54 protein-coding genes, 1 tRNA gene and 1 pseudogene (2 of these 56 running past the window's edge) are annotated in these 57,671 nt (G+C 49.2%); 45 read left to right on the top strand and 11 right to left on the bottom strand.

What is annotated here, in order from left to right:
* A protein-coding gene (locus tag B7E11_RS09310) for a hypothetical protein (protein WP_080833609.1) crosses the window boundary here: on the bottom strand, window positions 1–875 show its beginning. It extends 1,309 nt beyond the left edge of the window; 875 of the gene's 2,184 nt are visible here — the first part of the coding sequence; the start codon lies at window positions 873–875; its stop codon lies beyond the left edge, outside the window.
* Between the two features lie 241 nt (window positions 876–1,116).
* On the opposite strand from B7E11_RS09310, the gene B7E11_RS09305 reads away from it, so the two are divergent.
* The 6 genes from B7E11_RS09305 to B7E11_RS09280 all read left to right on the top strand — a co-directional run bounded on the left by B7E11_RS09305 (window position 1,117) and on the right by B7E11_RS09280 (window position 9,515).
* A complete protein-coding gene (locus B7E11_RS09305) occupies window positions 1,117–3,870 on the top strand; it encodes a type I restriction endonuclease subunit R (RefSeq protein ID WP_080833607.1) in 2,754 nt (917 codons plus the stop codon).
* Window positions 3,871–3,944: 74 nt separating this feature from the next.
* Window positions 3,945–4,574, top strand: coding sequence for a restriction endonuclease subunit S domain-containing protein (locus tag B7E11_RS09300; RefSeq protein ID WP_139787128.1), 630 nt, complete (start codon window positions 3,945–3,947; stop codon window positions 4,572–4,574).
* Window positions 4,571–6,136, top strand: a complete 1,566-nt coding sequence (locus B7E11_RS09295; protein ID WP_080833603.1) for a type I restriction-modification system subunit M — start codon at window positions 4,571–4,573, stop codon at window positions 6,134–6,136. Before B7E11_RS09300 ends, B7E11_RS09295 begins: the two co-directional genes overlap by 4 nt.
* On the top strand, window positions 6,129–7,304 hold the full coding sequence (locus B7E11_RS09290) for a restriction endonuclease subunit S (protein ID WP_080833601.1): 1,176 nt from the start codon (window positions 6,129–6,131) through the stop codon (window positions 7,302–7,304). The genes B7E11_RS09295 and B7E11_RS09290 overlap by 8 nt, the downstream gene beginning before the upstream one ends.
* A 177-nt stretch (window positions 7,305–7,481) precedes the next feature.
* Entirely contained in the window at window positions 7,482–8,087 is a 606-nt protein-coding gene (locus B7E11_RS09285; protein ID WP_080833600.1) for a hypothetical protein, read from the top strand.
* Between the two features lie 117 nt (window positions 8,088–8,204).
* Window positions 8,205–9,515, top strand: coding sequence for a hypothetical protein (locus B7E11_RS09280; protein WP_080833598.1), 1,311 nt, complete (start codon window positions 8,205–8,207; stop codon window positions 9,513–9,515).
* 108 nt (window positions 9,516–9,623) lie between these two features.
* Here the strand turns inward: B7E11_RS09280 and B7E11_RS09275 are convergent, their stop codons facing one another.
* Complete coding sequence (locus tag B7E11_RS09275) at window positions 9,624–9,875, bottom strand: DUF1413 domain-containing protein (protein ID WP_176220665.1); 252 nt, start codon at window positions 9,873–9,875, stop codon at window positions 9,624–9,626.
* Window positions 9,876–10,101: 226 nt separating this feature from the next.
* On the opposite strand from B7E11_RS09275, the gene B7E11_RS09270 reads away from it, so the two are divergent.
* From B7E11_RS09270 to B7E11_RS09245, 6 genes are all read left to right on the top strand, one after another.
* Window positions 10,102–10,521: a hypothetical protein gene (locus B7E11_RS09270; protein ID WP_080833594.1), complete on the top strand. Its 420-nt coding sequence runs from the start codon at window positions 10,102–10,104 to the stop codon at window positions 10,519–10,521.
* A gap of 14 nt (window positions 10,522–10,535) precedes the next feature.
* Window positions 10,536–11,711, top strand: a complete 1,176-nt coding sequence (locus tag B7E11_RS09265) for a phospholipase D family protein (protein ID WP_080833592.1) — start codon at window positions 10,536–10,538, stop codon at window positions 11,709–11,711.
* Between the two features lie 114 nt (window positions 11,712–11,825).
* Window positions 11,826–12,185, top strand: coding sequence for a hypothetical protein (locus tag B7E11_RS09260; RefSeq protein WP_080833589.1), 360 nt, complete (start codon window positions 11,826–11,828; stop codon window positions 12,183–12,185).
* Window positions 12,186–12,338: 153 nt separating this feature from the next.
* A complete protein-coding gene (locus B7E11_RS09255) occupies window positions 12,339–12,707 on the top strand; it encodes a hypothetical protein (RefSeq protein ID WP_080833587.1) in 369 nt (122 codons plus the stop codon).
* 16 nt (window positions 12,708–12,723) lie between these two features.
* On the top strand, window positions 12,724–13,044 hold the full coding sequence (locus tag B7E11_RS09250) for a hypothetical protein (protein WP_080833585.1): 321 nt from the start codon (window positions 12,724–12,726) through the stop codon (window positions 13,042–13,044).
* Between the two features lie 112 nt (window positions 13,045–13,156).
* Complete coding sequence (locus tag B7E11_RS09245) at window positions 13,157–14,188, top strand: GmrSD restriction endonuclease domain-containing protein (protein ID WP_080833583.1); 1,032 nt, start codon at window positions 13,157–13,159, stop codon at window positions 14,186–14,188.
* A gap of 609 nt (window positions 14,189–14,797) precedes the next feature.
* Here the strand turns inward: B7E11_RS09245 and B7E11_RS09235 are convergent.
* Window positions 14,798–15,493 carry a helix-turn-helix domain-containing protein gene (locus B7E11_RS09235; RefSeq protein ID WP_080833579.1) on the bottom strand — a complete coding sequence of 232 codons (696 nt, stop codon included), beginning with the start codon at window positions 15,491–15,493 and terminating at the stop codon, window positions 14,798–14,800.
* A 256-nt stretch (window positions 15,494–15,749) separates the two neighbouring features.
* Here B7E11_RS09235 and B7E11_RS09230 point away from each other — a divergent pair, with 256 nt between their 5' ends.
* From B7E11_RS09230 to B7E11_RS09185, 10 genes are all read left to right on the top strand, one after another.
* Window positions 15,750–17,081 carry a hypothetical protein gene (locus B7E11_RS09230; RefSeq protein WP_080833577.1) on the top strand — a complete coding sequence of 444 codons (1,332 nt, stop codon included), beginning with the start codon at window positions 15,750–15,752 and terminating at the stop codon, window positions 17,079–17,081.
* On the top strand, window positions 17,081–17,800 hold the full coding sequence (locus B7E11_RS09225) for a hypothetical protein (RefSeq protein ID WP_080833575.1): 720 nt from the start codon (window positions 17,081–17,083) through the stop codon (window positions 17,798–17,800). The genes B7E11_RS09230 and B7E11_RS09225 overlap by 1 nt, the downstream gene beginning before the upstream one ends.
* A 288-nt stretch (window positions 17,801–18,088) precedes the next feature.
* A complete protein-coding gene (locus B7E11_RS09220) occupies window positions 18,089–18,613 on the top strand; it encodes a hypothetical protein (RefSeq protein WP_080833573.1) in 525 nt (174 codons plus the stop codon).
* Window positions 18,614–18,672: 59 nt separating this feature from the next.
* On the top strand, window positions 18,673–20,412 hold the full coding sequence (locus B7E11_RS09215) for a DNA primase family protein (RefSeq protein WP_080833570.1): 1,740 nt from the start codon (window positions 18,673–18,675) through the stop codon (window positions 20,410–20,412).
* Between the two features lie 201 nt (window positions 20,413–20,613).
* Window positions 20,614–21,183, top strand: a complete 570-nt coding sequence (locus B7E11_RS09210; protein WP_080833568.1) for a hypothetical protein — start codon at window positions 20,614–20,616, stop codon at window positions 21,181–21,183.
* 157 nt (window positions 21,184–21,340) lie between these two features.
* Complete coding sequence (locus tag B7E11_RS09205; RefSeq protein WP_245809663.1) at window positions 21,341–22,747, top strand: MBL fold metallo-hydrolase; 1,407 nt, start codon at window positions 21,341–21,343, stop codon at window positions 22,745–22,747.
* A 15-nt stretch (window positions 22,748–22,762) separates the two neighbouring features.
* Window positions 22,763–22,975, top strand: coding sequence for a DUF3006 domain-containing protein (locus B7E11_RS09200; protein WP_080833566.1), 213 nt, complete (start codon window positions 22,763–22,765; stop codon window positions 22,973–22,975).
* A 630-nt stretch (window positions 22,976–23,605) separates the two neighbouring features.
* Window positions 23,606–23,857, top strand: coding sequence for a hypothetical protein (locus tag B7E11_RS09195; protein WP_080833564.1), 252 nt, complete (start codon window positions 23,606–23,608; stop codon window positions 23,855–23,857).
* Between the two features lie 35 nt (window positions 23,858–23,892).
* The gene (locus B7E11_RS09190; protein WP_080833563.1) at window positions 23,893–25,611 is read left to right on the top strand and encodes a recombinase family protein; all 1,719 of its coding nucleotides are present in this window, start codon (window positions 23,893–23,895) and stop codon (window positions 25,609–25,611) included.
* A 96-nt stretch (window positions 25,612–25,707) separates the two neighbouring features.
* Window positions 25,708–25,789, top strand: a tRNA-OTHER gene (locus B7E11_RS09185).
* Between the two features lie 478 nt (window positions 25,790–26,267).
* Here B7E11_RS09185 and B7E11_RS09180 read toward each other — a convergent pair.
* Complete coding sequence (locus B7E11_RS09180; RefSeq protein WP_139787127.1) at window positions 26,268–27,188, bottom strand: tyrosine-type recombinase/integrase; 921 nt, start codon at window positions 27,186–27,188, stop codon at window positions 26,268–26,270.
* Window positions 27,189–27,434: 246 nt separating this feature from the next.
* On the opposite strand from B7E11_RS09180, the gene B7E11_RS30950 reads away from it, so the two are divergent.
* The 7 genes and pseudogenes from B7E11_RS30950 (at window position 27,435) to B7E11_RS29485 (ending at window position 33,712) form a co-directional block, all read left to right on the top strand.
* Window positions 27,435–28,037: a DUF6431 domain-containing protein gene (locus tag B7E11_RS30950; protein ID WP_425430061.1), complete on the top strand. Its 603-nt coding sequence runs from the start codon at window positions 27,435–27,437 to the stop codon at window positions 28,035–28,037.
* A 172-nt stretch (window positions 28,038–28,209) separates the two neighbouring features.
* A complete protein-coding gene (locus B7E11_RS09175) occupies window positions 28,210–29,592 on the top strand; it encodes a DDE-type integrase/transposase/recombinase (protein WP_080832306.1) in 1,383 nt (460 codons plus the stop codon).
* Window positions 29,589–30,392, top strand: a complete 804-nt coding sequence (locus B7E11_RS09170) for an ExeA family protein (protein WP_080832318.1) — start codon at window positions 29,589–29,591, stop codon at window positions 30,390–30,392. Before B7E11_RS09175 ends, B7E11_RS09170 begins: the two co-directional genes overlap by 4 nt.
* A gap of 3 nt (window positions 30,393–30,395) precedes the next feature.
* Window positions 30,396–30,626: a DUF5348 domain-containing protein gene (locus tag B7E11_RS30945; protein WP_080832308.1), complete on the top strand. Its 231-nt coding sequence runs from the start codon at window positions 30,396–30,398 to the stop codon at window positions 30,624–30,626.
* 81 nt (window positions 30,627–30,707) lie between these two features.
* Window positions 30,708–31,817: pseudogene (locus B7E11_RS09160) on the top strand (IS256 family transposase); the annotation flags it as partial.
* 142 nt (window positions 31,818–31,959) lie between these two features.
* Window positions 31,960–33,549 (top strand): IS5 family transposase, encoded by a 1,590-nt coding sequence (locus B7E11_RS09155; protein WP_080833559.1) that lies wholly within the window; start codon window positions 31,960–31,962, stop codon window positions 33,547–33,549.
* Window positions 33,550–33,574: 25 nt separating this feature from the next.
* Window positions 33,575–33,712, top strand: a complete 138-nt coding sequence (locus B7E11_RS29485) for a hypothetical protein (RefSeq protein ID WP_176220664.1) — start codon at window positions 33,575–33,577, stop codon at window positions 33,710–33,712.
* 178 nt (window positions 33,713–33,890) lie between these two features.
* On the opposite strand, the gene B7E11_RS09150 is transcribed toward B7E11_RS29485, so the two are convergent.
* Window positions 33,891–34,475, bottom strand: a complete 585-nt coding sequence (locus B7E11_RS09150; protein WP_139787126.1) for a hypothetical protein — start codon at window positions 34,473–34,475, stop codon at window positions 33,891–33,893.
* A gap of 267 nt (window positions 34,476–34,742) precedes the next feature.
* Window positions 34,743–35,642 carry a LysR family transcriptional regulator gene (locus tag B7E11_RS09145; protein WP_080833555.1) on the bottom strand — a complete coding sequence of 300 codons (900 nt, stop codon included), beginning with the start codon at window positions 35,640–35,642 and terminating at the stop codon, window positions 34,743–34,745.
* Between the two features lie 125 nt (window positions 35,643–35,767).
* Here B7E11_RS09145 and B7E11_RS09140 point away from each other — a divergent pair, with 125 nt between their 5' ends.
* The 13 genes from B7E11_RS09140 (at window position 35,768) to B7E11_RS09080 (ending at window position 50,796) form a co-directional block, all read left to right on the top strand.
* The gene (locus B7E11_RS09140; protein ID WP_176220663.1) at window positions 35,768–36,667 is read left to right on the top strand and encodes an MFS transporter; all 900 of its coding nucleotides are present in this window, start codon (window positions 35,768–35,770) and stop codon (window positions 36,665–36,667) included.
* On the top strand, window positions 36,649–36,876 hold the full coding sequence (locus B7E11_RS09135; RefSeq protein ID WP_080833551.1) for a hypothetical protein: 228 nt from the start codon (window positions 36,649–36,651) through the stop codon (window positions 36,874–36,876). The genes B7E11_RS09140 and B7E11_RS09135 overlap by 19 nt, the downstream gene beginning before the upstream one ends.
* A 176-nt stretch (window positions 36,877–37,052) precedes the next feature.
* Window positions 37,053–38,147 carry a glycosyltransferase gene (locus B7E11_RS09130; RefSeq protein WP_080833549.1) on the top strand — a complete coding sequence of 365 codons (1,095 nt, stop codon included), beginning with the start codon at window positions 37,053–37,055 and terminating at the stop codon, window positions 38,145–38,147.
* 8 nt (window positions 38,148–38,155) lie between these two features.
* Complete coding sequence (locus tag B7E11_RS09125; protein WP_080833546.1) at window positions 38,156–38,764, top strand: glycerol-3-phosphate acyltransferase; 609 nt, start codon at window positions 38,156–38,158, stop codon at window positions 38,762–38,764.
* Between the two features lie 57 nt (window positions 38,765–38,821).
* Window positions 38,822–39,361, top strand: coding sequence for a DUF6036 family nucleotidyltransferase (locus B7E11_RS09120; RefSeq protein ID WP_080833543.1), 540 nt, complete (start codon window positions 38,822–38,824; stop codon window positions 39,359–39,361).
* The gene (locus B7E11_RS09115) at window positions 39,321–39,785 is read left to right on the top strand and encodes a hypothetical protein (protein WP_080833541.1); all 465 of its coding nucleotides are present in this window, start codon (window positions 39,321–39,323) and stop codon (window positions 39,783–39,785) included. The genes B7E11_RS09120 and B7E11_RS09115 overlap by 41 nt, the downstream gene beginning before the upstream one ends.
* Window positions 39,786–40,057: 272 nt before the next feature.
* Window positions 40,058–41,428, top strand: coding sequence for a sugar phosphate nucleotidyltransferase (locus B7E11_RS09110; protein WP_080833539.1), 1,371 nt, complete (start codon window positions 40,058–40,060; stop codon window positions 41,426–41,428).
* Window positions 41,429–42,105: 677 nt separating this feature from the next.
* Window positions 42,106–43,629 (top strand): extracellular solute-binding protein, encoded by a 1,524-nt coding sequence (locus tag B7E11_RS09105; protein ID WP_080833537.1) that lies wholly within the window; start codon window positions 42,106–42,108, stop codon window positions 43,627–43,629.
* Between the two features lie 3 nt (window positions 43,630–43,632).
* Window positions 43,633–45,462 carry a sensor histidine kinase gene (locus B7E11_RS09100; RefSeq protein WP_080833535.1) on the top strand — a complete coding sequence of 610 codons (1,830 nt, stop codon included), beginning with the start codon at window positions 43,633–43,635 and terminating at the stop codon, window positions 45,460–45,462.
* 25 nt (window positions 45,463–45,487) lie between these two features.
* Window positions 45,488–47,164 carry a response regulator gene (locus B7E11_RS09095; protein ID WP_080833533.1) on the top strand — a complete coding sequence of 559 codons (1,677 nt, stop codon included), beginning with the start codon at window positions 45,488–45,490 and terminating at the stop codon, window positions 47,162–47,164.
* A gap of 107 nt (window positions 47,165–47,271) precedes the next feature.
* A complete protein-coding gene (locus B7E11_RS09090; protein WP_080833531.1) occupies window positions 47,272–48,219 on the top strand; it encodes an ABC transporter permease in 948 nt (315 codons plus the stop codon).
* Window positions 48,220–48,250: 31 nt separating this feature from the next.
* Window positions 48,251–49,126, top strand: a complete 876-nt coding sequence (locus B7E11_RS09085) for a carbohydrate ABC transporter permease (RefSeq protein ID WP_080833529.1) — start codon at window positions 48,251–48,253, stop codon at window positions 49,124–49,126.
* A gap of 152 nt (window positions 49,127–49,278) precedes the next feature.
* Window positions 49,279–50,796: an extracellular solute-binding protein gene (locus tag B7E11_RS09080; protein ID WP_080833527.1), complete on the top strand. Its 1,518-nt coding sequence runs from the start codon at window positions 49,279–49,281 to the stop codon at window positions 50,794–50,796.
* Between the two features lie 1,260 nt (window positions 50,797–52,056).
* Here the strand turns inward: B7E11_RS09080 and B7E11_RS09075 are convergent.
* The 3 genes from B7E11_RS09075 to B7E11_RS09065 are packed head-to-tail and all read right to left on the bottom strand — an operon-like array spanning window position 52,057 to window position 55,572.
* Window positions 52,057–53,118 (bottom strand): Gfo/Idh/MocA family protein, encoded by a 1,062-nt coding sequence (locus B7E11_RS09075; RefSeq protein ID WP_080833525.1) that lies wholly within the window; start codon window positions 53,116–53,118, stop codon window positions 52,057–52,059.
* Window positions 53,119–53,153: 35 nt separating this feature from the next.
* Window positions 53,154–54,731 carry an FAD-dependent oxidoreductase gene (locus tag B7E11_RS09070; protein WP_080833523.1) on the bottom strand — a complete coding sequence of 526 codons (1,578 nt, stop codon included), beginning with the start codon at window positions 54,729–54,731 and terminating at the stop codon, window positions 53,154–53,156.
* Between the two features lie 16 nt (window positions 54,732–54,747).
* The gene (locus B7E11_RS09065; RefSeq protein ID WP_080833521.1) at window positions 54,748–55,572 is read right to left on the bottom strand and encodes a sugar phosphate isomerase/epimerase family protein; all 825 of its coding nucleotides are present in this window, start codon (window positions 55,570–55,572) and stop codon (window positions 54,748–54,750) included.
* 138 nt (window positions 55,573–55,710) lie between these two features.
* Here B7E11_RS09065 and B7E11_RS09060 point away from each other — a divergent pair, with 138 nt between their 5' ends.
* Entirely contained in the window at window positions 55,711–56,073 is a 363-nt protein-coding gene (locus B7E11_RS09060; RefSeq protein ID WP_245809662.1) for an SDR family oxidoreductase, read from the top strand.
* Window positions 56,074–56,141: 68 nt separating this feature from the next.
* Here B7E11_RS09060 and B7E11_RS09055 read toward each other — a convergent pair whose 3' ends face one another.
* Together B7E11_RS09055 and B7E11_RS09050 are read right to left on the bottom strand one after the other, a co-directional pair.
* Window positions 56,142–56,501, bottom strand: a complete 360-nt coding sequence (locus tag B7E11_RS09055) for a spore coat protein (protein WP_080833517.1) — start codon at window positions 56,499–56,501, stop codon at window positions 56,142–56,144.
* Window positions 56,502–56,516: 15 nt separating this feature from the next.
* The gene (locus tag B7E11_RS09050; RefSeq protein WP_080833516.1) at window positions 56,517–56,804 is read right to left on the bottom strand and encodes a hypothetical protein; all 288 of its coding nucleotides are present in this window, start codon (window positions 56,802–56,804) and stop codon (window positions 56,517–56,519) included.
* A gap of 135 nt (window positions 56,805–56,939) precedes the next feature.
* Here B7E11_RS09050 and B7E11_RS09045 point away from each other — a divergent pair, with 135 nt between their 5' ends.
* Window positions 56,940–57,530 carry a TetR/AcrR family transcriptional regulator gene (locus tag B7E11_RS09045; protein ID WP_080833515.1) on the top strand — a complete coding sequence of 197 codons (591 nt, stop codon included), beginning with the start codon at window positions 56,940–56,942 and terminating at the stop codon, window positions 57,528–57,530.
* Window positions 57,527–57,671: the start of a DMT family transporter gene (locus B7E11_RS09040; RefSeq protein WP_080833513.1), read on the top strand. The gene runs 185 nt beyond the window's last position; the window shows 145 of its 330 coding nt (coding positions 1–145); the start codon lies at window positions 57,527–57,529; its stop codon lies beyond the right edge, outside the window. Before B7E11_RS09045 ends, B7E11_RS09040 begins: the two co-directional genes overlap by 4 nt.

Raw genomic sequence — 57,671 nt, 5'->3', positions numbered from 1 at the left:
CCAAGGGTTGAGAAGAAGTCTCCGTCCTCATCAATTGCTTCCTGATAAACTGAACTTGGCGAATCGTACCCGTCAAATTCAGTTAGTTGCCCCACTTTATTGCCCAGATCACTATCTGCCAAGGTCACTTTGCTTGGCTTCCCTGAATCGGGGTCTGGATTGCTCAAAGTTGTTCGTTTCATGGATTCTTTGCTAAACACACTGTCGACAATCTTTTTGGTAATGTTCACTGGTGATACGAAGCAGTTAAAGGCTCCTTGAATGGTTCTGGATATTGTTCCAACTAGGGTTTCAGTAGGTATACTGATGCTTACAAAGCGTTGGTCAAAGTTGATCCAGAAGAAACCGAACTTCAATTCGTAAATAAAATCGGACTGTTCGGTTTCGGGGTTGATATAATTATATCTTTCCTGATATTGTAATGCGATTTCTAAGGTTTCATGATTGATAACGGTTTGATCAATTGCGACTAGTCCAAATACGTTATCATTGGGGTATACGATTGGCTTAAGCAATTCATTCATTTTGGAAACGCCAAAATTATTTTTATGATCGGAGATAAACGATGCTGAGTTCACTTGAGGATTATGCGGACGCAGCATAAACAGCCGAAAATTTGGTCGGCGGCTATATCTGTTATCTTCAAAACAGGTTTCAATATCTGATGCAGATATCTCTGGCGAAATAGCAACAATCTCCACGAGTTTTTGTTTATCAAGTCTCTCTAGTGCAGTTTTTACATCTGTTTTTACTTCTCGCTTGACAACCGTGCGGTAACGATTGATTAAATCTTTTTCGTCTACCTTTGAAGATAACAGATGACGAATTACTCCTTTTTGAACATGAAGTAATTTGTCTGCGTGTTTTTCCGACATAATAACCCCCCTCTAAACAACTCGAATATTAAGACTATTGTATCATATTTCCTGAGTTGCAGAGAGTGGTATCGCAAAAGGAAGAATCCTGCCGCTTCTGCTCGGTCAGATCAAAGATGACAGATGCAGTCTTATGGTAAACCGCAGTGTTTGGGGCTTTTGAAGGATAACGATAGGGCGTTGTAGAATAATGTAAGAGTCCGCCCATCAGGGGGTATAGTCAACGAAGGAGGTTCTGCATTTGTCCTATCAATCGGAAGCCCAACTGGAGAAGAATTTAATTGAGCAACTTGTTCGTCAAGGATACGAGCGAGTAACCATAAATGATTACGTTTCACTTCTCGAAAACTTCAGGCAGCAACTGAACAGATTTAACGAGAAGAAATTGAACGGTCAGCCACTGACCGATGCCGAGTTCAGCCGTTTTTTGACCCAGGTTGACGGTAAAAGCATTTTTGATTCCGCAAAGATTCTTAGAGATAAGCAAGTATTCCAACGTGATGATGGAACTGAGGTTTACCTCGAACTGATGAATACTCGTGATTGGTGCAGGAACATCTTTCAGGTCACCAATCAGACCACAGTCGAAGGGAAGTATAAGAACCGTTATGATGTAACAATCTTCATTAACGGTTTACCTGTGGTTCAAATCGAGTTAAAACGCCGCGGCTTAGACTTCAAAGAGGCGTTCAACCAGATCCAACGGTATCGGAAACACTCCTTCAAGGGGTTATATCGCTATCTACAGATGTTTGTCGTTAGTAATGGGGTTGATACGAAATATTTTGCCAACTCCGATGGCGACATTCTGTTTTCGCATACTTTCTTCTGGTCGGATGCAGAGAATAATCGCATCACCAATTTAAGCGATTTTGCCGCCAGCTTTTTAGAGAAATGCCACATGGCGAAGATGATTGCCCGATACATGGTAATTAATGAGACCGAGAAACTGTTGATGGTCATGCGACCGTATCAGGTCTATGCTGTCGAAGCACTTATTAAGCGTGCCTTAGAAACCAAGAATAATGGTTACATCTGGCACACCACTGGCAGCGGGAAGACTTTGACATCATTTAAGGCTAGCCAGATCCTTGCCAATGAACCACATATTAAGAAGGTATTCTTCCTCGTTGACCGCAAGGATTTGGATAGTCAGACTTTGGCGGAGTTTAACAAGTTTGAACCCGACTCGGTGGATATGACGGATGATACCGAGAAACTGGTATCGCAAATTTCGGACTTAACGAAGCCGTTGATCGTTACTACAATTCAAAAGATGGCGAACGCGATAAAAAATCCGCGATATGAGCAGATTATGAAGCCGTATCAACAAGAGCGGGTCGTATTTATTATTGATGAGTGTCACCGCAGCCAGTTTGGTAAGATGAAAAGACTCGTCGACAATCATTTTAAAGAGGCGCAGTATTTTGGCTTCACGGGGACACCTTTGTTCGAGGTAAATAAAAGTCAAGATGGTCGGGTAACTGCCGATATTTTCGAGAAGTGCTTACATACGTATTTGATTAAAGATGCTATTCATGATGGTAATGTCTTGGGGTTTTCGGTGGAGTATATCCAAACGGTTGATGTCTCGATTGATGAAAAGGATCAAACCCGTGTAAAAGGCATTTTAACCGATGAAGTTTGGATGCACGATGATCGTATCCGTATGATTGCCGAACATATCATCACCCACCATGATCGGAAGTCTCGAAGTAAGGGGTATACGGGGTTATTTACTGTTGACAGCATTCCAATGCTGATCAAGTATTACGACACTTTCAAATCGTTGTCTCATAATTTCAAGATTGCTGCTATTTTCACATATGGTCAGAATGAAGATAGTGAGGGTGACGGACAAGACGAGCATTCGCGGGATAGTCTTGAACGCATTATCAAGGACTACAATGCTATGTTCGGTACCAATTTCTCTACGGAGAAGTTTCAGGGGTATTTTGCCGATGTTTCGAAGCGAGTCAAAACTGCTCAAATCGATATTCTGTTGGTGGTCAACATCTTTTTGACAGGTTTCGACAGCAAGACCTTGAATATTCTCTACATTGATCGTTTCTTGAAGTATCATAATTTGATTCAAGCCTTCTCTCGGACTAATCGTACAGAGAAAGCGACCAAGCCCTACGGAAATATCGTCTGTTTCCGCAACTTGAAGGAAGATACCGACGAAGCGATCAAGTTGTTCTCGAAGACGGACAATGTTGACGATGTCCTGATGAAAAGCTATGAAGAATACCTTCAAATGTTTAAGGCAGCACTGGCGAAAGTAAAAGCTCTCGCTTCTACGCCAGTGGCAGTGGATACGTTGGAGCGGGAAGAAGAAAAACAGGAGTTTGTGGTCAGCTTCCGCGATCTTACTAAGTACCTGACTCGTCTCCAAACCTTCACCGAGTTTGAATTCGATCCAGCTCGATTAGGTATTCATGAGCAGGAGTACCAGGACTACAAGAGTAAGTACCTCCGTATCTACGAAGAAGTCAAGCGTGGCGGGGGTAAGGAATCGATCTTGGCGAATGTTGACTTCCTGATCGAACTGATGCATACCGATCGGATTAATGTCAGCTACATCATGAATCTGATCCGGAACATCGACTTCGATAATGAAGAGCAACGTGACAAATCGGTTAAAGATATTGTTGACGAGATCAACCGGGCTGATAATGAGCAGCTCCGTCTCAAGGCGAACTTACTGAAGGAGTTTTTGCGGAAAGTTGTACCGACTTTAACCAATGCTGATTCGGTAGACGATAACTACAATGCCTTCGAGCAAGAAGAACGTATGAAGGAAATCGAGGCGTTTGCAGGTGAAGTGGGGTTATCGCCTGAAGCGATCCAAAGTTTTGTTCAGGAATATGAGTACGGTGGACTTGTTAATCAGCAAGAGATAAGTGATGCGGTCAAGTTGCCATTCCTACAAAAGAGAGCGATGATTCAACGGATTATAGAATTCATCACCGAGCATACCAAACGTTTTTCGTAGTGCTATTTATAAAAATAGCAGGAAAGGGATTGCCTTTTCTGCTGTTTTTTATTATGATGGAGATGTTGAAATGAATGCTATTTAACGAAATAGCAAAGGGGAGGGCTGGTTTGTATTTAGAACAATGTGCATCGGTTGTGCAAGGAGCATTTTTAGCGCGTATCCAGACATCACCTTCAATGGATGCAGTTAAGCTTCCGGTCTACACGATGAAGGAAATGAATGAGTGGTTAAGTCCCGATCCCACATCATCAGAAAATCAGCAAGATGTTCTTGTAGATCAACATCGTTTGGGGTCTTTACCGCTCGCCAAAGAGGGGTTAGTCTTAATTAGCTTGACTGGACAACGAGCAGTGGCATTGCAACAGGAGCATGCAGGTAAGCTGATCCCCTCTAACTTTGCCATCATCGAGCCTACAAGTGAATTACATCCTGACTACCTAGAGTGGTTTATCAATGAGCATCCAGATTGTCGCAAACAGTTGAAGATTGCTACTCAAGGAACGAGCGTCACATCCTTATCTATTCAAATGCTTAGGACTTTGGAAATTATTTTGCCACCTATGGACGATCAAGTGAAGATTGGTAGCGTCCACAGATTATTACATCGAAAAAATCGTCTACTTCAGGAGAGAATCGTATGGGAACAGCAGTATATCAAGCAAATATTAATGGGGTATCTAAAGGAGGAGGTAAGCAGATGACAACGACTGAGTTACAGCGTTATCAACAGGGCGAATTACATAAGAAGCTTTGGGATATGGCGAACGACCTTCGGGGTCAACTTGAAGCTTACGAGTTTAAGGACTATATTCTCGGTTTGATCTTTTATCGCTTCTTATCAGAGAAAACGGAGGATCGGGCTAACAAATTGCTCGAGGAAGATAACATTTCTTATAAAGATGCTTGGAAGGATCAAGCTTATCGTGAAGGATTAAAGGATCAACTTATTCGGGAGATTGGTTACGTTATCGAACCCGACTATCTGTTTTCAAGCATGATTGAGGAAATTGCTAAGGGAGAACAAGGTAAGTTCGATATTGAAATGTTACAGAAAGCAGTCACTGCTGTAACTGAATCAACATTAGGAGCGGAAAGCCAGGAAGAATTCCGTAATCTGTTTGAAGATATGGACTTATCATCTTCAAAATTGGGTCGTGATGTGAAGTCTCGTTCCAAAGTTATTGCAAAAGTAATGGTTAATATCAATAGCATACCTTTCACACATGATGATGCGGATATTGATATTTTAGGGGATGCATATGAGTATTTAATTGGTCAGTTTGCAGCTCACGCGGGTAAAAAAGCTGGCGAATTCTACACCCCACCGCAAGTTTCAAAAATCATTGCCAAAATAGTGACACTAGGTAAGCAGAATTTAAGAAATGTCTATGACCCTACCTGCGGTTCGGGATCGTTGCTTTTGCGGGTTAACAAGGAAGCAAAAGTGCGGAAGTTTTATGGACAGGAGAAAACGTCCACTACGTACAACTTGGCTCGTATGAACATGCTCTTGCATGATGTATCTTATCATAACTTCGATATTCAGAATGCCGATAGTTTAGAGGAGCCGCGGCATCTTGATATGCGCTTCGAAGCCGTAGTAGCCAATCCCCCCTACTCTGCTAAATGGAGTGCAGATGAGAAGTTCCTGCAGGACGAGCGATTCAGTGCCTACGGTAAACTGGCTCCAGCATCCAAAGCGGATTTCGCATTTGTGCAACATATGATTCATCACCTTGATGATAATGGAACAATGGCAGTGGTTCTTCCCCACGGGGTATTGTTCCGCGGCGCGGCAGAAGGGGTTATTCGTAAGTACCTAATCGAAGAAAAGAACTACTTGGATGCTGTTATCGGTTTACCAGCCAACATCTTCTTTGGGACAACGATCCCAACGTGTATCCTTGTGTTCAAAAAGTGCCGAGAAGCGAATGACAACATTCTGTTTATCGATGCTTCCAACGATTTCGAGAAAGGGAAGAACCAAAATCGTCTTCGAGATGCAGATGTGGAGAAGATCGTTGAAACCTATAAGACACGGCAGACCATTGAGAAGTATTCATATGCCGCTAGTCTAGACGAAGTTAGGTCGAATGATTTCAACCTGAACATTCCTCGCTATGTTGATACGTTTGAGGAAGAAGAAGCGATAGATATTCAAGCCATTCAAACTCGATTAAAGGAAATTGACGATGAGATTTCGAGTATAGATCAAGAGTTGGAAAAGTATTTTAAAGAGTTGGGGGTCAGAGTCAATGAGTAGGAGTCCTAATCTGCGTTTCAATAGTTTCACTGACCCTTGGAATCCAGTGGAACTGGGGTCGCTATGTGAGATAAACCCTAAAAGTGATCCTATCCCTAACGAGTTTGTATATATAGACCTTGAAAGTGTTGAATCGGGGCAATTATATGAAATAAATGTTATCAGAAAAGAGGATGCTCCAAGCCGGGCACAAAGACTTTTAAGAGAGAAAGATGTTCTATTTCAAACTGTTAGACCTTATCAAAAGAATCATTATATCTTTAAAGATGTTTTTGACCTTCCAGTCGTTGCATCCACAGGATTTGCTCAATTACGTAATGAAAAATCAAGTGAATTTATATATCACTTACTTTATTCAAGCAGATTTGAAAAACAGGTTTTAATACGATGTACAGGTTCAAATTACCCTGCGATAAACAGTGCAGATCTATCGGAAATTGAGGTTTTTGTTCCTTCTATATTAGAACAACAAAAAATCGCGTCCTTTTTCTCCCTCCTCGATCAAAAGATCGAGAAGCAACAGGAGAAGGTTGAAAAACTGGAACTGTTCAAGAAATGCATTCTGCAGAAGATTATTTCGCAGGAGATCCGGTTCAAAAATGAGAATGGAAAGGATTTTCCTGAATGGGACATTGAATTGTTCGAGCAAGTTGCCACAAACAGTTCCAATAAGATCAATCCACAGAGCAAGTTGAACGTGCCGTGTATTGAATTAGAGAATATTGTTGGTGATAGAGGTCAAATCAACGGATATTTTTTATCACACGAGCAACAAAGTACTAAAAATGAGTTTACTAAAGGCTCCGTTTTGTTTGGAAAACTGCGCCCGTACCTTAAGAAGTATTGGTATGCAACATTTGATGGGGTTTGCTCATCAGAAATTTGGGTTTTGACATCAAAAAGTCCTAGAATTACTAATGAATTTTTGTATTTTATAATTCAAAGTGATACTTTTCAACAGGCAGCGAATATATCGTCAGGTTCCAAGATGCCGAGAACTGAGTGGGATTCCGTCAGAAGTCTTGAGATCCCACTGCCTTCGCTTGAAGAACAGAAGAAGATCGTTTCCTTTCTATTTACCTTAGAAGAAAAAATCTCTAAGGAAGAATCGAAAGTCGAATCCCTTAAACAGTTGAAAAATGGTTTGTTGCAGCAGATGTTCGTTTGATATCAGGAAACGGTATTGGTGGCAAGTCAAACGTTTTTAAAGATCGATCTCAATAGGGGTCGATCTTTTTTAACTATACTACGACTCACAACACTCCAGTCACAAACCCCAATTACTTACAGGAAATTTGCTTCTCTTGTATAATGGTCTTAATTTGATCTTCGGGGGTTGTTATTGATGAACCAACAGTATAATCGAGAAGCCGAACTGAAAGAGCGATTCAACCGATTCATTGCTGACAAGATAACCGGTACCGCTGAGGATTACTATTCCAGGCTGACAGTTGAAGATTTCGAGGATATCAAGACCACCTTAAAGGACATCCACAATATCATTACCTACAAGACCACGATCCGCTTCATCGAATGGGTGAGCGACCGATTCCCCTATGTTAAGGAGAATTATCAGGTTTACTTGGATCAGGTGCTTAACACCAAGCCAAGCAATAATGGCTATGATCTAATGGTCATCGGAGATATAAAGATCGTAGCCGAGATCAAATGTAATAAACCGATCAATAACGGCTACGTATTTGGTTCCAAACAGAAAACGGGTATCATTGATGATATCAAGGGGTTGCTTACAGGCAAAACCAAAGTGAAGTCGCTTGACCCGACCGAAGCTTATAAATTTTTGGTGATCTATGACTTTGGCGACCATACTTTATCCGCCGCGCAGCACCTTATCAAGAATTTATCGGCTGAAATGAAGGATAGGGTAACGATTTACGAAGAAGGTCAGCCTTTGACATTGGACAAGGTTTATATCGTATTCATCAAATAACTCGTACTTGCCCTCACTTGGTTACATTCCTTAAGTAAGGTTTGGAAGGAAATGTCGGGGTAACTGTAGAATTTTTGCATATGGAGAGATTTAAGGTGGAGGGGCGATTAAGGAATCATGTCCAATGAGATTGAGTTGCGGAGAACTGGAAATGTAGTACCTACACAAGTAGAATCAACTGAAGTAATTTCATTAATTCGGAGCCGGTTGAGTTATATACGGGAAGATATGAGAGATAACACTTACATAATTGAAGCATTACGTGTTCTACCTGTTGGGGGATACAGAAGTGCTATCGGGGCATTTTGGAATGCGGTTGTCGATGATTTAAGAAAGAAGGTCATGTTTAGAAGCATTACCTTATTCAATAGGGAGATTAATGTTGGGAGAGAGATAAAAACATACGAGGATTTTCAGAACTATGTTAATGACGACCAACTCATCGAGGGAGCTTACAAGATTGGAGTAATCGGTTGGGAAGCTTCAAAAGTCTTAAAACACGCTAAAGAGACAAGGCATATTTTTAGTGGTCATCCAAGCAGTAGCGAGCCTTCAATAATCAAAGTCTTGGGTATGATGGAAGACTGCATAAATTATGTTTTGAATGTGGATTATCCAATGCAAATTATTGACATCAGCGAGTATATAACTCAGCTTGGATCTGAAGATTATGACCGAAATAGGGTTGCAATAGAAAATGCACTTGGGGACTTGCCGGAGCATTATAAGAATGAACTGGCAAATAGACTTTTTACTGCATATATCCATCCCGATTGCTCGACAATTCTAAGATCGAACATTGAGTTTTGTATGCCTATCCTCTGGAGGGTTCTGCCTAAGGAAGTAAAAGTTCAGATTGTAAGAAGAGTTGATCAAGAGATCCCGAGGGGTAATACTACGAGTATATCTTATGCTTTTGCATTTGTTGAGTTAGTTGGCGGTAATATGTATCTTTCGACCTTGGCTAGGAAATATATAGTTGAACCACTAATTGTTACACTCAACGATAGTTTGGATACATGGGCAACTGAAAATAGGTGTGTTAGTGAATTAGAACCGTTTGCGGGGTATATTCCCTCTGACTTACTCCCGATGTATGTTAATGCGTTAACACAAACTTATATCGGACATATTGGATCATCATATTACCATGCAAGAACGGATTTCTATGCAGATGGTGCTGCATTGAAGATACCAGGTATGTTCGAGAAGTTTGATGATGAGGCAGCCGAAGCGTTTGTAGAAGCAGTAAAACTTAATGAAATAATTAAGCGAAGAATAAAGAATTCCTCAAAAATGAGAAGGCTTCGGTCACTTGGAAATATAGTATTGGAGAGAGTTTCAGATAGATTTAAGGATAGGAAGTTTTTGGAGCTGTTAGTTGATGAAACGAAGGAAAGAGAGTTCTTCTCTTTATTAGACCAATAAACCTTCTCTAACTGAAGGGAAGTCAACCCGCTAGATCGCATTTAGCGGGTTTTAGTTTTTTCATTAACCCTTCGAGGTTATTATCTGCTTTTTGAAGCTTCGATTCGTCTATAATTTCTTATACATCTGTTGATTTTGAAGAGTTTTCCCAAGAGGCAAGATTAATGCACTACCTTCATTTTCTGCGTAGTTGAAGAACATAGATCCGAGCTTTGTGCGGTCACCTTTGGCGATACGGTTCCACTCAAACCCGCGAAATAGGTCTTTCACGAGAAATTGCTCATCTTGGTGCAGTTCAGCAACTGTTTCTCGAGCAATCTTCATTAGCTCTTTAAGCGATGTGTTCGAATCGATCCCCATACGGCATGCTCCTATCTGATAAAGATTGACGAGCCACATAACAACTTATAACTTATAGCTATTAGCTACTAGCTATATAGTATCAGCTCTGCGTGGACTGGTCAAGACTTTCCTGCAGCCATTGCTTAATCATCTATGATTAGAGATGGTGTTTAGCCGGTAATTTGCTAAGTACAGGCTACGCCCCTTTGTGCTAGGATAAAGGAAAGTCTTAGAAACGGGGGTCATGAAGTTGTTAATTCCAGATATGCAGCTTGTAATTGATAAGATTGCGAAGAAGTACAACTGCTCATTGTTTAGTATCATGAGGAAGAAAATTATGTTTCATGGGGTAAGCAACGGGAAGAAGCTGGTCTTATGTACTCCCGAGTCGAAGCTTCATGTAATAGGACACGGGTGGTTCGATCTGACAACCAAGCAAGCGGAATTATTAGATGATGCTGACATAGCGATCCTAGCAGTTCGGCTGGAAGGAAACAAAATTTACTACGTTGATTTTAAAGAACTACGAAAGTTAATATCCGCCGCGAAAACGCTCAACTATTCAAGTGATGAAAAGTGGCGATTATACATATGGAGAAATTATATAACGATTAGAGGTAATGACACGAAGTTCCCTGTTGATCCTGAGATTATTGTAACCTGAGGAGGGTAATCGATATGCCGGTAAGCTTAGTTTCGAATGATTTAATGGATCGCTTTAAAGAGTTGTTGGATGAAACTGAAGATGAGTTGAATATCATCTCCCCTTTTATCGGGACACAGACTGCTACATACTTAGCTGAGTGGTTATTAAAAAATCCGACCGTAAAATGTAATATCATTACAAGGTTCTATCGAGAAGAGTTTATTAATCAAGTCAGTAGTATTTATGGGCTTGAGCGTTTGTTCCATGCGAAAGCGAATATTTATGCTCTCATCGATTTGCACTCCAAGCTCTATCAATTCGACTCGCATTCGACAATTATCGGCTCAGCGAATTTTACTCAAGGTGGTTTCATGTCTAACCATGAGATTTGCGTCTTAATGGATGACGAGCCTGAAATTGCTGAAAAGGCTAATGAGTACTTTTATGACTTGCTAGATCAAATTCAAGCAGCTGGCAATGGCGTCGTTACTCAAGAGTGGATTGATGAAGAGAAGAAGCATGTTCCTCAGTTAGCTGCCAATCAACGGCATAGAAACATTACCTATTCTAATATTTCCAAGAAAGGTGCTACACTCAAGAAGATCGTTCACCCAGACTTATTTGAATTGATCCTTGAAAATACGGAAGATTACTCGGATGAAGTGACGGGTATCTGGTTAAAGTTCGAGGGAACTGGCGAAGATCGAATTCCGAATGATTATGATTATAAGCAAATGAAGGGTGATCGAAGACGGACTTTAAATACGACCTACTTTCCTCGAAAACCAGGCAGTATTCAAAAGGACGATACGTTATTTTTAACAATTGTCAGTTACGATGAGCAGAATAGACCAACTCCCATGATTGTGGGGTATGCAAAGACTGATGGTTTCAATAAGGACAATGTAGTTAGCGAAAGTGAGATTAAGGAAGCTCCTTGGAAGCATCGCTTTCCGTACTATGTTGAATTTACCAGCGGTAGAGTTATTAATGCTCCGATCAAACATGGTGTTCGATTAGTTGATCTATATAATGCCTTAGGGAAGACAACATTTCCGTCATTGAGAAAACGGAAAAGTGTTAGTCAGCGGACTTTGCAGAGCATGCATTTTAGGCGTTCACACATTCGTATTACTCAAGAGGCGTATGACTTCTTGATGGATGAATTGAATAAACGGTTTCGTACTTACGGAGAAATCATATTGTAGTTGATTTATATTTAAGGGGTCTACTTCCAGATCAAGGGGTCGATCTTTTTACTTTTTGGAGCCGGATCGCCATCTGATTTACAAAAGGTGTAATCAAAATCAGGAGGCGATTTTATGATTGCACTTTCAAATGAAGACATTTTATTTTTGGTAAACAAGTGGGTATCGGACTTGGCGAGGGAGAACTACATCAATCCAGTTTTCAACGGATATCACAACGGACAGAATGGCAGCTATACAAAGAGTCCTGGCTTCTACACAAGCATTCGTTTTGAAAAGGGCGACCTAGATATTTGTATCGATCATCACGATGAAAGTGATCAGTTTAAAGTCACCATTCTTAATGATGTTGTTGGTGAGCAATTGGCATGGGTTAACCCGACCTCCCTTTCGAAGTTGAAAGAGTTACTCGAGATGATGAAGCAACCGACCTCCGTTCTTGTAAAGTACATCAATGAGCAAGCATCTCGTTAATCCAATCGAAGCCGTTCTTTACCCAATCAGGGGTATCGAACGGCTTTTCTTTTGCCCTCCCCCTTCTCGCCTTCTCGATCATCCTTGAAGTTCCTTGCAATTTCCAAGCAATTACGGTAACTTACAAGCACAATTGCAAAGGAGGGGTTAAAATTGCACGAAAATGATTTCCCAAAAGCCGGTCACGTATCTGCTCTGAATAGTCCTGATTCTTTGCCTTGGTCACCATCCAAAGAAGCTCAAAATCCGGACGAATTACCTGCTTTAATAAGGCAGTCTATCGAGGATAGTCGGGATATTGAGCTTGATGCCAAGTCCACCGATGATTTTGCCTTATTGGATGACCGGCATTCGGAGATCATGAAGCAACTGAAGGACAGCCTGACTGTTTCCCAATACGAACAGTTGCAAATCTGGTGTAAAGTGAACCAAGACAACATGTCTCGAAGGTATGAAGGGATATATTTGGTCGGAGCCAGGATCGGGATCAAATTTGCCAAACAATGCGAAAGCATTGGTTAAAAGGAGGGCATTTTTCTTGGAATGTCACTATCGGAATGTATCTCAAAAGACCTTGACGGAGGACATTGGTTTACCTGCTTGTATTGGAACGGCACTTTCAAATGAGATGAGGTTGATCGTTTTATCCAATCGGGAAAAAGACGTACCTGAGGAAGATCGAAATCTTGAGCAGCAGCTGATGGCGGACTTGAAAAAATCCTTGTCCGTTGATCAGCTTGAGCTATTAACTGCTCTGCAGGAAGTGATGGACAAGAAGTCAGTATTCGTTAAGGAGTTTATGTTTTTCAGCGGGGTCAAGCAAGGGATCAGCTTCTACAAAGCGTATCATTCTACTTAATTTCTCGATCTCCCGTTTGGGTGGCGAAAGATGCAATATACGATAGCTCGGATTAAGTGGTAAAATAAAAAGTAGTGTTTTGATTAAAGTTCCTCTCAAAGGTGGGATAATTTTGGCAAGATCAACAGTTCAGTGGACAACGTATCAATTAGTCAAGATGAAGGATCAAATCAATTTCGATCTTCCCTTCCAACGTCGATACGTTCGCCGGAAGGATCGTAGTTGGCAAAGTCTTTTGATGCACACCGTGCTGACTGATGGCTACATTCCAAATTTGTTGGTTTGGAAGAACGGTGAAGTTCTCGATAGCAGTGCAAGTAAGCCAAAGTATATCTATTATGCAGTTGATTGTCTCCAACGTTTGAATACTTTGTTTTTGTTCATCGAAGATGGTTTTGCCTTGTCTGATGACATTCCGTTGGTTGGAGAGCAGTCCGTTGCAGGAATGAAATTTAGCGAGCTGACAGATGAATTACAACAAGCGATCAGGAATTATAGCTTTGCCGTTACAATTTTCGATGAATCGTATTCCCTTGAGGATGTTGAGGAGATCTTCTACCGCGTCAATCAGACCAAGCCGCTATCCGACATTGAACAATCCCAGGTTTTGCTCGGGGAAGATAATCGGTCGGTTCTGAAGCATATTACGGATTCTACGTTGTTCAGAAACGTCAACTTTACTAAAGCTGATTTAGAGGGTTATGTTGATCGGAAAACGGCAGTTCAAGTCATTGCCCTTCTTTCTGGACGGGACATGTCCTTTTCTGGCAAAGATATGAAGTTGTATATGCGAGAAATCGGGAAAACGCCAATTGACCCTGAAATCGTTGCTGAGATTGAAAAGCTCTCTGAGTATATGATGGAGGGCTTCCAAGATTGGACATCAAAAATGTTTAAGAGCCTGAAGAAATCCGTTGTCCCTTCGCTTTTTATTACGGCGAGAAAGGCGAATGAACTGGATTTGCCCGCGGCAGCGTTCGGACAATGGGCGCAAAAGTTCCTGATTGATGAATACGACAAGGACTCTGAGTTCGGTGAGACCCTAAGTAGAAAAACGGCTAACAAAGAGGTCATTCAACGCCGAACGGATCTTATGGTTCAAAGTATGGAATCCTTCGCCAATGCCGTTGCTCAGAGCAATTGAATTTTGATCCGAAATACAAGAACGATTGATCTGTTACCACGAAAGAGACATTGCAAATGCTCATCACGCAGTGTCTCTTTTTATTTGAAGTTAAGCATTGACAAACAGACTGGTAAATCGCAATTGAAACACTGATTGGCGATTTTCCTAGTAAATTTGAACCCCTCAAAGGGGTAATCATCTTTAAAATTTACCTACTCATCCCACTCAAAATTCCCGATCAAAGCAGGATTTTCTTGAACATTGTTGAAATCATCAGGAAAACGCTAAAGTAACGAGGAAGTGATAAAGTTGACCCGAGAAGAACTTCGACTCCGGTTGAAGGAAGAACGCGTTCCCGAGGATAGTTACAGTTTGGGTGGCGGACTTTATAATGAGCGGCTGTGTCTGGAACGTAAGAATAACCGATGGTTCGTGTATTACAGTGAGAAAGGGATCAGAACCAACGAGAAAGACTTCTTGATGGAGGAAGTCGCTTGCCAGTATTTTTATGAAGAGCTCGAAAGGATGGTAAAGCGATCAGGATAATAATTGGGGGTGTCGAGGGCATTGGGGGAATCGATTTTAGGAAGCGGTAGACAGGGAAAATAACGGCTTTCCCTGTTTTTTCTACTGCGCTTTGGCTTTTATTAACTCATTGTCATTGATCCCGAGAAGTTCATATGCCCTACCGACCATATCTTTATCTCTCCCAAAGATATGAGTAGCTTTATGGATTATTCCGCTTTGTGTTGCCACATGGTTCAGGTTTTGCACCATATATTCCGAATTGCACAAAGCTACGACCCGCTTACTGTATTTCAGAAGCTCCCGTTGGAATGTTACGGCTTTTTCTGCGACTTCCGGCGAATAAACAACGGGTTCGCCATCGAATGCCTTCATATCTCGATGGTCAACAAGGACGTTTAATTCTTCTTTCCCAAAAGCGTTGCAAATTCCTAGAAGCGTTCTTGACATGTAATCCACGTGTTCACCTGAAAGTAGTCCATGTACTTGAAAAGCCAAGATCCTCTTTTCGCTATCCACTTGATACTTAAATCGCTCTTTTAGTGGAACACTAAGGTTTTTCCGTTGGTAGGCAGGGGTTGCAGAAAATCTCTCATTGGAGAACATATATGCAACCGACACTTGAAGCGCCGCGGCGATCTTTTCGATGTTGACGATGCTGATATTCCGTTCCCCGCGTTCCACACTACTGATATATGTCCGATCAAGCCCCGCTCGATGAGCAAGCACCTCTTGTGACATGCCACTTCTGGCTCGAAGTTCTCTTACTCGTTGCCCAAACTCTGCTCGTATATCCACTCCGACTCTTCCCTTCCCGAAAGAATACTCCACCAATTATATCGGTCGAATAGGTCGAAAGATGTAGAATATTTATTCTTGGCATGTTAAATGTGACGCTTAGTCAACTGACGGAGAGGTCTATATCAGTTATCATTTTATGATAGATTCTATATCTGATCCGGAGTGAAAATGGTATGTGAGAAGGATATTTCTCCTTGCTGTAGAAATTGTCATTGTAGTTAGTTAGTTGTAACACAGCAGGAGGGAATGGGAAATGTCGAAAATCCAGTTAAATGAATTATTACCTGATAGCTTTAAGCGAGTGACCAAATTATGCAATGGTTCTGAATTGTTGTTTACATATGAGTTGGGTAAATATTCTAAGCTGTTGTTGGGTAAAGAATTGGTGCTTTTCGATGTGGAAATTGAAGAGTGTATCAAGAATAGCGAGTATTTTAGCTTTGTTGTGTACAATGGTTTGGATGTGGGGTTTCAGCCTGAAATAACAGAGCTAGCAGCCTATAACGCCTATAAGTTTTTCACTGATACAGTTGAAGGGGTTGTATTCAAAAAGGACGATGACAATGAAGTCGTGTATGATTTTCATTACGATGAAAAGTCGAACAGGGTAATGAACATTGATAGCAGTAAATCAGCAGCCTATGTAAGTTTAGTGGCTTATATTATAGTAAGAAATGTTAGAGACGGGAAAAAGGTGCCCCGGATTATTATAGATCACGAAAAAGATTTCCCCGATAGATTTGAATTTGTTGATCTATGTATTTTGATATGGCATGGTAATAGGTTATTAGATGGTTTAGTTGAAATCAAATATAGCGAACAGAAGTATCCGTATGTCAACTTGGCTGATCGAATGTTTGATTTTGCGGACAACAAGCTAAAATTCCATCCTATGAGCCTTGCTTGGATTGCATTTGTTATGCACTATCGCCAACATGGATTAATGATAAGGGAGTATGGGTTGAGGGAGAAGTCCAACTATTTAAGTTGCAATTTTGAAAAAGGCGATGTAGTACTTCTGTATGAAAGGGTAAATGCAACGGAAAACGATCCAGGTGATCTGATTTCTTGTTATCCAACAGTTATAAGGGGCTTTGATAAGGAACATATAACTTTAGAGTATTATCCGCATGTCCGAACTAAATTAACCCAACTTGCCGCAAAAGAAGGCTTTAATTCTATACCGAAGGAAAATAGAATGGCATTGAATTATTTAACCCTTAAAAGGGTAGAAGGGTCTAGGAAGCTTGAACCAATCAGGGAAGACAGAGAGATGCGTATTGAGGAAACGTTTCGAAGCAGCATGGAAAGGTTCCATCTTTTGGATATAGGGGTTGATACACATACCTTTATAGAAAGTAGATTTTTCCTTAAACCGATGGAAGCTGATGGATCACATCAATATCTCGCTACAGAAGCCGGAGTGGGTTATTACTTTTTTAATACTATTGATACTATATTTGTAGTCTTTGAAGATAACCAAGTTGATTACAATAGGGAGAGGTATAAAAGGATGTATTACGATGATTTTAATAGAGAACCAGGTTACTCGATGAAGACACTTTATTTTAAGGAGTGGGAGTAATGGCATACGGTAAGAGATCATCGGCTTATTTGAAAAGGTTAGCGTTTGGCGAGGAGATTATACAATCCTTATCGAAAGAACAACGGGAATATTTAGCAAGTAAATCGGGAACGTTACATTTTGTGCAGTTACTTGGATTTCAGTCGATACCGGGTAAACGCTCTATTGGTGTTAAGGGTAAAAAAGAAAAATGTCCTACTAAAGTTGGTATTACTTTAAGATCGGACGAAGATATTGAGGTTCCTGTGATGGACATACTTTTAAATAACGTAACAGGAATAAATCCCAAACAAGATATTTCATTCCGCAAGGTTAAGGCAAACGAAGAATTCGACCTTTCATATTATGAGATGATGTTTCTTATTATCAGGGATGAATATGCTGGATATTTTTGTTCCCCAAATGGCGATCCACGTGGTGGATATGTATCATTTAACAATTGGAAAGCTTTTGAGAACGGTGAAGTTAAGCTTCCAACTCCAATGATACAGTTAAAGCGAAATAGACCAGAGAAAACGAAGAGTGCTTATGAAAAGCTAATTCGACCTATCACCGAATATATTCTTCCTATCGATGAAAAAGATCCAGATGGGAATTGGATAGTTAAGCCGCAATATCGTGAGAAGTTTGGACCCTTATTGGAGAAAATGCTAACTGATAAAGCGGAGGGTAAGAAACGTTCTAAACAAGCATATAGAGAGCTTCTTTTAACCCAATAATTTCAACTGGATTTTATAAACGGAGTGAAGGACTTGAAAAAGTTCTTTGCTCTTTTTTTTCGACATTTTTGAAATTAAACCGGAGATAAAAATTTTTGCGGAAAGTGTGTAAGAGTCCTAAAGGATAAGGGTGGATTAAATTAATTCATACAAAAGTAGGTGAGTATTTTAGGGCGGCGGAAATTTCGGATCAATTACGGAGATGAAAAATTTTACGGAAAGTGCGTAAGAGTCCTAAAGAGAGAGTGTGTGTGGAATTACTAATTTACAAGAAAGAAGGCGAAGCATATGGTAAGAAATTACAGTTTAAGCAAATTAACAATTCAGTCAATGAAGTCTATCGAGATTAGTCAGTTATTAGTAAGTAGACTTATGGAATCAGTTGGCGTTAATCAGGATGTAACCGATCAATTTATGGAAGGCAAGGTGCTTAAGACTAATCCATTGGCTCCAGGAAAATTTAGCGTCACTTGGGCAAATGAGAAGGACATTCAGGTAATAAAGTTTTTGGATAAGAAGGGGTTTTGCGTTTATCATATTTTGCCTGCCTTGTTCAAAATCGATCATCAGGTTGTGGAGTTGGTCGCATACCTCATTGTGCCAAAAGACATTTTGTCTTTGCTTGTTGAACATCCCGACGATTTACCTGCAAGTGAAAAGTTCAGTTACATTCGTGATTACTTCAATAATGAAATTTCAAATGCTCGGTATGGATGCTTATTCTCATATGTTGTGAACGAAGCATGGGGAATTTCCGAGTTTGGAAGCAGTATGGTCGAGGTCAAAAACGGTTATTTGAATCGTATTGGTTAGTCCAGTTGGATCATATCCCCCGCATCTTTCTGCGGGCAGAATATTGATGGAGGTTTACTATGATCAATTCTAATATTAAAACCAGCAAGGATTTCGTTTCTCCAGTAGAAAATGAGGGCATAGCTTTTAATATGAAGGAAGAAACGTTTTATAGGTGGGTATTGGAGAATGCAGCAATGTTGAATGAAACTATGATTGAGGCGATGGTTTCAAACTTAAAGCCATTTGGGGAAATCGGTAAAGAGTATATGGAGGATATAACCAGCGTAATTAATTCAAATGAGCATACGAAACAATTAGTAGGTCTTGCACAAGATTTATGGAATAATGGGGATTCTTCGAATCCAGTTCCCTATAGTCAGCTTATTAAGATTGGTTACACAGGAGAGGTTCCAAATGGCGGGTTTGATAGCCCAGTAAAGTCCGTTTTAGAAAATGTTAAACGAGCAATGTTCAAGAACCGTGGCTTATCAGTGAAATCAAGGGGTAAGTTGGAATTGAATCCAAATGTATTCGCATCCTATGTAATGAGTAGATTGACACTGGTGCAGTTGGAGAACGAACAGATTTATGCTTATCGTAAAGATGGGACATTCGATGAAATTAAAGAGGGCGTGTTGAAGAGTTTCTGCTACGATATCCTCCATGAAGCTAAACCCGATACTTGGTCTGCAAGTTGGGAAGGAGAATACTATAAGGCTTTAAAGAGGAAGATCCCCTACCTTAAGACTATGAATCCTAGAAGGGATTATATTAATTTTAAGAACGGAATGCTCAATCTTTATACGATGGAATTCACAGATCATAGTCCTGATTTTTGTTCGACGATACAAATTCCATACGAATACGACATAAACGCTACTTGCCCGACCTTCGAAGCCTTTCTTCAAGACGTGTTCGATGGTGACGAAGAAATTATTCAGTTAATACAAGAAATAATGGGTTATTGCTTCCTTCCTGAGATCAAGATTCAGATGGCGTTCTTCTTCCTCGGCAACGGGTCAAATGGTAAGAGCGTCTTAGCCGAAGTGATACGTCAAATGGTTGGTGTTCAAAATGTATCGAATGTCGCCCTAAACAATTTGAATAGCAGTTTTGGTTTGCAGAGCCTACCTGATAAGTTGGTAAATATATCGACCGAAAATGAATTTGATCGTAAATTTGGCACACAAAACTTCAAGATTATAACCAGCGGTGACCCTGTAGAAGTCAAAATTAAGTATCATGCCCCAATTAATACGGTCTTATATGCAACGCCGATAGTCCTGTTGAATAGAATGATGCATTCCGAGGACTTGTCAAACGGTTATTTTCGCAGGTTTCTAATTATTCCGTTCAAAAAGGTATACAAGGAACTAAAAGCCGGGCAGATACCCGAAGAGGGTGTAAGTTATATGGATAAATCATTAACCAATAAGCTTTTGCAGGAGTTACCAGGCATAGCGGCGTTTGCCTTACGAGGGTTGACCCGATTAATTGATAATAATTTTAATTTAACTGAGAGTAAGGCTTGTAGACGAGCACTAGAAGAGTATCAGGGCAGGCTAAATCCTGTGGCTGAGTATTATAACGAACGCATTTATGTTGATTCCAAAACGTACCCCACCCTTCGTGCAAGATTTAGGGAGGACTTTTGTAAGTGGGCAGAAGAGAATGGTTTCGATAGTATGAAATCAATTGGCGCAACGAAATTTTGGGATTTGTTTAAGAATGTTCTTCAAGAAAATGGAGTAACGCCTGTTGAGAAGAAGATTAACGGATACTATCACGTAGTAGGAGTCGGCATTCGCCCCAATTGATTGTAAGTAATTGATTACCGCAAAATATCGAAGAGTCCTACCTTGGACAGGCAAAGGTATCGGTTGTCATTCAGCACCTAAATTTATCGGAACTATTATTTGTGGTTTCGAGATAGTAGGTGCTTTTTCTTTATCGCTATAAAGGGAATCCCCCGATTTATGTCGAATTATACCAAGATAACTTAAGCAGGAAGTGATAGTATGAAGCTTGACCTCATGAAGTTATTTGACGGATACATACGTAATTACCACACGTTCAACCTGACCGTTCATCACGGTAAGCATTCCTTCACCATGACCGAGATCGAGTATTTTTCAAGACTTGGCTCCATGTTGGGGTATCATCCTTTTACCGAAGACACTTGTGGCAGAACAAGCAGACCAATGGACTTATCTTGGTGGGGCAGCTTTGACGGAGAATACTGGCACGATTTGATTTTGCATTTGGAGCGGGAAAACTTGTTCCAGAAAGACGAAGAAACCTTAGACAAGCTCTTTTGCGATAGAGATTACATACCGACTAATGTCATAGGGATCATGAACGTTCAGAACCGCGACCGCATTGATGAACTGATTGAAGTAGCGAAGCGGACTTGTAAAATTGCGAATGCCCTTCTCATCTTTAGAACAACGTCATCCGGCAAGAGTCAGGCGTTCTTCGATGAAGTCCATGCCTACCTGCTCAATAAATCGAAGGTTATGGAGACGAAACAGGCATACGTCTCAGAAATTAATGGCACGTTGTATATGCATTTTGAAAAGAAAGCTTGACTTCTGCAGGAGAAGTATTAAATTTCGTCACCTTTTATTTTGTCCGGTGACTGGTTTAATGATCGTGAAGAGGTAAAGTAGTAAATTTCAAATCGATAATTAATGTGCCGGATTGGGGTTGTGGACTAAGGGCACCGAGGGTATAGGGGGTAAAGAAATGAAGCGCTGGCGAAGGAAGATTCAGATTGTTTGTTTAGTGATCTTGATAATGATGTTGGCAGGATGCGCCGCGGCAACACAGAATACTGAATCGCATGTTGATTCTGGACAAGTCGAGACAGCAGTCGATCAACAAAGTCCAACTACAACGAACGCGAATGTAAATAGTAAGAACAATAAGGCATTCGATTCGGCTACTTCTGTTGAAGCCAACAATATGTTGGCAGACGGTTCAAAAAATGATATGTCAGATACGAAAGATAAAGTTCAGCCCGAAGGTGATCTTAAGGTTCATTTTATTGATGTCGGTCAAGGCGCATCACAATTGTTAATCGGGCCGACTGGAAAGACAATGCTGATTGATGCCGGAAATAACAACATGGAGGATACTGTAGTCGGATACCTGAAAAATCAAGGCATTTCCAAGGTGGATATCCTCATTGGCACTCATCCTGATGCAGACCACATTGGAGGACTCGATGCAGTTATCGATAACTTCGACATCGGTAAAATTTATATGCCGAAGGTACAATCCAATACGAAAACCTTCGAATCAGTATTGCTTTCGATCCAGAAAAAGAATTTGAAAGTGACAACAGCTAAAGCCGATTTGACTTTAGATTGGGAGCCAGGAATTGAAGTTAAGATGATCGCTCCTGTAAAAACTTATGATGACGACAATGATATGAGTGCAGTAGTGCATCTCATTGATGGGCAGACATCTTTTCTTTTTACAGGTGATGCGGAATCTAAGAGCGAGCATGATATGATTACATCAGGTGCTGATCTGAAATCAGACGTTTTACTTGTAGGACATCACGGATCAAAATCATCGACGAGTCAGGATTTCTTGGACAAAGTTAATCCATCTTATGCGGTAATCCAAGTAGGAAAAGACAATAGCTACGGTCATCCCACAGCTGTGGTATTGAATCGTCTAAACGATAAAGGGGTTAAGATTTTTAGAACCGATGAGCAAGGGAATATCGTCTTTACTACCAATGGTAAGGCAATCTCAGTTGTTCAAAATCCTTGGAAGTATGTGGATTCAGTGCAGGTACCAGATGAAAAGCCAGTTACAGCAATGCAATCCGATAAAATTTCAGGCGATTTACAAATTAGTGCAAGTATCGATAATGAATCTCCAGAACAAAATGCTACTGTAACAGTAACGGTAAAGGTGAAAGATAGTCGCGGTAGTCCTGTTAAAGGTGCAAAGGTAACATTGGATCTTCACTATAAATCAAAGGATACAGTATATGAAGGCACAACGAATTCGGATGGGGTATCGATTTTGGATTTTAAGATCGGGCGAGCTGCTAAAGGTTTCACTGTCGATGGAGATATCACCGTATCATATAATGATAAATCCAGTTCGTCAAAAGTTTCATTCACACCGCAATGATGGGAGTGATTTTATTTGAAAGGTATCGTTGACCGATTCGAAGGTGATTTTGTAGTTATTGAGATCGATGGAGAGACACAGGATGTTCCTCGATCATTAGTTGCTGATGATGTGAAAACTGGCGATGTAGTTGAGCTACAGAACAATAATTGGGTAAGAAATCCTTTAAAGACTCAGAAGAGGAATAACAAGATCAAAAAGTTGATGGATAGTGTTTGGGAAGATTAATTAACGAAAAGGCTATGCGTCCCGACAATATTTATGAAATGGCACACAAAGAGGAAGGTCTTGAGGGAGGTACACGGCGGGAAACAATCCAAAATTGTATCGATGATATTCTTTTCGAAGCTCAACAAGGTCACCTCAATGCATATGTAACAGATAACGCTCATAAGAAATTTGTTTATTGCAAAATTGAAGTAACTGTACAATCAGAGGAAATATAGTATTGGTAACATGAAGGCTGTGGCTTTGTTTGTATTATGGTGAAATAGTCCGATTTTCCGCTTTGATGACGGAGAATCGGATTTTTTTTTGTTTTTCTTAAAAATTTTTTAGATATCTGATGAGAAAATCGGATCTAAGTCTTTGTTATTGGTAATTTGTATTTCGCAGCGGACTTAATTATAAAATTTTGATCGGTTTATGAAGTCGGTAATGGGTCTTGTCATAACTCTAGGAGTCATGTTTCTTCGGGGTTGTATGATCTGTTGTTAATGAGGAGGTCTGTTTATTATTCAGGGGGTTATTTTTCAAATGGACAGGGTGTTGAAATCATTTTACGGAGAATGAACAAGAGATTTTCCACATAAGGCATGGGGTTATTGCTCCAAATTTCTTTAAGGAGTAGTGATACACATGTCTGAAACTAAACCAATTATTATTCATGGTCGGAAGTATTTGACTGAGACAAAAGATGGCTCAATTGTAAAACTGAAAAGATTCAATGAGAAATATGGTTTATGGATCGAATTGAATTTCTCTGATAATGAATCATCAATAGAGGATGATCTTCTGAAAATTATATCTGATGAGTATGTTAGACAAGTTACCTCTAAAGAAGAGTTGAATAGTTCGGTGGACAATGCTAATACAACAGAGGCAATGTAATTGACCAAATATTCTAGCGAAAGGATGGCATCTAAATGGTAGTCAAAGCAAACCAAGGAAATGTTAAGAGAGTAGCAACATTATATCGAGTATCAACCAAGAAGCAGCTTGATCGCTCATCCACAGATAATGGAGGTGATATTCCGTCTCAGCAAAAAGCGTGCAAGGAATTTATTGAGCGTCAGCCGGGTTGGACATTGGTCGAGGAATATTACGAAAAGGGTGTTTCGGGATTTAAGAAACGCGCAGCGGATCGGGATGTGATTCAGCAGGCAAAAGAAGACGCGTTGAAAGAACGTTTTGATGTTCTCTTAGTTTTTATGTTTGATCGACTTGGGCGTATTGACGATGAGACGCCATTTATTCTCCAGTGGTTTGTAGAACATGGAATTGAAATGTGGTCGGTCGTAGAAGGACAACAAAAGTTGAATGAGCATGTTGACAAGCTTATTAATTACATTCGCTTTTGGCAAGCCAGCGGCGAGAGTATCAAGACCTCTATTCGCGTAAATGAGAAACACTCGCAAATGGTAGAGGAAGGGGTTTATCGTGGTGGTTCGGTTCCGTATGGATACAAAACTGAAAAATCAGGAACCTTTAATAAAAAAGGAAAAGAACTCTTAAAAGTTGTTATTGATGAAGAACAGGCATCAGTTGTTTCATTAATTTATGATCTTGTTGATCTTGAAGGCTACGGTCAATATCGAATTGCAAAGCAATTAAATGAAAAGTTAATTCCGAGCCCTACTGGAAAGAGGTGGACTTCAGCAACGGTTGGCTCTATATTACGGAATCCAATGTATAAGGGGTATATGGTATACGGTCGTAATACAGATAAAGAAGTTATGTCTGAAAAACCAATTCCTGAGCTAGTCATAATTGATGAAGCTAAATGGACCAGAGTTCGGTTGGTCTGTAATGGCAGGAGTCCTGAAAAGGTCAAGAAGGAGAAGCCAAACTTTACAATCAAGTCAACTAAAAGTTCTCTGCTCTTTGTTGGTTTAGCTAGGTGTGGGCATTGTGGTAGTCCTCTAACTACAACTTATAATCGCAAAACCTATAAAAAGAAAGATGGGACAGTAAAAGAGTTCAAATCGGCAAAGTATCGGTGTGCTGGAAAGGCGCAACTAAGAGTTGAATGTGATGGTCAAACTTTGTATTCACCTAGACGTATTGAAGGGGTTGTCTTGGATGAAATTTTCGGTTATTTAGATCAGCTTAAATCTATTGACCTTACTGTGCAAATTGAAAGTTTCAGAAAACAAAATATGGTGGATGAAATGAAAGAAGTACGTAGACTTCAGAGAAAGACTGAAGAAGCGGACTCTGATTTGTCTGCCCTTACTAAGGAAGTACCCAAATCAATCTTAGGCAAAAGTAACTTTAAACCAGAATTGCTGAATGCTTTAATTGAGGAGAAGGAAAAGGAACTTTCGGAGTTGAAAGAGCAATTATTGAAGGCAGAAGAATCACTTACTGCCAAAAAAATCGAGTTAGATGAAATGGTTGAGATTCAAAAACATATACCTGTGTGGCGGGAGGTATTTGAAAAAGCTTCAATCGAGCGAAAAAAGATGATGCTTAGTTCAATTGTTGAAGGTATAGTTATTCACCGAGATAAGGTTGAAGTCAAACTGAAACTTCATATTCGTGAGTTCTTAGGAACTACGAGGAATTATACAACTGTTTTGAACAACTCCAATTCGTTAATTGGGAAGCTCCTAACTTATCACACCTCAGCAGCAAATGCTTAATTCCTAGGCTCTTGCCTAATCAGCAAGAGCCTTACTCCGTTGATTTTCCACACCGTTAGTGATATCATATCTTTTATCGATCCTGATTATGTTTTTGGGGCTGTGTAAGTAACAACGGTGGGAGAGCGCATCGCTGGCAGCGATGAGGTCAGGGGTTCGATCCCCCTTGGCTCCACCAAACGTATAAATGGAACGCGCCAATGCGGGCGCGTTTTTTTGCGTTTGGTGGAGCGTTACAAGGGGGTCGAACCAGGGGCGTTCAGCGCGGACGGAGTGATGTGTTGCCTCATGGAATAAGCGTCAACGGAGGAGCACGGCATCGATATCAACCTTAGCGCTCTACATCGGCGAATCGGCTTCGGCAGTAAAGTTAATGAAGATATCGTTATCCCCCTTGGCTCCACCAAATCGCCTACAAACCCTTGATTCATAAGGTTTTTTTCTGTTATATACAGAGCTTTACACCATTCATAAGTACGGAGTGTAGGTAACAGTTGGGTATTACCAATCGATCCGTCATTATAGTCGAAGTAGCCGTGGTCACAGCTGTGGTCACAAAAAAGTTAATACCTATAATCTGATCACAGACGGTCACACGATTATGTGAAATCAAAAAAGGCTTTGTCCGTATGAATTCCATCATACGAGCAAAACCTTTATTGTGAAGCAGTTGAATTGCCGAATATTTTGTCTCCATGTCGCTTAGCTGTATCTTTATGAACAGTTGGAAGGACATGGTGGTAAGTGCCAAGAGTAATCTTCACATCCGAATGTCCGAGGATTTCTTGGACAACTCTTGGGTTGACTCCATCCATTAACATAAGCGTGGCTACGGTGTGCCTTAGATCGTGGAATCGAATCTTTGGAACTTCGGCCATCTTAATTATGTTGTAGAAAGTACATGACAGATTCCTTGGCGACACAGGCGTTCCCTTAGCTGTACATATGACGAGATCGTTATCTTGATATGCGATGCTTGCGGCTTCTTTCTCCCTTGCTACGAGTCGCTCCTGATTGAGTAGCGCATTCACCGTCCTGGTATCGATTGAGATTGTTCTGGAACTACTTTTGGTTTTGGTCTGTGTAAGCAGTTCCTTCCCATCGTGACTCAATGTTTGTCTTACATTCAACACTTCATTGTCGAAATCAATATCCTTCCACCGAAGACCGAGTATTTCACTTTGTCTCATCCCTGTTGCCAGAGCAAGATGGAATGCTAAGTAATAGCGGTCGTTACGAGCACATTCCAGAAACTTGCTTACTTCTTCGATAGACCAGACGCTCATCTCCAGGGATATAACTTTTGGTGTCTCAGCATCCCTTACAGGATTAGATGTAACGTACTTTCTTTTCATAGCTTCCTCAAAAGGGCTCTTGAGGATCTTGTGAATATCAAGCACCGTTCCGCTGCCTAATCCCTTTTCCTCAGATAACGTAACATAGAACTTCTCGACCTGGGCTGTCGTTATCTTGGCAATCTCATGAAACCCTAAATGGGGAACGGTATGCCTCTGAACATGCCCCGTGTACATTTCAAGAGTGACACGGCGCAGCTTAAGCGATTGCTTTGCAACCACTCTGTTAAGAAATCAGAATAGGTTAGCTTGGTCGGCCTAACGAAGATAAAGATGATGTTCGCCGCCTGACTTTATGGCGGGAAAAAGGCATGAATTCGCCATTCGGTGTGGCGGAGCCAAACCGAATAAACAGCCGACAATAGCCTAATCCCTTCTGTACAATGACGGTGGATTAGGCTATTGTCGATTAAAAAGGAAAATGCTCCCGAACCTTTGGCGAGGATCCCCGGGAGCATTCACTTCATCATGTCAAAAATACTTTATTTCGGCCTTTCTTGCAAGGCTTATTTACGCACATTCGGAAATCAATCTCCTGACGTCCAGCTCTGCTGTGAAAACTGCGGTCGGCTTCTCCATAAACACGGTCGTTATTGGCGAGGAATTGTGACGAAGCATGAGGTCATCCAGATCCCGATCTACCGTCGATATTGTCCTACCTGTAGAATAACAATCTCCCTCCTGCCGGAGTTCCTGATTCCATGGGCCCGGTATGCGACTTGGGTGCGAGAAGCGGCATTAAAGCGCAAGCACAAGGGATTCTCTTGGCGGCAGACGACAGAAAGCACAACAACTCCTGCCGTGCGTTATAGCCGCCGTACGTTGAAACGCTGGTGGGCAAGACATCTGCGCCGCGCAGCGGATGCAGCACTATGGGTTGCTGGGAAACTCGTAGCCCAGGGGGACGACACGGATATGCTCCACCTTTACCCCACCATGATGAACCCAACGACAATGGCTACGTTGGATTGGCTGGACAAACTGTTACCCCGATTCATCCCCGCTGGCGCATCCAGACGGGGCTATTGGACGTTTCTAAATGCGAGGTTACCTGTAGCATCACGCTTATAAATCCCTTCAGCATCCACCGCCAAGGAGCAAGGCAAACGAAAATCGCCTCCAAAATTGCTTTAAAAATCGCCTGGACGGCAAGTTGCCCTCCTGATCCCACAAAATATGCGCCCTCCCTGGCTTCTAGCGTCTATGCGATACTCTCATAGACCACAGGGAGAGGAGATTTAGCATGGATGAGCAAGCAAGGCAGCAAGAAGCCAACTTCCGTTATGGCTTAATTGCATCACTGGTTAGCCGCAAATTGGATCCCGGAGAACAGATGGCGTTGATGCGCGAAATTGTAAGCCATGAGTATGAAACGTCGTCGGGACAGCGAAGGAGAATTAGTCTACGAACGCTTGAGCGATATTTAAAAGCGTATCGCGAAGGCGGATGGGAGGCGCTGTTGCCCTCCGTCCGAGCAGACAAACTCACGACCAGGGAAATCCCCGAGGATGTGCTTGCCAAAGCGATTGCCTTAAAGCAGGAGCAACCCGGCCGAAGCGTCAGGCAGATTATTGCGATTCTGGAACTGGCGGCATTCGTGGCCCCCGGCACCCTGAAAGAAAGCACGCTTAGCAAGCAGCTTCGCCGCCGCGGCGTCACGCGCAAAGCGTTACTGAATACGGGGTGGAGCCACTTTCGCCGGTTTGAAGCCACGCACCGAAATAGCATGTGGCAAGGCGATGTGCAGCATACCCTTTACCTTCCGCATCCGGACAAGCCCGGCAAGAAGGTCATGGCCTATCTGGTTATTTTCATTGACGATTACTCTCGCTTCGTTGTGCATGGCCAGTTCTATTTCGAGGAACGTGTGGCCCGGCTGGAGGATTGCCTGAAGAAGGCGATTTTAAAGAACGGAGTGCCGGAAATGATCTATGTCGATAACGGCGCCATCTATTCTTCACACCATTTTGAGCGGATTTGCGGGCGACTGGGGGCAGAGCTTAAGCATACTCGCCCCGGACGTCCTATGGGACGCGGGAAGCAAGAAAAGTTCTTCCGATTTGTCGACCAGAGCTTTGTGCCGGAGGCATACGACCTGATTGAACAAGGGAAGATCCAGACGCTTAACGATTTGAATCGATTCTTCTCGGCGTGGCTTGAGATTGCTTACCACCAGAAAGTCCACAACAGCTTTAAGCAGCGCCCAGTCGACCGATACCAAAAAGACGACCACCCGATTCGCATGTTGCCGCCGCATGAACTCATAGAAGTATTCTTGCTGGAGGAATCCCGCAAAGTGGACAAAACGGGATGCATCTCGCTGCTGGGCACGATATTCGAGGTCCAGACAGAGCTTGCCGGCTCGAAGATTCAGGTGCGATTCGATCCGCACGACCTGTCCGTCATCCAGGTGTGGAAGGACGGCCAGCGCTATGAAGACGCGAAGCCAATGAAGCTCCGCGATCCGAAAAACCGGCCGAAGCAGGATGAACCGAAGGCCGTCATGCAACCGCCGAAGACGGGCCTCAACTATGTGGAATTATTGGTGGAAGAACAGAAACGGCAGACCCGCGAAGCGCAAGGCGCTGCGCTTTCGCGAGCGATGAAAGAGGTGAATCGCTCATGATTCGTGGTTTCTTCGGGTGGGAGCGCGTTCCGTTCACCCGGGAGATTGAAACACGGCATCTGCACCGCTCCAAGCGATTCGAAGAATGTGTAGCACGGATGCAGTATATGGTGATGACTCGCTCGATTGGCTGCGTCACCGGTGAAATTGGCTGCGGCAAGTCGACAGCCGTTCGCTACTTGAAAGACCAACTGGATCCGAACAAGTACCGGTTTATCTATCTGTCGGATGCGAATCTGAAACCAAGGGACTTTTACCGTGAACTCCTCCACCACTTCGGCTTGCCGCCCAAGTTTCTGCGCAGCGAAGCCAAACGGCAATTCCAGCACCTCGTATGGGATTTGTACGAGAACCAGCAGAAGGTCGCCGTTATTGTCGTGGATGAAGCGCACCTGCTTTCAGGAGACATGCTGCAAGAAATACGCTTTTTGACGAATTTTCGTATGGACTCGATTTCGCCGCTTGCCCTGCTGCTCATTGGACAGCCGGAACTACAGGCCACGTTGCAACTGAGAATCTTCAAGCCGATTACACAGCGGATGAACGTGCGTTTTCATTTGGAAGGCTTGTCGCTCGAGGAGTGCCGCGATTACATCTCCCACCAATTGGAGGTTGCCGGAAGTACAGGGCCGGTGTTTACGACAGAAGCGATGGACGCCATATACGCGCATGCTCGGGGGATATGCCGAGAGATAAATAACGTCTGCACCGCTGCGCTTCTGGATGCAGTGCTGCGAAAAGACAAAATGATTGATACCGTCCATGTGACGAGGATCCTAGCTGAATTTAAGGAACAGTGAGGGATGACAAATATGAATGAGATACGATTTCATGGAGATACCGAGCGTTGGAACGTGTACGATGGAGAAGAGTTGCTTTGCTCGCTACGTTGTGGTGATGCCGTGATGATTCAAGTAGGAAAGCACTTCTTGCCATCCAACCTTGAGCTCGATACGGACTGGTACGTGAAGTTTGGAAATTCGAAGTTCTGGCTCCACCGACATGCCAAGTACCGCGTCCGACCGCTGTTCTAACTGCTCTTCGAGTCTGTAAAATACTTTGTGTAAACTCTCAAACCTACTAAAATGAAATCATGGAGAGGTTGGGGAGCACACATGGGATTATGGACGAAAGAGCAGCTGCGGAGTTTCATCAAGGAGAATAATCTGGTCACCGCACAGGATGCGCAGAATGCGCTAAAGGACCTGTTTGCCGAAACGCTGCAAGAAATGCTAGAGGCCGAAATGGATACGCACCTGGGCTATAGCAAGCATGACGTGCAGAACAAGCAGACGAAGAACAGTCGCAACGGTAAGAGCAAGAAAATCGTCACTAGCGAGTACGGCGACCAGGAGATTGCCGTGCCACGGGATCGCCTGGGCGAGTTCGAGCCGCTCGTGGTGAAGAAGCATCAGTCCAACGTGACGGGGATCGAGGATCAGATCGTCGCCCTGTACGCCAAAGGCGTCAGCACGCGGGAGATCCAGGACCATCTGCAGAATCTCTATGGTTTGGAGGTCTCGCCAACCTTTATTTCCAATGTCACGAATAAGATCATTCCGCTCATCAAAGAGTGGCAGAATCGGCCGTTGCAGGGCGTATACGCGGTCGTCTTCCTGGACGCCATCCACTTCAAGGTGAAGCAAGACGGGGCGATCGTGAACAAAGCCGCCTACCTGGTCATTGGGATCGACATGGACGGCAACAAGGACGTGCTGGGCATGTGGATCGGCTAGAACGAGTCCGCGAAGTTCTGGCTGAGCGTCTTGAACGATCTTAAGAATCGCGGCGTTCAGGACATCCTTATCACCTGTGTCGACAACCTCACGGGCTTCTCCCAGGCGATCTCTGCCTGTTATCCGAAGACGGAGATTCAGAAGTGCATCATCCACCAGATCCGCAACTCCACGCGCTACGTCTCCTACAAGGATCTGAAGAAGGTGACGGCCGATCTGAAGCCCATCTACAAGGCTGCTACGGAGGAAATGGCTCTGCTGGAACTCGACCGCTTTGAGGAGACGTGGGGCGCCAAGTATCCCCTTATTGTCCGCTCATGGCGCAGCAATTGGGACGAACTCGCCACCTTCTTCAAGTATCCGCCTGAGCTTCGTAAGCTCATCTACACGACGAACATGATTGAGAGCTATCATCGCCAATTGCGAAAAGTCACCAAAGGGAAAAGCATCTTCCCAAGCGACGAGGCGCTACTGAAAATGCTGTACTTAGGGCTTGCTGAACGAACAAAAAATCCTTATTCCACAAGGGATTTGAGCTACTTTTGTCGAATTTATCTGCAAGGAAAACATAGAAAATTGGCAAAAAACCTTGCAGATGGAGTGAGCGAACGTGTTCGTGCCGAATCGGGATATGGCAGATCTGTTGGAAAATTTCTACTTACCCTTTGGCGGGAAGCTTAATCCTGGGAATCGCTGGGTACAGCTTGCCGCACTCATCCCTTGGGATAAAGTGGAAGAGAAATACTTCCAATCCTTCTCATCGATCGGCATCGGTCAAAAAGCATATTCGGTTCGCATTGCACTCGGTGCCCTCATCATCAAGGAGCGCCTTGGTTTAAGTGATCGGGAGACCACGCTGCAGATCCAGGAAAATCCGTATTTGCAGTTTTTTCTCGGCTACAAGGAGTACGTGGACGCAGAGCCGTTTCATCATTCGCTCATGACGCATTTTCGGGAACGACTCAGCATCGAGATCCTTGCGGAGGTCAATGATTGGATTGCACAAGCGGCATTGAAAGCGGAACAAGAAGAAGCTGCAAAATCTAAATCCAAGAAACCATCGAGACGAGACAACGATGACGACGACATCGGCGGTTCTCAGTTGACCATGATGGAGTCAGAGAAAGTTCTCACCATTCCCGAGGAAGTTCATGCCCCGGCTAAGAATCACCGCAACGCGACAAAACGGTTCCATGTTTTGCCGCCCGCGTGCGAGCCGACAGCAAACGCCATGAATAAGGGAACCCTCATGCTGGACGCTACATGCGCACCTGCGGACATCAAATATCCAACGGATTTGGGGCTCTTGAATCATGCCCGAGAAATCCTCGAAGATATCATCGATGTGTTGCACCATCCCCATATCGGACAGATGGAAAAGCCGCGAACCTACCGCGAGCAAGCCCGGAAAGCGTTCCTGGGCGTCTCCAAACAACGCAAAGCGTCAGGCAAAGTGATTCGAAAAGCCGTTAAGAAGCAACTCGGCTATGTGGGCAGAGATTTGCGAATCATTGAAGAACTCATAAAGCACACGCCGCTTGCGGCACTGTGCAAAAGACAATATCGCTTGCTTCTCGTGATCTCGGAGCTATACCGGCAGCAGCGTGACATGATGGAGAACAAGACGCATACCGTACCGGATCGCATTGTGAGCATCGAACAGCCGCATGTTCGTCCGATCGTCCGCGGCAAAGCCGGCGCTAACGTGGAATTCGGCGCTAAAATCGCCGCCAGTCTGGTTGATGGCTACGCCTGGATCGAAACGGCTGGGTGGGACAGCTTCAACGAGGCGACCACGCTGCAGGATTCGGTGGAAGCGTACAAACAGCGGTTCGGATATTTCCCCGCCGTCATTCTGGCCGACAAGATCTACCGCAATCGCGATAACCTGAACTACTGCAAGGAACGCGGGATTCGTCTTAGCGGCCCGAAGCTTGGCAGGCCATCCAAAGAACAACGTGACGCCGATGATCGAAAGCAAGAGAAGCAAGACGCTGCACAGCGCAATGCGATCGAAGGAAAGTTCGGCGAAGGCAAACGCAAGTTGGGTTTGGGCCGAATTTGCTCCCGCGGTGCTCATACAAGTTTAACTGTCATCGCTATCCAGTTTCTGGTTATGAACCTGGAACGGCGACTGCGGGTTCTTTTTTTCTCTTTTTTCAGATTCATTGCGTTCCGTCCGATTTTTTGCATGAAAACCGCAAAGAAAATCACGGTCTAGGCTCATGCGTTGGGAGCAGCTTAAATTGATCTTGTTCAGCAAGCCCTACTTAGTCACGATGGACGTCACCCGCAAATGGACCGGTCGTGTTCAAAACTGGGGACAGATGCTCCTGCAGCTCTCCGTCTTCTTTCCGGACCGGATCGGCCAGCACTTACCTTGAGGAGGCTAATCTCCCCTTCGGAGAGATGCCTATAAAAGAGTTTACACAAAATTATTGACAGACCCTGCTCTTCGGAGCAGTTTTTTTACGCCGACAAACAAAGGCGAAATATAATTGTCTCCGAAACGGCGGTGAGGAAAGCAAAAAGCCACCGTCATTGGCGGTTCCGAATCTACCGTCAATTAAAGTGGCTGATGACAACATGGAAATCAAAGGAAACCAATTTTGCAATTTGTAATGCATCCTCGTTAACATATTTAGTTAACTCTGACTTGACATCAAGTTCATCTACGATTGCAACAACTTTGTTCGATTTTACATCGACCCAATGACCACGTAGACCCAAAATTTTCTTTGACTGCATTAGGTCACTAAGATTGAGATTATAATTTTCAAGCTCCTTTTTTGAATACTTTACCACTTCATAATCAACATCTTCTTGATTCTCGTTAATTCCCATCAATTTTCCCTTTTGATCTTCATTTAATATTTGCACAATATATTTACTTTTTTGATCATCATAATAAATTCCTTCAACATTAATTCCATTGGACGCGGCTTCATTAACAAGGGAATTTACTCGCTCAAATTGCTCTGCTTGGGCTTTAATTTTTTCTTGTTGTTGTTTCGGAATACTTTCAACACTAGTATACTGAGCATTTGATAAATTGTTGTGTTCATCAGAAGCACTTACTAACGACATATTTAGGATACATAAGATTAAGATTAAGATTGCACTTAAAGCTACCTTGTTTCTCTTCACTATTCTCGTCTCCTTGATCATAGTATTTTTAAAAAAACACATAAAATTCTTAATACGGAAGTAGAATCCTCCCTTCTCATCTTTATACATATTGTAACATTCTTTTACAAGAGGTGAATAGGACTTAACGATCGATTTTTTATAGAGTATTGACAATTATTATATATAAACTCAATTTCTCTCCCCTGTACAAGATCTCTTTCAAGATCCTGGATTGTATAGCTCATAGTCTGATCCCTACCTTTACCTTTACCTTTACCGCCTCGTTCAAGCGTCCGGCTTGCCGGGCTGCTCCCTGAAATAATCGACCACTTTCCGGATGAACGTGTTGGCCGCCTGGCCGAGAAACCGGTCCGACCGGTGCATCAGCTCCAGGCTGCGAATCGGAGGATCTTCGGCGATCCGGATGCAGCGAAGGCCCTTCCGGTTCATCGACCGGATGAGCGGATAAGGCTGGATGGTCGCGCCGATATTCGACTCCACCAGCCGGATCAGCGGCGTTACGGAGCTGGTCTCCATGATGGTTCGCAGGGCAAAGCCGTGCCGGAGGCAGCTTTCCTCCACCAGATCCCTCCCGATGTAGCCGATCGGGAACATGACCGTATCCACTTCCCGCAGCTCCTCGTAAGCGATCGTCCGGCGTTCCGCCAGCGGATGGTTCTCCGATACGACCAGCACGTATTCTTCGCGGCACAGCGGAATGCGCACCAGCCGGTTGTCGGGAAAGGTCATCAGGCCGATTCCGATATCGACCTCGTTTCCCAGCACCTTCTGAACGATCTCGACCGTCGAAATGATTTTCAGTTGAATGCGCGGAAATTCGGAATGAAAGTCGACCAGCAGATCGGGCATCCGGTAGTCCAGGTCGGAGGGAAGAACGCCGACGTTCAACAAGCCGCGCCGATGATCCCGGAGCTCGGCGATCGCATCCATCGTGTTATCCAGTTGGCGGACAAGCTGCCGGGCGTGCTCCCGGAGCAGGAGGCCGGCCTGGGTGAGAACGATCTTTTTTCCGACGCGGTCGAAAAGGGGGACCTGCAGCTCGTCTTCCATCGTCTTGATTTGCAGGCTCAAGGTCGGCTGGGAAATGCCGAGCTTTTCCGCGGCTTTCGTAAAATGAAGTTCCTCGCATACGGCCAAAAACGTTTTGAGCTGGCGAAGTTCCATTGTTTTGCGCCTCATATCATTGGTTTTTTCAATGATTATAATAGTAACCATTGTATTGATCAATGGACCGGGGGTGATTACACTTTAAGGACAAATCACACCGTTTGGTTGGAGGCGACTTGTTTTTGAAAACGTTCCTGTTCGTCATCGCTCTTTTTCTGGCATCGCTCAATTTGCGGCCCTCCATTTCTTCCGTGTCGCCTCTACTGGAAACGATCCGAAGCGATCTGGGCATGAGCGGCTTCGCGGCAAGCCTGCTGACGACGCTGCCCGTCCTCTGCATGGGGATCTTCGCTCCGAGCGCCGTAAGATGGAGCTCGCGCTGGGGGACGGAACGCTCGCTCGCCGCCGCCGTCGCTCTGATCGGAGCGGCGACGCTGCTTCGGTACGCCGCTTATTCCCCGGCTTTGCTGTTTGCGACCGCGCTCCTGGCCGGAGTCGGCATCGCGGTTTCCGGACCGCTGCTGTCCGGCTTCATCAAAAAGCATTTCGCGAAAAGGGAATCCTTCTTCATCGGGATTTACTCGATGACGCTGATGATCGGCGCGGCCTTGAGCTCCGGCCTGTCCGTGCCGCTCCAAGGGGCGTTCGGCGGATCGTGGCGGGCGTCTCTGGCTTTTTGGGGATGGCTCGCGGGTGCGACTCTGGCGCTCTTGCTGCGGATCGCCCGGCAATCGGGGAAGCCGATTCCCTCGAAAGCCGGCGCGACGGCAGGGCGGCGGCTTCCGCTGCGGGATTCCCGCGCCTGGCTGCTGACCCTCTTTTTCGGCCTCGTTTCCTTCGTTTACTATTCCATTTTGGCGCGGCTCGGACCCGTTGCCGAAGCTTTGGGGCATGGGCGGACGGTCGGCGGCGCCGTGCTGACGCTATTCTCGCTCGTCTCAATGCCGGTCGGACTAGCGGTGCCGGTACTGATGAGTCGTTCCGGCAACCGTCTGCATGTCGGGCTTGTGCTCGTCGCGTTCGATGGACGGCCGCGATCCTGCTCGGCCTTGAAGCCGGCGGTTTGCTCCCGCTCGTCTTGACGCTGCCGGTCATGAAAGCGCGAAGTCCGGAGGAGACATGCGCCTGGTTCGCCATGACCCAATCTGGCGGTTATTTAATCGGCGCTTTCGGCCCCCTTCTTGTCGGGCTGTCCCACGATCATTCCGGTGGCTACGCGCTGTCGTTTTGCGGGTTGGCCGTGCTGGCGTTCGGGATGATTCCGATTTTGGTTCGGACTGTCAAAGGATGAAGCCTCTGGCCCGCTTTTAGCGGGTCGGCGGCTGCCTTCACCGTGCTAAAGCGCGTTTGGGATGCTTGCAATGTTCCGGCTTCGAGGCGCGGGCGATTTCGCTTTTCGCGAAGCCTGGGCAAACCATTCTGTTTTCGGATCGGCGTCATAGAATAGAATGCAAGGGGGCGGATGACATGGGATTTCAAACGGTCCTGGCAGTTCTGCTTGCGCTTTCGTGTTCGGCCGGTTTCATCCTGTTTCGCAAAAACGCGGTTCCGATCGTCCGCCGCCCCTTTTCCGCCGCCGGGAAGCTGTCCGTCATCATTCCCGCGAGAAACGAAGAGAAAAGCCTTCCTTTTCTTCTGGAATCGCTTCGCCGTCAAAGCCTGCCGCCGCACGAGATCATCGTCGTGGACGACGCTTCGGAAGACCGGACGAAGGAAATCGCCGAAAGCTGCGGGGTCGAAACGATCGAAAATCCGCCGCTTCCCCCCGGCTGGACGGGCAAAAACTGGGCGGTCTGGAACGGTTACGCCCGGTCTTCCGGCGATTTGATCGCTTTTCTGGACGCCGACGTCAGATTGGCCCCGCACGCGCTGGAGTCGCTGCTTGCGGCAAGAGAGCGTACGGGCGGCGTCATCTCCGTCGTGCCGTTTCATCATACGGAGAAATTGTACGAACGGCTGGCGCTTATCCCCAACATTTTGGGCATCTTCGCGTTTACGTCCCCTTTTGAAAAAAACAACCCGCAGAAAGGCCTGTACGGCTCCTGCATCTTCGCGAAGAGAGCGGACTACGACCGGGCCAAAGGGCATGAGGGAGTCAAGTCCGAGCTGCTCGACGATCTGAGTCTGGGCGCAAACTTCGCGAAAGCCGGCATTCCGGTCACGAACTTTATCGGTCGCGGGCTGGTGTCCTTCCGCATGTACCCCGGCGGCATCCGCAGCGAAGTGGAAGGCTTCGGCAAAGGCGCGGCGCTGAGCGCCGGCAAGTTGAGCCTGAAAACGGTGCTCCTGACGGCTTTCTGGCTTGCCGGGCTCCTGGCCGCGGAAGCGGCGCCGTTTTTCCTGCATACGCCGGCAGGGCTTCCCCTGGCTGCGGGTTACCTTCTTTTTACGCTGCAAATGATTTATTTCGTTAACTATACGGGCCGTTTCGGAAAATGGATGCCGCTCCTGCATCCGCTGAGCACGGCCTTTTTCCTGTTCGTCATGCTTTATTCGCTGTATCGGGTGCTGTTCGTAGGACGCGTGGCCTGGAAGGGAAGAGATATCGACCTGGGAGGCTGACGTGAACGATGATACTCGTATGGACGGCGGTTTCGTTTTTGACCGGCTCCCTCATGTTCTCCTACTGGCTGGGCCTGATCGCCCGCCGCAATTTGAGAACGGTCGGCGACGGGAATCCCGGGGGACTGAATTTGTGGAAAGCGGCCGGGTTTGCGTACGGTTTGTCCGGGATCGCGCTCGATTTTTTAAAAGGGTACGTGCCGGTCCTCGCGCTGGCGGGTTCCGGCTCCATTTCCGGTTACGGCATCGTTCCGGTCGCTCTCGCTCCCGTTGCGGGCCATGCCTTTTCCCCGTTTATGAAGGGAAGGGGAGGCAAGGCGATCGCGGTCACGTTCGGCGTCTGGAGCGGATTGACCGGATTCGGCGCGTCCTTGGCCTATGCCGTCATTCTCGCGATTTTGCTGGCGGCCGGGCGCTTGCGGCGGAAAGGCAGGCCGTCGTCCTCCGCGGCCGACGGCTTTCAGGTGGTGATCGGCATGCTGCTTCTTGGCGTCTATTTGCTGGCGGGCGGGTATTCGCGGGAGATTCTGGCGTTTTGGCTGGGCAACTTTTTGCTGCTCTTTTATACGCATCGGCGGGAGCTGCGGCAAATCGCGAAGCGGGAGAAGTCGCCTTGACTCCGGATTCCGGCAGGCATAGTATGGAGGCAAAGGTTCTGTGCGGGAGCGATCGAAATGAATCCGGAAAACGGAAATAAGCCCTACCTGACAAGAGAGCGCATCCTGGAGCTGTTTGCGGAAGTCGATAAGGAATTGGGAGGCCAGCCTAAAATCGAAGTGTTCGTGGTGGGATATTCCGCTCTGGTGCTGGCCAGAAAAGGCAGCCGGGGCTCGAACGACGTCGACATTATTCCTTCCAGGTTTTCCCGGGCGTTTTCCCGTTACGGTTTTGAAGTATTCGACGAGCATTACTTTTACCTGCCTTCCGATTACAAGACCAGAGCGCGAAAAGTGGAACGCGAATATGACAATCTGGCAGTCCGTTACGCCGATCCGCACGATATTTGGTTTACGAAGCTGGCGGCGTTCAGGAACAAGGACAGGTTCGATATGATTCGGATGATTCGGGAACGAGTCGTTGACGTTTCGGTACTCGATCGGCTGTTCGATTCATGGAACCGACATTGGTTCGACGGCAGCGCCGAGCTGGAGGCCAATTTCGCGGAGGTGAAGCATGAGGCTGCCTGTCAAGATCGTTCCGGAGACGGAGTATAAGCAGGCGTTCCGAAAATACGTTTTCGGGCTTGCGGAAAAGTGGCTTGACGAGAAACTGGAAGCGGAGAAGCCGGACGCCGTTCTGACGCGAATCCGGAAGGCTTCTCATCGAAATCATCGGCTGACATATTTGCCGTACTTGCTTCCGTTCGCCGACGTTCGGTATGAGGGGGCCGTTCCGAAGGAAACGGTTGCCGCCATGCGCGCCGCGCTGTTCGGCATGAGGATGAACGGTCTGCCGTATAACGACTTCATGCTCGACCGCTTCTGCGACATCTTGTTGGAAGGGGCGGATCCCGCGGATTTCCCCGGAACTCCGCTTCCGGAGGACTATAAGGACTTGCAAAAGCTGATTTGGACGTTCGTCCAGTCCTTCCGGCGGGATGTGAATTTGCGATACCCGGGCGAGGATGAGGCGATTTAGGGTCAGAATGCAGGAGCGTTAGGGAGGAATTTTCATCTCGGGTTGAACTTGAAAAGTTTTTCGCAAATCGCCAAGCCGCCTTTTGGGCGGTTTTTTTCTTTTGTCCGAAATTTTCGACTCTAATCCGCCATCGATTGTTTGCCGCCGACAGCGGCGGCGAAAGGGGAAATGGCGGCACCGAGATCGGCAAGACGAACTCTCGAAAGCTGATTCTAATTCGGCCTCCTGCGGGTAAATAGGTCGTATCAGCCTTTTTTAGGAGAGTGATTGCGTTGAAACTCGTCTTGTTGTCCGGAGGATCGGGCAAACGTCTGTGGCCGCTGTCGAACGATTCCAGATCGAAACAATTCTTGAAAGTTCTAGAGGGGCCGAACGGCGAAGCCGAATCGATGGTGCAGCGGGTATGGCGGCAGCTGTCGAAAGCCGGTTTCGGGCAGTCCGCCTGCGTGGCCACGAACCGCGCGCAATCGGAAATGATCATGAGCCAGCTTGGACCGGACGTGCCGCTGATCGTCGAACCGGAGCGGCGGGACACGTTCCCGGCGATCGCGCTGGCGGCTTCCTACCTGTACTCCGTCGATAACGATTCGCCCGATACGATCGTGACGGTGCTTCCGGTCGACCCGTACGTGGAGGATGGCTTTTTCGAGCGAATCCGGCAGCTCGAGCGGGCGCTGCGGGATACGGGAGCGAACCTGGCGCTGATGGGCGTCGTGCCGACCGTGCCGTCCGAGAAGTACGGGTATATCGTGCCGTCGGACGAGGACAGCGGAGCCGAAGGCGTCCTGCGAGTCGGCAGCTTCCGCGAAAAGCCGGACCGCGCGGCGGCCGAGCGGCTGATCGCGAGCGGAGCGCTCTGGAATTGCGGCGTGTTCGCGTTCCGCCTCGAGTATATGCTGCGCAAGCTGACGGAGCTCGGACTGCCGATCCGCTTCGAAAAGCTGTCGGAAAGCTACGGCGAGCTGCCGAAGACGAGCTTCGACTACGCGGTGGCGGAAAAAGAGGAGCGCATCGTCGTGCTGCCGTACGAGGGAGAATGGAAAGATCTCGGTACGTGGAACACGCTCACGGAAGAGATGAGCGGCAATCAGATCGGCACAGGCATCGTCACGGCCGATTCCGAAAACACGCATCTAATCAACGAGCTGGGCATTCCGGTTGCGGTTATCGGCATCCGCGGCGCGGTCGTTGCGGCAAGTCCCGACGGCATTCTGGTGACGTCCAAGGAGGAAAGCCCGCGCATCAAGGATGTGATCGACGACGTGCGGCAGCGGCCGATGTACGAGGAGCGGCGATGGGGGCGTTACCGCGTCGTGGATTACGTGAAATATCCGGAAGGGTACGAGGTGCTGACGAAGCGCATTCTGATTCGGGCCGGCCGGTGGATCAGCTACCAGTTGCACTACAAACGGAGCGAAATCTGGACGATCGTCAGCGGCGTGGCGGATATCGTCATCAACGACAAGCCGTATCAAGTAAAGCCGGGGGACGTCGTGCGCATTCCCGAAGGAACGAAGCACAGCATCAAGGGGATAACCGACGTGGAACTTATCGAGGTGCAAACGGGCAGCGAGCTGATCGAGGAGGATATCGTCCGGATTTGCGCCGACTGGAACGATATCCCCATCCATCAGTTTATTTGACGGGCGAGACCGGTTGTAGGCGCGCGGTCGCCGGTTCATGGGAAGCGGCGAGAACGTCTTCATTTTAGTGCATTCAAGGACGCCGGAAGGCGTCCTTTCGTCGTCCTGAAAAATGATTAAATGCCTCGCCACCATATATTTCTCGAAATCGACTCGGCCTCCGCGGATCCAGTTGGGTCGTGATTACTCATCTCAACCCGCCAGACGCACATAGCCGCTCGCAGTTGAGTAAAAATAACCCATCTTACCGCCTCCGCACGCAGCTAACGATCCATTTGAGTCGTGGCTACTCATCTCAACCCGCCAAACGCACATAGCCGCTCGCAGTTGAGTAAAAATGCCCCATCTGGCCGCCTCCGCACGCACGCTGACCTTTTTTCGGTACCTGCTCAGGGAACGTGAGAACGGCGCGAGAGATGCTGCGTTCCGATCCCCGAAGTATGGCCGTCAGCCTTCCTTCCGACACGATCCTCTAGTATTTCCCATAAAATTAGGCGTATATTGACAACGATTGTCGCTTCATAATTATGAAAATATTCACTCTTTTTATTTTTATTAACTCCATATAAAATGGGCTACAAAAGGAAAACGGAGCCGTTTCGCCGCGCCGTTTCGGCTCCGTTCGGGCGGCGGCCCGGCGACAGCCCGGGCGCGACGGCCGCCGGAAGGAGGAGGCCATGAGGAAGCCCGCGGCATTGTTGAAATCGGTATCCTTGTTCGGAGCGGCCGCCGTGCTCGGCTGCGGCTGCAGCCTTTTCTCCGCCCCTTCCGTTTCGCACTCGGATGCCAGCGCCCCGTTGCCCGACGTTTCGATCGTCATCAACGGACTGGACATGCCTTATCCGGAAGGGATGGACGAGAACGACAATCCGTATCTCGATTATATCGAAAGCCATACCGGCCTCGACGTGGACGTGCTGCTGCCGCCGCTCGACGTTTACGAAGACAAGCTGAACGCGATCATGGCTTCGGGCGTGCTGCCCGACCTGATCAACGTGAGCAACGGGGTATGGGTGGACAATTATGTCCGGCAAGGCGCGCTTCTCCCCCTCGACGACCTGCTGGAGAGCTATGGGCGGAACTTGCTGGAAAACATCCCCGAGGCGCTTTGGGATCAAGTCCGCTACGAGGGGGAAATTTACGCGATTCCGAGCGAGTACGAGGTCAAGGGGATGGAGCTGATGTACGTCCGCAAGGACTGGCTCGACAGGCTCGGACTTGCGCCCCCGACGACGCTGGACGAATATGCCGAAGTCATTCGCGCCTTTGCGGAAGACGACCCGGACGGCAACGGCATCGACGATACATACGGCCTTATTTTGACGGAAGAGCTTGGCCGCTCGAGCCCATTCTTCGGCGCGTTCGGCACCCAGCCGGACCAGTGGCTCGAGCGGGACGGACAGCTTGTCTACGGCGGCATCGTGCCGGAGACGAAGGAAGCGCTGGCTTTTCTGGCGCGCCTGTACGCCGAAGGCTGGCTGGAGCCGATGTTTCCGCTCAACCAGACGGCGAATCTCGCCGAGCAGGTCGAGGCGGGCAAAATCGGCCTGTACTCGGCCGCCTGGTACGATACGCGCGGCATTATCCGTAACAGCAAGGCGCACAATCCCGCGGCGGAATGGATTGCGCTGGAATACCCTGTCGGTCCCCGTGGCGATTCCGGCGTGTACGCAACGAAGCCGGTCCGGTCCTACAACGTCATTCCGGCGGGGAGCGACCATCCCGAGGCGGCGGTGCAGTTTCTCGATTTTACGGCGGGGGAAGGGTACGAAACGCTGAAGCTCGGCTTCGAAAACGATGTCTGGCGCATGGAAAACGGCCGGATGAAGACCGATTTCAAGGAGCACAACAAGCACCAGTACAGAGGCATCTATCAGGCGCTGACGGATTACTATAATCCGGAATTGAACGAACAGCGCTTCGACTCGCTCGGCGAGTTCCATCTGACGGAAAATTTGCGCATCATCGAACGAAATATCGTTCCGGATGCGTTCGTCGGCTTGGCGACGCCGTCGATGAGCCGATACATGCGCGAGCTGAAGGAGCTGCAGACGAGCGTGTTCGACCGGATCGTCCTCGGACTCGAGCCGCTTGACGCCTTCGACGAGTTCGTCGCGGATTGGCATGCCGCCGGGGGAGCCGAAACGACCCGCGAAGTCAACGAATGGTACCGCGCGCAGAAGAGGGGAACGGGGCGATAGGGCATGCGAATCGGGATCGGCGGAATCCGGGAGGCGTTTTCCCGCAACATCCAGTTCAGGTTGACCTTTTACTTTCTGATCATTCTGCTGCCGCTGATGACGATCAGCATTTACGCCGTCGAGCAGTCCAAGCGGAATTTGTACGAGCAGACGATCGAGCGCGCCGAGCTTGCGCTTTCGTCCACGATGGACTATATGAATCTGACGCTGCAAAACGCGGAACAGCTGTCGACGATCATCGCGACCGATCCGACGCTGCTCGGGCTGCTCGAAGGCATCGAGCCGGAGCTTTCGGCGCAGTCGATCATGGATTTTTCGGAAATTTTGAAGCAGTTGTCGAATTTGAAGTCGAGCAACCCGTTCGCGCAGAAAATATCCGTCTACCACGCCGCGTCCAATACGCTCGTCTCGACCAGCTACGGCGCGAGGAAGCTGACGAACGGGGAGCAGCAGTGGATTTCCGCGACGGTGGATCGGATCGGCACCGGCATTTTGTACAAAACCGGGACCGACGTCGTCCTGGATTTGGCGACGAACAGCCCGGAGCTGCTGTCCGACAGCCTGTCGCTCGTCCGCTCCATGGATTTGTACAATTTGCGAAGGCAGCCGAACGCGCTCATCATCTCGCTGGACAAGAGCAAGCTGCGGAGCATGATCCGGTCGCTGCTTCCTTCGCCCAACGCTTACGTTTCCTTGTACGGGCAGGACGGTTCGATGATCGTCGGGGAAGGGCGGGCCGACACGGAAGCGGCGTTCCGGACGGCCCCCTCCTCCATGCTCTCCGCCGCGATCCAGTCGGAGTACTCCGGCTGGCGGATGACGCTGCTCCAGCCGAAAAACGAAGTGTTCAGCCGGACGAACCAGCTTCAGGGCTACATTTATCTGATCGTCGGGCTCAGCGTTTTGCTCGCGGTCGTCATTTCCTGGACGGTGTACCGGGGCATCGCCGCGCCGGTCAAGCGCCTGGCCCGCGGCATGAAGCGAATGAGCGCCGGCGTGCTCGACGTAACGGTCGACCACAAGCGCAAGGACGAGCTCGGCTTTCTGATGAACGCCTTCAACCAGATGGCGCTTTACCAGAAGCACCTGATCGAGGATCATTACGAGCAGCAGCTGCGCATCGCGCGGACGGAGCTGAAATTTTTGCAGTCCCAGATCAATCCGCATTTTTTGTACAATACGCTCGATTCCATCTACTGGACCTCCAAAAACTACGAGGCCGGCGAAATCGAGGAGATGGTGCTCAATCTCTCGAAATTTTTCCGGCTGAGCCTTAACAAGGGCAAGGACGTCATCCCGGTCCGGGAAAGCATCGAGCATCTTCACTATTACGTCCGCATTCAGCAGCTGAAGTTTTTGGACAGCTTTTCCGTGCGGTACGAAATCGAGCCCGAGGCGGAATCCGTGCCGATTTTGAAGCTGCTGCTGCAGCCGCTTGTCGAAAACGCGATTTTGCACGGGATGGAAGGTCGCGAGGACGGGGGAGAGCTGGTCGTCTCCGGCCGGATCGACGGGCCAGATCTCGTGCTGGAGGTGCGGGACAACGGGAAGGGAATGCCTTACGAGCGCCTCGCTCTGCTGCATGCCGAGCTGGACGGGCTGAAGCAGCGCGATTTCCGGCTGCTGTCCCTCGCCGAGGAGGAACGCGCGGATTTCTTCGGGCTGCGCAACATTATGACCCGGATGCTGCTCTATTACGGCCCGGAAGCCGATTTGAAAATCGACAGCGCGGAAAACGGCGGGACGGCGGCGGCGATCCGGATTCCGCTCGCGCGGTGCCGGTATGAGCAAAACCCGGACGAAACGGAAGAGGACGGAAAAAAAGCGGGTTAACGCCGACAACGAGGAGTGACATCGGATGAACTTGATGATCGTGGAGGACGAGGCGCGGCTGCGGCAGTCGCTCGCGGGCTCCATTCCGTGGGAGGAAAACGGGATCGAGGTGGTGGCGCTGGCGGCGAACGGCGCGGAAGCGCTTCGGCTGTTCGACCTGAAAAAGCCGGACATCGTGCTGCTCGACGTGCAGATGCCGGAGATGGACGGGCTGACGCTCGTCCGCGCGCTGAGGGAAAAGGACGCCCTCATGAAGGCGGTCATCCTGAGCGGGCACGACAACTTCGCGTACGCGCAGCAGGCGATGGAGGCGGGCGTGTCCAGCTATTTGCTGAAGCCGGCCGGGGAGCGCGACATTCTCGAAGCTGTCGCGGGGGCGGCCGCCCAGCTTCGGCAGGAGCTCGACCGGCGATACGGCGAGGAGCTGCTGCGCCGCAAATGGGACGACCACCTGCCGCAGCTTCGGGACGCCTTCTGCAACCGGCTGTTCCGGGGCGAATTCGCGCCCGGCGAAGCGGAGCGGCTGGCGTCCGAATACGGCCTGGAGCAGGGAGAAGGCAGCCGGTATGCGGTGGCCGTGCTCGATGCCGAGCCGGAGACGGGCGGGAGAACGGGAGCGATGGCGGAAGAAGCCGCCCCCGGCATGACGTCCGGCGAAAGGCTCGGCGAAGCTTCCGGCGGGATTCCCGCGGACCGCGCCAAGGCTCGTTTTTCCGTCTATTTGCTGGCGCAATCGCTGCTCGGCTGCGACGGCTGCTGGATCAGCATGGACGGCCAGGGCTATGTCGCTCTTATTTTCGCGCTGCCGCCCGGGGAAGAGGCGGGGGCGGCCGACGTGATGCGGGCCGGCGCCGCGCTGGACAAGCTGATGATCCGGGCGCGCGAGGGGCTCGGCATCGTCTGCACGGCCGGCATCAGCGGCGCGGCCGAAGGCCTGCACGAGCTGCGCCGGCTATACCGCCAGGCGTGCCGGGCGCTGCAGGACCGCATCGTGTACGGTACGGGCATCGCCATCCCGTACCGCGAAGCGGAGGAGACGGCCGCGGCCGCCTCCTCCGCTCCGGCGGCCGGGGCCGAGCTGGAGAACGCGCTCGAAGCCGCGCTCGAAACCGGGGATGCGGAAGCGGCGCGGCGCGCTTTTTACGCGATCTGGAACGTCAGCCTGTCGGAGGCCGGGACGGTCGACGAGCTGTACGACGGCATTTTGGCCGTGAGCAGCCTGCTGCTGCGTTTTATCCAAAGGCAGGGAATGAGCGCGCGCGAGACGCTGCGGGAGCACTACCCGTATTTCCAAAACGCGAAGCTTCTGACGACGAAGGAGCAGATCCGGGACTGGCTGGACGGCAGCGCGGCGGCGATCGCGGAATCCCAACACCGCCGGCGCAAGGAGAGGCGGCACCATTTCGTCACGGAGCTTCTTGCGATCGCGCGCGAGGAGATCGACCGGGACGTGACGCTCCATATGGCGGCGGAGAGGCTGTTCGTCAACCCGTCGTATTTGAGCCGGCTGTTCAAGCAGGAGATGGGACAAACCTTCTCCGCTTACGTGCTCGAGCTGAAAATGGAGAAGGCCAAGCAGGCGCTCGGAGAGGGAGCCAAAGTGTACGACGCCGCCCGGATGGTCGGCTATCGCGATGTCAGCTATTTTACGAAAGTGTTCCGGAAATTTTGGGGAGTGACCCCCGGAGAGCTGAGGCAATGACATCAAACTACCAAAAACGGTCATGATCCTCTCCTACTAACGCCGCCCGTTTCCCCCTAAACTTGAAGCTGTAAACCAACCAGCCCAAAGGATAAGGGGGATATGCGATGGCTTCCCGCGAACCGAACCTTCTACGATCCCCTCGAAAGAGGACGTCCGCCTGGACGAGCATTCGCAGCGAGTGGGATCTGTATCTTCTTCTAGTGCCCGGCATCTGCTTCCTCCTGCTGTTCAAGTACACCCCCATGTACGGCATTTCGATCGCGTTCCAGGACTTCAACATTTTCGACGGCATGGCCGCCAGCCCCTGGGTCGGATTCGAGCATTTCGAGCGGCTGTTCACGTCGAGCGACTTTTCGCTCGTGCTGCGGAACACGGTGATCATCAGCCTGCTCAAGCTGGTCATTCTGTTTCCCCTTCCGATTATCGTCGCGATTTTGCTCAACGAACTGAAAAACATGGCGTTCAAGCGGTCGATCCAGACGGTCATCTATCTGCCTCACTTCCTCTCCTGGATTATCGTCAGCGGCCTGTTCATCGACCTGCTGTCGGTCCACGGCGGCATCGTCAACAAATGGCTCGAACAGCTCGGATTCGCGCCGATCGCCTTTTTTATGAACAACGATTATTTTCGCAGCGTCCTCGTCGCGACGGCGGGCTGGAAGGAAACGGGCTGGAGCACGATCGTATATTTGGCGGCGTTCTCGACGATCGATCCCGGACTTTACGAGGCGGCCCGCATGGACGGCGCCAGCCGCTTCCGTCAAATTTGGCACATTACGCTGCCCGGCATCGCGCCGATCATCGTGCTCATGTTCATCCTGCGCCTCGGAAGCCTGTTCGAAGCCGGGACCGAGCAAATTTTGGCGATGTACAACCCGACCGTATACAAAGTATCCGATGTCATCGGAACCTACGTCTACCGGGTCGGCATGGGCCGGCAGGAGTACAGCTTTACGACGGCGGTCGGCTTGTTCGAATCCGTCATCGGCTTCATTCTCGTCATCTCCGGCAACTACCTGAGCCGCAAATATTTGAAGCGCGGCATCTGGTGACGGCCGACATCGATGAAGGAGGTACGAACCTATGCGACTTTCGTGGCCGGAACGATTGTTCAACGTTTTTAACTATTCGTTTTTCACGCTGATGGGCCTTACGACGCTGCTGCCTTTCGTCAATTTGCTCGCGAAATCGCTCAGCAGCGAAAACGCCGTCGTCTCGGGCAGGGTAAGCCTGCTGCCGATCGACCTCCAATTCGGCACCTATCGGTTCGTCCTGCAGGACGATGCGTTTCTGAACGCTCTCCGCGTGTCCGTGACGCTGACGCTGATCGGCACCGCGCTAAGCCTGTTCGTCACGACGATTACGGCTTACCCGCTGTCCAAGCCCCGGCTTCGCGGGCGCAAGTGGCTGCTCCTGCTGTTTATTTTCACGATGCTGTTCAGCGGCGGCCTGATTCCGACCTATTTGCTCATGCACAATTTGAACCTCGTGAACACGCTGCCGGTGCTGTTCCTTCCGGCCATGGTCAACGTGTACAACATGCTGATCATCAAAAACTATTTCGAAGGGCTGCCGGACAGTCTCGAGGAATCCGCCAAAATCGACGGCGCGAGCAATTTGCGCATTCTGTTCCTCATCTACTTGCCTTTGTCGCTGCCGGTGCTGGCCACGATCGCGCTTTTCTTCGCGGTGTACTACTGGAACGACTACTTCAACGCGATGATTTACATTACCAATCCGAGCCTCAAGCCGATGCAGCTGTTCCTGAAAGAGCTGCTCGCCGCCTCGAGCGATTTTATCCGAAATGCGGCCATCAACGCGGATGCGGAAATGAATACCGCTCCCCAGTCCATCCAGGCGGCGTCGATTCTGGTCGCGACCGTCCCCATTCTGATCGTTTATCCGTTTCTGCAAAAATATTTTGTCAAAGGCGTGCTGGTCGGCTCGGTCAAAGAGTAGGCCGGATGCGTGCCGGCGCAAGCCGCTTTTGGGAAGCGGGAGATATCCGTTGACGGGGGTGATGGCCAAAAAGGAAAGAGAGCGAACAGGCCAAGCGGCCTTTCGGTATGCCGGTCGATCCGCATGAACATTTACTATGGGAGGGTTTGCGCATGATCAGAAAAATGGCTAAGCTCGTCTTCGTCCCGGTACTGGCCGTGGCGGTCGCCGCCTGCGGGGGCAACGAACCGGAAGGGCAGGGGGCGGGAAGCTCTTCGCCGTCCGCGTCCGGGGGGGCGTCTTCCCCTTCGTCCAAGCCGGAGCTGCGGGTACTCATGCAGTACAGCGCGTTCGATCCGAACCAGGAGTACACGGCAAAAGTCATTACGGAAAAGACGGGCTATCCCGTCAACTACGAAATGCTTCCTGCGGAAAATGCGGACGAAGCGCTCAATCTGCTCGTGCTGAACGAGGAGCCCTACGACGTGATGAAGCTGAACGCGGCGCAATTTTACAACCTGGCCAGCTCCGGCGCGCTGGAGCCGCTCGACGATCTGGTGCAGCAGCTCGGTCCGAACATTCGGCAGGCGATCGCCCCAGCGTCCTGGGAGAGCGCCAAAATCGACGGGAAAATCTACGGCATCCCGGAGACGGGCGCGGGCATCGCGATCAGCGAAGAGCTGGTCGTGCGGCAGGATTGGCTGGATGAGCTCGGACTGTCCATGCCGACGAATACCGACGAGCTGTACGAGGTGCTCAAGGCGTTCAAGGAAAAGAAAAACGTCATTCCGCTTACGGGAAGCAAGGACGCGATCAGCTCGCTGCTCGGCGATATCGCGGCGACGTTCGGCGTGACGACCGACTGGACGGACGTGAACGGCACGCTCGTGCACCAGGTGGAAACCCAGGGGATGCGGGATTTCCTGACCTACATGAACAAGCTGTATTCGGAAGGCCTGCTCGATATCGAGCTGCCGCTCAACACGAACGCGAAGGCGATCGAGAAGTTTTCCGGCGGCCAGGCGGCCATGTTCAAGATCGCCTGGTACAACTCGCCCGCCACGATCAACGCGCTGACCGAGAACTTCCCGGACGCACGGGTGTCGCTCGTGCCGTTTTTGAAGGACAAGGAAGGAAAGGCGACCGTTTACGCGCAGAGCGGAACGACCTGGTACGCCGTCGTGCCGAAATTCGCCAAAAACAAGGAAGACGCCATCAAGTTCCTGGATGCCAAGCTGCAAAAAGACGTTTTCATCGAGCTCGCGATCGGAAAAGAGGGCGTTCATCATGAAGTCAAGGACGGAGCCTACTACCCGATTTTGCCCGCGTTCAACGACGACCTGAACAACGCCAGCGCCTTCATGACCGGCGTGGACGAGACGAACTACCCGGCTTACTGGCAGGCGCGCGTCCGCAAGGACCCGATTCTGCAATCGTATTTCGAGAAAATCCAGGCGAACGCCGAAGGGCTGATCGTCACCGACCCGCTCGCCCTCGCGCCGCCGATTCCGGAAGTCGCCAAAAACAAGCTCAACCTGATGCAGCTCCAGCTCGACTACATGATCAACTTCATCGCCGGCACGGAGCCGATGTCCAATTACGACGCTTTCCTGGAAAGATGGCGAGAGCAGGGCGGCGCCGAAATGACCGAGGGCGCCAACAACTGGTACAAGAGCTCGAAGTCGCCGTAAGTTAAGCGCTCGAAGTTGCCGCGATTCGATGTCGAAGTATTATGACTTGAAGTGCGGCAACTCAAATTCAGTGTCGAAAGCGATCAAAGCCGCGGTAACCCGTAGTTGCAGTATCGCAAATGTTGGAAGTCTCGCAACTCAAATCAGTATCGCAAGCGTTCAAAGTCGCGGTAAACCGTAGTTGCAGTATCGCAGATGTTGGAAGTCTCGCAACTCAAATCAGTATCGCAAGCGTTCAAAGTCGCGGTAAACCGCTCACGCTTCTTCGCTTCGGAAGCTGCAAAACACGGCGGGCATGGCGCGTAATAGAATCGCCCTCCGTCCGGGATTCCGAATTCCGGCGGGGGGCGATTTCTTTTGGGACGAAGTTTACATATTACGGAGGTTGGCGAATATGTAGCGCACGGGGTGCGCTACATGATGGGGACGCGGCGGGTTTGGCAGCCATGAAGCGCACGGGATGCGCTACATGATGGGGACGCGGTGGGTTAGACGGCCATGTAGCGCACGGGGTGCGCTACATGATGGGGACGCGGCGGGTTTGACGGCCATGTAGCGCACAGGGTGCGCTACATGATGGGGACGCGGCGGGTTAGACGGCCATGTAGCGCACGGGGTGCGCCACATGACGGGGATACGGTGAGTTTTGCGGCCATGAAGCGCACGGAGTACGCCACATGACGGGGATACGGCGAGTTTGACGGCTATGTAGCGCACGGGGTGCGTCACATGGCGTGGATACGGCGAGTTTGACGGCCATGTAGCGCACGGGGTGCGCCACATGACAGGGATGCGGTGAGTTTGGCGGTTGAGCAGGATCATCGGCAAGCCTACGTTGGATTTTATCCACTCTACGGAACGAAAAACGAGGAGGCCCCGATCTACAGTGGATTTTATCCAACGAGGAACGCGAAATTCGTGCGAAATACCTGAATTAACCTCGCTAGATTGGACAAAATCCAACGAAAGCGGCGAGTTCTGCGAATTGGCCGAGTTTGATTGGACGAAATCCAACGTAGCTTTGCGCGTCCCGGATGCAGCCCGAAAAAGCGCCCCAAGGACGCTTTTTTTTCGAATATAACCAACCCTATATCCTTCTGCCGGACAGAATTGAATTGCGACGTTTCCTTCTTTAAGCATCCAACCTGCCGAACAGCCGGCGGCGTCCTCCTCCGCGGTTGAACCGGGTTTTTACTAAATTGTAACATTAAAAAAGGCGCCCGCATGCGGACGCCCCCGTAAACCCGATGGGCCAACGAATCAGTCAAACACGATCTCCTTGCCGAGCCTGGCGGATTCGTAAACGCCGCACAGGATTTTCATCATTTCGACGCCGTCCTCGACCGGGCTGAGCGTTTCCTTGCTCCCTTGGCATACGGCGATGAAATGATCGATTTCCGCCTGGAACCCCGAGGCGAAATCGAAAGTCAAATGGTTGATCTGCGGCACCGCGTTCAGGATCGTATTCTCTTTTTCCAGCACGAACGTCAGCTCCGGCTCCAATTCCACGCCGCCTTTCGTCCCGTACAGCTTGACGGTCAGTTCGTCCTTCTTGGCGTGCAGGGAAAAGCTGACGTCCACGTAAAGCGAAGCGCCGTTCTCGAAACGGATCAAGGCGTTGGCCATATCCTCCACCGTATTGAGAGCCGCGTCGTAATCCGCCGCCTTGTAGTAGTTCAAATTGCGCACGTTGGCCCGGTTGCCCAGCTTGTTGTACGCGTTGCCGCTGATCGATTTCACTTTCGGACGGCCCATCAGGTACCAGCACAAATCGATAACGTGCACGCCGACGTCGATCAGCGGGCCTCCGCCCGACCGCTGGATATCGCCGAACCAGCCGCCCGGGTTGCCCAATCTGCGGATGCACGACGTCTTGGCGTAATAGATTTCGCCCAATTCTCCGCTTTCCATGAAGGACCGGACGATTTGGGTGTTGGAGCCGTAGCGGCGGACGAAGCCGACCTGCAGCTGTTTGCCCGAACGCTTGACGGCGGCCTCGATGTCGAGCGCCTCCTCGACCGTTTTGCAAAGCGGCTTTTCGACGAGCACGTGCTTGCCGGCGTCGAGCGCCGCGACGGCGAACAGGGCGTGCGTGTTGTTCCAGGTGCAGACGCTGATCGCGTCGATGTCCGGATTTTTCAGCATTTCGCGGTAATCCGTATAGACGTGCGGAACGCCGTATTTGTCCGCCTTCTCGCGGGCGCGTTCCTCGTTCAGATCGCATACCGCGACGAGGCGGGCGTCCGGGTTGTTCCGGTACGATTTCAAATGCATTTCGGAAATCGATCCGAGACCGATGACGCCGATTCCGATTTGGCTCATGGTTGATCCCTCTTTCCCCGTTTAGTGAAGTATATTCAGACGGCGCGGACGGCAGGCCACGCCAGTTCGACGCCGTTTCCGGTCAGCATTCGCTGGAACGAGGCCAGCTCCTCCGGCCGCGCGCGCAGCCCGCGCGGGCTCAGCTCGCGATCCAGGCAGTAGGCCGCGCAGAGAGCCGCCGCTTCCCCGATGTTCCATTCGACGGGGTGGAGCCGGTAGCAGCCGTTCGTAATATGGGTCGTGCCGATGTTTTTGCCCGCGGCGAGCAGGTTGTCGACGCGTACCGGAAGGAGCGCCCCGAACGGAATCTGGAACGGCAGCGACGAGATGTCGATGTACGGCTGCCCGCCCGTGCTCGGATGGAGGTCGATGCGGTAGCAGCCGATGCCGACGCTGTCGGCGAACGCCGCCGCCCGCCCGTCGGGCCGGCAGTCCGCGGCGACGTGCTGCTCGAGCACGGTGAACTCCGCCCGGAGGCGCCGGGATTCGCGGATGTACGGGTACATCGCGAGGCCGTCCTCGGTGCCGACGACATCCCTTCGAAGCCGCAAGCCGGGATAGCCCTGCTTGCCGTCGGGCCGGGGCGCCTCCGTCTGCAGCCAGTACAGCAGCGACAGGCTGAGCTGCTTGGCGCTCCGAAGGTGCTTCTCCTTTTCCTCCTCCGGCACGTCGATGAAGGACCCGAGCCAATAATCGTTTTGCGGCCAGTTGACGAGCGAGACGTTCCCGCGGTACAGCCCGCCGACATAGTTGCCGGCGTCCGCGATTTGCCGGTAACGGAACAGCGAAAATCCGCCGGACTCCCCGGGGAACAGGCTGTACCGGACCGGCTCCATCGTCGCCGGCTTCACGCCCGTCAGGCTGAGCAGCCGATCCGGCCAGAAGTCCGGTTTATAGTCGCGCCAGAAGCCGTACATTTCCGGCTTGTCGATGACGTGGTTTTCGCCTTCGAGATAGTCCATGGCGAAGCAGTAGGTGAAGCCCTGCATATCATCAGGCCTCGGAGCTCCCTCGACGGCGTGCGGCTCGCCCGTCTGCTCCCGGGATTCCGCGCCGGTCACGTATTCCGCTCCCGCCAGGGGCAGCAGATCGCCGCATTCCGTCGCGTCGAGAAAGTACGCTCCGGTCAGATGCGCGACATCGCCCGAATCGAGGCTGCGAACGTCGACGGACACGATTTTGTCGCCGTGCGTTTCGGCCCGCACCGGCACGTGCCGGCGGAGAATGGCGAGACGCCCGCTGTTTTCATATGGGGCGAGCATTTGCTCCAGAACGGCGACCGCCGCGCGCGGTTCGTGGCACAGACGGCTGACGGAGCCGCCTCCGGGGTTCAGCGCCCCGCGCGAACGGGCCTCCGCGGTCAGCGGAAAATGGTCCCGGTAATAGCTCCGCACGCCGTCGCGGAACTTCCGGTAATCGGCCGTGCAGCCGAACGATTCGATCCACGGATGCTCGTCCGGAGGCACGGCCTGGCTCGTCAATTGTCCGCCGATCCAGGCGGTTTCCTCCGTCATGACGACGGTGCGCCCGGCTTTGGCTGCGGCCAGGGCGGCGGCGCAGCCGCCGGTTCCGCCGCCGACGATGACGATATCGGCTGCAATTTCGCGTCCCATCTGCTGTCGATACCTCCTAGTCCCGGGATAGCGTGCCGAAGTACTCGTAGCTCGCCCGAATGCCGGCGGCTTCGTCGCCGGGGCCCTCGTATTCGAGCACGTAAGCTCCGGCATAGCCGGCGCCGTTCAAGCGGTTGACGATGACGTCCAGGTCGACGAGGCCGCTTCCGGCTTCGATGCCTTGGAACGTTTTGCCCTCAAGAGACCGGTAAGGGCCGTCCGGGGCTTCGTAAAAATCCTTGATGTGCACGTGGCCGACATAGGGGAGAAGAACGTCCAGCGCGTCGAGCGGATTTTCGCCGACGAGCAGGAAATTGCCCGTGTCGAACGTAGAGCGGAGCGCCTCCGATCCGACCCGTTCGATAATGTCCAGCACCTGCTTGCCGGTTCCCGCCAGCATGCCGTGGTTTTCCAGGCAGAGCGTCAAGCCTTGACGCTCGGCTTCGGCGGCGGCTTCGCCTAATCCGCCCACGATATACGCCAGCGCCGAATCGAACGTGAACCCGTCCTTCAAATTGCCGGAAAAAACGCGGATCGTGCCCGTGCCGAGCGTCCGCGCGACCGGAAAAGCGTCCGTTATTTGCCGCAAAGCTTCGTTCCGCGCGCCCGGATCGCTCTGGACGAAGTCGTTGCCGACCGCGTAGCTGACAATGCGGATTCCATGGCGCTTGGCATATTCCGCGACCTCCGGCAGCTCTTCCTTGACGTTTTTCCAGAACACATTCAGCAGTTCGACCCGGTCGATGCCTTCCTTCCGGCAGAAGGACAGAAAATCCAGAGCCGACCACGACTGCTGCCTGGCGATTCGATGAACGCTCCACATGCTCAAGGCCAGCTTCATCGGTGATAACCTCCTCGCGTTTTGCTAAAGCTCCTATTCGTTTTTTCATAGGATAGTTCCATTCTAGAAACCGAGCGGGAGGGAAAATAGGGTACGGCGATGACCATTTGTGGTAGTTTGATGAGGAAGAGGAGGGCGGTGTTCGGGGAATTCCATAACCGCTTGTTTCAAGGTGAGATCGTACCGCGGAATGCTAAATGTCGGTTCCATGATGCGCCGCAGCGTAGCGTTATCTTGAACCAAAGACAGCACGGCGTGCATCCTGTTGAAAATCTTCTTGTCCATCCGGTCAGCCCCGGTCCCATCGACACAGGCATCCTGGATCGGTCGATGCCGAAGGAAGCCGCCGAGCAGACCAAGACGCAGATGAGCCAGGAGAACCCGATGCTGCGTTTCGGCCAGTCCCTTGAGGTTGCCCAAGCCGTCGCCTTCCTTGCGTTCGACGCTACTTACACCGCCGGGGCCGAGTTCCCCGTGGACGGTGGCGGCTCTCAGATCTGAGTTTCTGGACCGTGCAAACGAAAAAGGGACGAACCGCGAAAAACCGCGGGCATCGTCCCTTTCGGCGTTTATTGAACCGTCGTGGCAGCGGGATACGGGAATTGGCTGGAGTAGTTTTGGAACTGCCGAAAGCTTTGGTCCAGCTTCGTCTGCTCCTCGGCCTCCAGCTTGTAGTGGCCTTTGCGGAACATCAGCTCGTACATATGGTACTGGCATTGGTGCGTTTCCGTCAGCACCGTCATGATGTCCTGGTGAAGGGCCGGATGGCTCGCTTCCCGGGCGGAGACGTTGAAGCTGTCGGTCAAGTATTTTTCCAGCGCGAGAATGTCGTTAAGCCGGTCGCGGTCGTTCATTTCCGGCCCTTTCACCTGCGGCTCGTTCGCCGGCTTCGGGTTTTGGATCGCGTTCGGATTTTGGCTCTGGTTCATGCGAGTTTCCTCCTTTTATTGCTGAAGCTGCCGCACTTTTTGCATCTCGGCCGTGTTGTTGTGCTGAAGATGCTTGAGCAGCAGCTCGTAATGCCGCTTGTGCATTTGACCCGCTTGGTCGATCGCCTGCCGGATTTCCTGGTCGGTGCATTCGCCCGCGAAATGGCTGCATTTTTTCATGGCGAGAAGTTCCCAAGACAGCTGATCTTTCAAGTACAGGTGGTCTTTCGTCGTAATGACCTGAGGGGGCTGCTGCATGACGGGCTGTTGCTGCTGTTGGCCCTGGGCTTGCGTTTGTTGCATTGGAGTTCTCCTTTCCTGGCTCGGATTCGTCTTTAGCATCTCTGAATAAATGAAAAAATATCCAACGCGAACATGTGGAAAACAAGGAAAACGAAATGTTATAATTATTTTCCGGAAGCGAAGGGAGGTTCGGCTTTGAAGGAGAGGATCGCAGAGGCCGCCTTCGAGGAAATCGCGGGGCACGGCCTGAAGTTCTCGATGCGGGAGATCGCGGGGCGCCTTGGAATCAGCACGAAAACGGTGTATCAGTATTTTGAGTCGAAGGAGCAAATGATCGAATATATCGTGACTCAGGCGATCGAAAGCTTCAAGGAGGAAGAGGCTCGTTTGATGAGCGACGCTTCCTTGTCGTTCGAGCGAAAGCTGCGGCGGTCGCTGACCTGCTTGCCCAAGGGCTTTGCTTTCCGCGACGTTCGCATATGGAAGGAACTGCAGCAAAAGTATCCGAAGCAGTGGAAAAAGCTCGACGAATACATGAACGACGGCTGGGACAACATTCGGGCCATGATCCGGGAAGGAATCGAGGCAGGCGCGTTTCGCCCGGTTGACGACGGGGTGTTCGTCCAGGTTTACGTGGGAGGGCTTTATCATTTCATGAGCCGCGGCGCGGCCGATCGCCGGGAACTATCGCTCGAATCGATGCTGGAGCAAATGGCCGATCTTCTGCTTGCGGGCATTTGCCTGTATCCGGAAGAAACGGCGTCAACGGGGGAGGATGCACAATGAAAGCTTATTTGTTTCTGGCGCTGGCCATCGCTGCGGAGCTGTTCGGCACGTCGATGCTGAAGGCTTCCGCGAGTTTTACGAAGCTGTATCCGAGTTTGGGAACGATCGCCGGGTTCGGCGTCGCTTTTTATTCATTGTCGT

The organism is Cohnella massiliensis (assembly GCF_900169535.1).
Taxonomy (GTDB): Bacteria; Bacillota; Bacilli; order Paenibacillales; family Paenibacillaceae; genus Cohnella; species Cohnella algarum.
The sequence above is the reverse complement of the archived record's forward strand: the minus strand, read 5'-3'. Positions and strand labels throughout refer to the sequence as shown.

Bases quoted from the DNA above. Each gene is read 5' to 3' on its own strand.
- B7E11_RS09075 (WP_080833525.1), bottom strand. From the start codon at position 53,118: ATGAGCCAAATCGGAATCGGCGTCATCGGTCTCGGATCGATTTCCGAA.
- B7E11_RS09290 (WP_080833601.1), top strand. From the start codon at position 6,129: ATGAGTAGGAGTCCTAATCTGCGTTTCAATAGTTTCACTGACCCTTGG.
- B7E11_RS09225 (WP_080833575.1), top strand. From the start codon at position 17,081: ATGGCATACGGTAAGAGATCATCGGCTTATTTGAAAAGGTTAGCGTTT.
- B7E11_RS09205 (WP_245809663.1), top strand. From the start codon at position 21,341: ATGAAGCGCTGGCGAAGGAAGATTCAGATTGTTTGTTTAGTGATCTTG.
- B7E11_RS09230 (WP_080833577.1), top strand. From the start codon at position 15,750: ATGTCGAAAATCCAGTTAAATGAATTATTACCTGATAGCTTTAAGCGA.
- B7E11_RS09090 (WP_080833531.1), top strand. From the start codon at position 47,272: ATGGCTTCCCGCGAACCGAACCTTCTACGATCCCCTCGAAAGAGGACG.
- B7E11_RS09145 (WP_080833555.1), bottom strand. From the start codon at position 35,642: ATGGAACTTCGCCAGCTCAAAACGTTTTTGGCCGTATGCGAGGAACTT.
- B7E11_RS09190 (WP_080833563.1), top strand. From the start codon at position 23,893: ATGGTAGTCAAAGCAAACCAAGGAAATGTTAAGAGAGTAGCAACATTA.
- B7E11_RS09300 (WP_139787128.1), top strand. From the start codon at position 3,945: ATGCTATTTAACGAAATAGCAAAGGGGAGGGCTGGTTTGTATTTAGAA.
- B7E11_RS09105 (WP_080833537.1), top strand. From the start codon at position 42,106: ATGAGGAAGCCCGCGGCATTGTTGAAATCGGTATCCTTGTTCGGAGCG.
- B7E11_RS09295 (WP_080833603.1), top strand. From the start codon at position 4,571: ATGACAACGACTGAGTTACAGCGTTATCAACAGGGCGAATTACATAAG.
- B7E11_RS09270 (WP_080833594.1), top strand. From the start codon at position 10,102: ATGAAGTTGTTAATTCCAGATATGCAGCTTGTAATTGATAAGATTGCG.
- B7E11_RS09170 (WP_080832318.1), top strand. From the start codon at position 29,589: ATGATTCGTGGTTTCTTCGGGTGGGAGCGCGTTCCGTTCACCCGGGAG.
- B7E11_RS09115 (WP_080833541.1), top strand. From the start codon at position 39,321: ATGAGGCTGCCTGTCAAGATCGTTCCGGAGACGGAGTATAAGCAGGCG.
- B7E11_RS09055 (WP_080833517.1), bottom strand. From the start codon at position 56,501: ATGAACCAGAGCCAAAATCCGAACGCGATCCAAAACCCGAAGCCGGCG.
- B7E11_RS09275 (WP_176220665.1), bottom strand. From the start codon at position 9,875: ATGGGGATCGATTCGAACACATCGCTTAAAGAGCTAATGAAGATTGCT.
- B7E11_RS09050 (WP_080833516.1), bottom strand. From the start codon at position 56,804: ATGCAACAAACGCAAGCCCAGGGCCAACAGCAGCAACAGCCCGTCATG.
- B7E11_RS09065 (WP_080833521.1), bottom strand. From the start codon at position 55,572: ATGAAGCTGGCCTTGAGCATGTGGAGCGTTCATCGAATCGCCAGGCAG.
- B7E11_RS30950 (WP_425430061.1), top strand. From the start codon at position 27,435: ATGTCAAAAATACTTTATTTCGGCCTTTCTTGCAAGGCTTATTTACGC.
- B7E11_RS30945 (WP_080832308.1), top strand. From the start codon at position 30,396: ATGACAAATATGAATGAGATACGATTTCATGGAGATACCGAGCGTTGG.
- B7E11_RS09175 (WP_080832306.1), top strand. From the start codon at position 28,210: ATGGATGAGCAAGCAAGGCAGCAAGAAGCCAACTTCCGTTATGGCTTA.
- B7E11_RS09130 (WP_080833549.1), top strand. From the start codon at position 37,053: ATGGGATTTCAAACGGTCCTGGCAGTTCTGCTTGCGCTTTCGTGTTCG.
- B7E11_RS09095 (WP_080833533.1), top strand. From the start codon at position 45,488: ATGAACTTGATGATCGTGGAGGACGAGGCGCGGCTGCGGCAGTCGCTC.
- B7E11_RS09080 (WP_080833527.1), top strand. From the start codon at position 49,279: ATGATCAGAAAAATGGCTAAGCTCGTCTTCGTCCCGGTACTGGCCGTG.
- B7E11_RS09215 (WP_080833570.1), top strand. From the start codon at position 18,673: ATGATCAATTCTAATATTAAAACCAGCAAGGATTTCGTTTCTCCAGTA.
- B7E11_RS09220 (WP_080833573.1), top strand. From the start codon at position 18,089: ATGGTAAGAAATTACAGTTTAAGCAAATTAACAATTCAGTCAATGAAG.
- B7E11_RS09210 (WP_080833568.1), top strand. From the start codon at position 20,614: ATGAAGCTTGACCTCATGAAGTTATTTGACGGATACATACGTAATTAC.
- B7E11_RS09285 (WP_080833600.1), top strand. From the start codon at position 7,482: ATGAACCAACAGTATAATCGAGAAGCCGAACTGAAAGAGCGATTCAAC.
- B7E11_RS09120 (WP_080833543.1), top strand. From the start codon at position 38,822: ATGAATCCGGAAAACGGAAATAAGCCCTACCTGACAAGAGAGCGCATC.
- B7E11_RS09280 (WP_080833598.1), top strand. From the start codon at position 8,205: ATGTCCAATGAGATTGAGTTGCGGAGAACTGGAAATGTAGTACCTACA.
- B7E11_RS09260 (WP_080833589.1), top strand. From the start codon at position 11,826: ATGATTGCACTTTCAAATGAAGACATTTTATTTTTGGTAAACAAGTGG.
- B7E11_RS09265 (WP_080833592.1), top strand. From the start codon at position 10,536: ATGCCGGTAAGCTTAGTTTCGAATGATTTAATGGATCGCTTTAAAGAG.
- B7E11_RS09125 (WP_080833546.1), top strand. From the start codon at position 38,156: ATGATACTCGTATGGACGGCGGTTTCGTTTTTGACCGGCTCCCTCATG.
- B7E11_RS09155 (WP_080833559.1), top strand. From the start codon at position 31,960: ATGGCAGATCTGTTGGAAAATTTCTACTTACCCTTTGGCGGGAAGCTT.
- B7E11_RS09085 (WP_080833529.1), top strand. From the start codon at position 48,251: ATGCGACTTTCGTGGCCGGAACGATTGTTCAACGTTTTTAACTATTCG.
- B7E11_RS09100 (WP_080833535.1), top strand. From the start codon at position 43,633: ATGCGAATCGGGATCGGCGGAATCCGGGAGGCGTTTTCCCGCAACATC.
- B7E11_RS09070 (WP_080833523.1), bottom strand. From the start codon at position 54,731: ATGGGACGCGAAATTGCAGCCGATATCGTCATCGTCGGCGGCGGAACC.
- B7E11_RS09195 (WP_080833564.1), top strand. From the start codon at position 23,606: ATGTCTGAAACTAAACCAATTATTATTCATGGTCGGAAGTATTTGACT.